This is a genomic window from Paenibacillus lautus NBRC 15380 (genome assembly GCF_004000945.1).
GTDB lineage: Bacteria > Bacillota > Bacilli > Paenibacillales > Paenibacillaceae > Paenibacillus_AQ > Paenibacillus_AQ lautus.
Map to the genome: position 1 here is coordinate 1 of NZ_BIMF01000008.1, position 57,671 is coordinate 57,671.

Sequence of the window (57,671 nt, forward strand, 5' to 3'; positions counted from 1 at the left end):
AGGGGTCACTTCAGATTACTGATGGTTTTTTATATTCTAATATAGAAACGATTCAATTTATAGACCTAATAAAATGAATCGTTGCTTTTTCACGGTAGTATCGATTATGGGGTCTCGTAGTTTTTTAACGGCATACCTACATATTCACGGAAGGATCGGATCCGCTCTGCCTCAAACTCGAAGACGATTGCAAGCTCATTGCGAAAAGGCCGCCCATTCAGCAAACCTTCCGAGCGAAATACCACAACCCCGTGGTCCTCGTTCTCAAGCACGATGAGTGGAGTCAGCTGCATCTTAAATACGGAGCGCTCGAACCGGATCAATTCCTCGAACCGCTCTTTGCCTTGCTGCTCGTGATTCCACCCCTCTAGGGGAAGCGGAACGAAGAAATGAAAATCTTCCGTAACCTTCTTAAGAAAATCTTCTGTATGCCCTGTTTCTAAAGCTTGGCTAAAAGCATCAAACGCTTCGCTAGTTCGGGATGGGACCGAGCTAAAGGATTTTTCCATGAAAGATTCCTCCTCATTATGGTTGACTGGTCGCTGTCGCTGTTTCCATCAAGTCGTTTGGATTGGTGAGGCGGCAAGATAGAGGACTCTAGCTATTGATAGGTTAGCGCGACAAAACCTTTAACTGGCTCGATATCGTCCCAAGGTGAAAAGCTTCGTGAAACAGAATGAAGTTTAACAACTCACCAGAGATGTTAAATTGGAACGGTCCCAGGGCAAACGGAGTTGAAAGCTTCTCGCCCAGCATTTCAGGTTTCAACTCTGATAAGCGGGAAAGCTGCCCGGTTAACATCTCGACCAACTCTTCCTTCGATGGAGGAGCAAACGTCCAGTCCAAAGGCTTTGTTCCAGAGTTAAACAGCGTATCATACAAGTCCGGTATGGCCGATGGTGAGCCGAAGATCAAGGGAGAGTACTTATCCATCCAATAAATCATATGACCAACATTCCAACGGATTGTATTGTTGAAACCAGCCGGTTGAATGTCGAACAGTTCCTCAGGGATCGCCTGCACCTGCTGCAGTAGCACTTGACGTGCGGTTTTTGCCGTGTTGATCATCATTTCAGACATGTTGATTTCCTCCTTTTCATGAGAAACACTTGAACTATTCTTAATATAGGTCTCATGGAACTTTCCATCAATGCAGTGGGCGTTACCGGAACGTTAAGTATAAGTTAATGATGATGCATTGACAGGATAAGGAAGATGAAGTAACAATAATCTGTAACATTCACCCAAACAGGCAATAGAAAGCAGGTGTGCGCGATGGAGTTAAAACAACTGCAATATTTCATGGCTATTTGTGAAGAGCTTCATTTCACGAGAGCAGCCGAAAAAATGGGAGTCAGTGCACCCAACATCAGCCAGCAGATAAGGAGATTAGAAGAAGAATTCGGGGTTCTGTTGTTCGATCGTGTGGGAAAAACAATTGTCCTTACAGACGCTGGAGCGATTCTTCGTGAACATGGTGCTGCCGTATTCACGCATCTGCAGCAAGCGGGCGACGCCATCGCAGATCTGAAGCAAATGCAAGGCGGATCTCTTTCCATCGGGGTCTTGCCCGGTGACGCGGATCTCATGTTCAATGCCATGCTACTAAACTTCCATCAGACCTATCCCACTATCTCGCTGTCCCTTTTGGAAACCACAAAAGTAACAGAACAAGTTCTGGACCGAAGCATCGATGTCGGCGTAACCATTGGACCTGTTATCGATGAACGTGTCACGTCAATTCCACTGTTTCATGAGGAGTTCTCATTGGCGGTAAGTATGAATGATCCTCTTGCCACGGAGAACTTCATCCCCTTGAACAGACTGCAAGCCTTAAAGATGGTCATGTTTCCAGCAGACCACCAATGCCGCAAGCTGATCGATCGCTTTTGCATGGACAACGGGTTTTCTCTACAGCCGCATATGGTGACGACAACATTATCTTCCCTCCTTCAAATGGTACAGAGCGGAGTTGGCGCTTGTGTTCTGCCGCGACTTCTGCTGGAGAATCTGGACAATCCAGACATCAAGGTGGTGCACCTGAGGAATCCTACGCCTTCTCAAGACATTTGCCTGATCTACCGTAGCGATAGGTATGTCGGATATGCCATGCGCACCTTCATCAAGACTTTGAGAGCCTACATCGAAACAGCTATCCAACAATCGAAGTCTTCATAAATAAGGTAACAAGCTACTTTTTAGTACTGCACTGCGGACTTTGCCAATATATTTTACAGACATGATCACGATGGATTCTTCTATAATCAGGGAAGGAAGAAAAGGATATGCCGATACGTCCGCCAATCTTGCAGAGGGGCGATACCGTTGGAATCGTCACCTTGGGTAGCCCGCTCGCTGCTGACATCATTAATGCACGAATCGAATATTTGAGAGCAATGGAACTTAATGTTGTATTGGGTCGATATGTATATGCGCAAAACGGGTTTCTTGCCGGCACAGACGAGCAGCGGGCAGCCGATTTAATGATGATGTTTCGAGATGAGCAGGTTAAAATGATACTGCCCACACGAGGCGGTACAGGAGTGGCCGGAATTCTTCCGTACCTTGATTATAATGAGATACGAAATAATCCAAAAATCGTTACGGGTTACAGTGATATCACGGTACTACTCAATGTACTGCATCAATATGTGGATTTAATAACATTCCATAGTCTGCTGCTTATTGACTTTAAGCCTGAAACGCCCGCTTATAATTTCGATCAGTTTTTTTCCGCAACATCCGTATATTCATCAACCCGGTCAATCTTGAATCCGCCGGGGATGCCGCTGATAAGCCGTGTTCCGGGCAACGTTACGGGGCAGCTTGTGGGCGGCAATCTGACATCGTTTGTCGATACGCTAGGCACGCCTTTTGAAATCGATACACGCGGTAAAATTCTCGTTCTCGAAGAAACACATGAACCTACCAATACCGTTTACAGGTACTTGAATGATTTGAAGCTTGCCGGAAAATTTCGTGACTGCATCGGCATTATTATGGGGGAATGCTCGGGCTGCCAGGCGGCTTATGGCAAATCCTATGAAGATGTAATCAACGAATTTGTGGTACCTCTCGGTAAGCCGCTTATAACGAACCTTGCTACAGGACATGGTATTTATAAAGCCGCTTTGCCGATTGGCGCAACCGTGAATCTCGATTCAGTCAATAATAGAATTACTACAGTTGAACCTACCGTCAGCGTTTAACGTCGGCTAAGACGATGAGCTCTGTCGTCTAACGACAAGCCGCACTGAGCCGTGCCGGCAATGAAAGTCCCTTGCGCTTGTAAAGCGTATTGCACAGACTAACATGCAGTAAAAAACAGCCTTGGCCGACGAACGGCCTAGGCTGTTTACATGTTAACTACGAGGGATTAGGCATAATTGTTTGCATAGGAGCTGACATGATCCCTGCTTGCTTCTCGTCGAGCTGTGTATGGATAAAAATGATAGTTGAGGAACACATGGATCAATTCTCGAAGATTTGCTGAATCATGAGCAGCAGCTAATCGCGGAAGAGCGCCATTCCCGATCCGTTAATATGCTGCTTTCTCATACAAACCTACAGACAATGCCTGCACGAACGGCGACCAATCGCCCGTCGTGTAAACAAGAAGCCGATGCATGGCTCTTGTACATGCTGTATACAGAAGTTTGCGATCATTTTCCCGGCTGTAAGCTTGAGATGAAGCCTCATAAATCAGAACTGCATCGAACTCAACACCCTTCGCGAGATACACGGGGATAACCATAGCTCCTTTATCAAAGGTAACCGTCTCCTTCGTAATGAGCTGCAATGCCTCGCTTCCTTGCCTCCGTAATGATTCAAAGGCTGTGCGGCTTTCAGCCGCAGTCTTCGTTATGACGGCAATAGATTCGAAGCCTTCGGCTTGTAGTGCCGCGATGTCTTTCAATATCCGTGCGTCACGCTTCTCCCCACCTTCTAACCTAGTGAGGAGAGGCTTCGGTCCGCTCCTTTCAAAGGGGACGATTTCCGACTCATCAGAGAGCAGCATTTTCGTAAATTCCACGATCTCACGAGTTGAACGATAACTGCGAACAAGGCGGATCAAGCTTGTTTCGGCTTCACCATAAAGCTGAACCAGCGGCGAATCGGACTCCTGCAGCTTTGTAGACTGTGTAAAAATCGCCTGCCCGAAATCGCCGAGTACCGTCATACGGGCACGAGGAAATAGTTTTTTGAGATACTCATATTGAAACGTCGAGTAATCCTGCCCCTCATCGACAAAGACATGCCGAATCTCCGTGTTCGTCCGAACACCTTCGATCAGTTCTTTTAAATACAAATACGGAGTCGCATCTTCATAGAATAATTCGAGCCGGTCCAGCTTTTCTTTGGTTTGCTTGCAGATTTCAGGCCATAGAACAGGGATCTCGGCCTCATTCGTCTTTTCTTGATAAGCAGGTTCATCGTCAAACAATTGGACGTATAGGCTTTGGACATCGATAAACGATAATTTCCTCACGCTTTGTCTTAGCGGTTTGAAGCTCATCTTCACGATCCTTTGGCTGAGCAATTCCTCCTCCCGCTCGGCGAAGTCAAAGTCACCTTCATCTTCCCGGCGCTTGTTGGTTATTTTCTCGTGAACTACGGCGTAACGCTCGGCAATGTCAAACACTTCCCTATCCTTATGCAGCTCGCTGAAAATTTCCGCATATTGCTCGTTGTCCAGGTAATGAAGCTCCTCTTCAACCCAAGACGCCCCCCGCTCCTTGCGTTCCAATAGTGAAAGTTCCTTCAAAAGCCACTTCTGCAGAAGATCGACACGATTGGCCAAGCTTAAGGAGGGGTCATAACTGTAAAATTGCGATCTCATTTGCTCCGCGGTGATCAGTTCACGATCCCGAAAATGAATGCCTTTGAAAAGCATGCCTTCCCGCCCCAGCCACTGCGCATAGTTCTGCAGGGCTCTCAAGAAAGCCTCGGAAGCTTTGTACTTCATCCCCTGAAGGCGAGCTCCATATTCGGGAGTGGATTGTGCAGTCAGCACATATTCGATCTGATCGAAGGGATCCTCCAGACGTAAGGATGAACCCAGCCAATATTCGAGATATTCCTGCAAAGTCGTCTGCTGCATGTTCTCCTCGCCGAGCTCGGGAAGGACGGAGGATACATAACTGTTAAAAATTTGATTTGGTGAGAAAAGAACGATCTGGTCAGCCTTAAGCGAATCGCGGTTTTTGTACAGCAAATACGCTACACGTTGCAAGGCAGCAGAGGTCTTCCCGCTCCCAGCCGCCCCCTGCACGATAAGCAGCCGGCTATGATCGTTTCGGATGATGGCGTTTTGCTCTTTCTGGATGGTTGATACGATACTCTTCATTTGCGAGTCCGCGCCTTTGGCCAGCATTTGTTGGAGCAGCTCGTCACCGATCGTTACGTTCGAATCAAACAGATGACGGATTTGTCCATTGTGAATCTGATACTGCCGTTTCAGCTCCATCGTACCCGTGATCTGCCCGACCGGCGTGACGTAAGAGGCTGCACCGGGGGAGTGGTCGTAGTAGAGACTCGCGATGGGACTGCGCCAATCATACACCAGGAAGTTTAATCCATCTTCATCAATGAAGGAAGATACTCCGATATAAATCTGCTCGCTCACGTTCAGGCCGTCCTCTAAAAAATCGATGCGCCCAAAATAGGGTGAAGGCAACAGCCGATGTAAGCTCCTCCATTGTTGCGTCAGAAGCCGATGACGGCGCTCACGTTCAGATAACACCGCAGCCTGTTGTTTAATCGTATAAAATGTTTCTTCAAAATCTTCGTCCGAGCTCGTGTTGACCGTAACCTCTTCCCAGAATCGCCTGCGAATCTCCGCAGCCTGATCGCGCAGCCCGGTAACGTCCGGTTCCAACTCGTCGATCCTCGCCTTCAGCTTTTCCCTTACCTGATCCAGCCGTTCTTGTTCTGTCCGCCATTCCTTCGCTTCCATGTTTCCTGAACACACTCCTTTTCAATCTGGTCTGAAAAAAGTGCATTGACAAATCAGAGGTCACTGATGTAAAATTAAATTAGGAAAAGTAATTATAATATCAGTTTTACATGATTTTTCATTTGCGCTACTGATTATAACATAGCGCTTTTTTGCGTTCAATTATTTTTTTGTCTCTTGGCTTATCTGCCAAGTTTTTTTTATTTTCCCGTAAAATACGAACTGGCTCGTCCCCCTCCCTCTCACATCAATTACAAGAAGTTGATCTTATTTCTGAATTCCTTTGGTCCTCTGTCAACCTATCGTTAAAGCAAAAAACCGGGTTGTGGGAAGAGGTTCCCCAACCCGGTTTTGTCAAATGTTAGTCCGCCGGCTTTCTGAGTGCTTTTTCTTTTTTTATAATGGTCTGTTCATATCTTGAAATTTTATCGTTGAGCCGTACCAGCGTGTTCGTCATTTCTTCGATTTTGTCCGCAAGCCGACTGCGCTGCTCAATCAGTAGCCCTTTTCGTGTTTGGAGGGTGTCGTCTCCTTGTTGAAAGAGCGTAACATATTCGATAAGCACCTCGACCGGAAGCCCCGCGCTTTGACGCATGCATTTAATAAAATCGACCCATTTGATGTCTTCCTCCGTATATTCCCTGATACCGTTTTTATTCCGGTTTACAGGCGGAATCAGCCCAATTCGCTCATAGTAGCGAAGGGTATCCTGGGAAAGCCCGAACCTTTCGCTGATTTCTTTAATCGTCACCGCCATGCCTGGTTCACCTTCTCTTCTTTCAATACCGTTTCCTGATATGCTTAGGCTATATCGCGCCCACAACCCGGTGAGGTACATACGGCTCTTCGAGGGAGGCGATCTCCTCCAAGGTGAGATTGACCGAGAGAGCGGCTGCCGCATCTTCGAGATGCGACATTTTGGTCGCACCGACAATGGGAGCTGTAATCGGTTGTTTTTGCAGCAGCCAGGCAAGAGCAACCTGCGAGCGGGGAACGGCTCGCTCTGCTGCAATGACTGCAAGCCGTTCCACAATTACCCGATCGGCATCGGCAGTGGCATCATACTTGGATTTTTGAGTCATGTCTGTTTCGGAACGATGCGTCGTTTCCGACCAATCGCGTGTCAATCGTCCTGATGCTAGAGGACTGTACGGGATCACGCCAATTTTTTCGTATTTGCACAGCGGCAGCATTTCGCGTTCTTCTTCGCGGTAAATGAGATTGTAATGGTTCTGCATCGAGACGAACCGAGTCCAGCCATTCTTCTCGGCGACATGCTGCGCTTTTAGAAACTGCCATGCATACATGGCCGAAGCTCCAATATAGCGGGCCTTTCCGGCTTTCACCACATCATGTAAGGCCTCCATCGTTTCTTCGATCGGCGTATCATAATCCCAACGATGGATCTGGTACAGATCGACATAATCGGTACCCAAACGCTTGAGGCTTTTGTCGATTTCACTCATGATGGATTTCCGGGACAGCCCCATGCCGTTCGGACCTTCGTGCATACGGAAATGAACCTTAGTCGCGAGGACGATTTCATCCCGATTGGCGTAATCCTTCAATGCGCGGCCTACAATTTCCTCACTTGTACCGTCTGAATACACATTTGCTGTATCGAAAAAGTTAATGCCGAGCTCCAATGCCTTTTTAATAATGGGACGACTGTTCTCCTCATTAAGCACCCATTGATGTATCCATCGCTCTGCTACGCCAAATCCCATGCATCCAAGACAAATGCGGGATACGTCGAGTCCGGTATTCCCTAGTTTCACATATTCCATGAACATCCCTCCTTATATCTAGTCTATCACCTGGAGTTAACTCAAGGTCAACATGAAATAAAATTCTCATGACTAACCAGCTATTTAAATCGGGACTCTGTGTCAGTCAAAAAACTTATGCCATCAGGACTATCTGATTCCCCTCTCCGATTAAAAAAAACCACTGATTCTTAATGATCAGTGGGTTCAAGACTTGGAAAAACAATTACATGAATTACTACTACGCTGCAACAGGCAATATCCGAATTTTATACCGAGCATTATTTACGATACAGCTGTTCTTATCCAAAACTCTTTGACAAGACATGTGCTGAAGCACAAACAAGTTTGTGATTGGTTTGTTTTAGATGAACCGTTTCTTCTAGAACTTCCGTTCTACTTGTGTTGTCACACAAATAACTCAAGACCAAGGAAAAGGAGCAAACCGCTAACACTTGCATAAGCACTGAGGAGGTGTTGTTTGGAATCCTTCTTGTAGCGTCTTTCAACAACGGATCGGAATGCATGTAGAATAGCTAATACAAGAATAACGTCCTGATGAGCCTCCATTCTCCATTCCCAAACAAATCTCATGCAGTAAAGGGCGATTAGGGAACCAGCTACGAGGATGAGCTCCCCAATTAGATGAAATCGATTGATATGCTTATACAGCAGCTTATCTGAATCGTGGGGTACCTTCAGCTTTTTTTTGATCCATAAGTACCCGGAGACGAATACGATCGCATACAAAATGATACTCATTACGAGCATTCTAAAGTCACCCCTTTCCAAAATAGCTGCCAGTATCACTCAAGACCCAACATACAGTTTTTTTCTACAATTACTCGTATCTGGAAAAATAGGTTTATCATTCCTTTAAAATACACTATTTTCTTATTTGTATCAATTACATATGGAAACCTTAGTTTGCAGATTTCGGTGCAGGATTACGAATTTATATATCATGATGGCCATCATTCAACCTCTGTAGGGTAACAAACAACTCTATGAAGTTTTCAGTGCATACAGTTGCGAAATTATCCGATCGAGTCTCTCTTGGATGAGGATCGCTTCCGCATATCGGGCAGGAATGCCTTCAAATCCGTTGTAAATGCCTGCCAATCCACCGGCGATGGCGCCGATCGTATCAGAATCCTCTCCTAGATTTGCCGCCTTCTGTACGACTCCTGCAAAATCTGACGTATGGAGCAAAATATGTAGTACCCACCGGAAGGTATGCACCACAAAACCGCTTGCCGGGCAATCCGGCTGAGCTTCAATGTTACCTTCGTATTCGCTTCCCATCACCTCGGCCATGATGGCTGCTCTTAAATTTTCGCCTTGTATAAGGCGTTGCGCCATTCGGTTGTACATGACACAGACTTCGGCGCATCTTGGATCATAATGCGTCATCCGTGACTGCATGATTGTCACTCGGTCAATGTCTGCTGGGTCCTTGTAGGCCAGTGCCGCCGGCAGGCATCGCATAAGCGATCCATTCCCGCCGCTTTGCCCCATATCCATGTGCGCAACAAAGGCGGCTTTGAACCAGTCTCCCTCGTATTTTTGAAAAACATGACGGATAATGTTCCCTATGTCTTTGGGCCGTGATTGGTACCATTCCATAAAGAAACGCCCGATCGCCTCCATAGGCTCCTCAGGATTTTCGAGTATCCCTGCCGCCACACAAAGCGTCATCATCGTATCGTCGGTCACTTCCCCCGGTTCCAGCTGCCACACCCCGCCGCCAACAATCTCCGTCAAATAGCCATACTTCTCCTTAATCTCCCGCTCGCTCATAAACTCCGTCGTTCCGCCAAGAGCGTCTCCAACAGCCACTCCGTAAAGGCCACCCTTAATGCGACTATATAATTTCTTTTCCATGCAACCACCTCACATTCATTTTGGGAAAGAAATCAAGCAGGCTCCTATTAGCTATGATTATAACAAAATGGACAGCTGCAATCTTCTTACCACGTTAAATCAAAAAAAGCCGCGATTTCCGCGACTTCGGATGTGGATATATTCTAACCATCCCTTTTTTTGCTGGTATTTTGCTGGGAGTTATCACTAGGGAATGCAGAAGAAGAACCGACTAATTATTCATAGCCTGCTCTTCTGCATTATAGTCTAATAGAAATCGCGAGATTATGTTTCTTGTGCAGTAAGTACTTTATCCGGCGCTTTTTGGTTCATGATCGGCACCATGACCATTGCGCCAAGAAGAAATAAGAATCCGGCTCCGCTATAGATCGTACTCAGCGAAAAGGCATCCTTTAATGCGCCAGCAAAAGACATGGAAATGACCATCATGCCAACAAACATCGGATTCAGAACTCCATTCACCCGACCGACAATGGAAGCATGTGACCATTTCAGGATCATGGTGCTGATCCCGATATGAATGCAAGGGAAAACAAGCCCATTCAGAAATTGAACGGTCAGTGTGACAGAAACACTCGTCGAATACCCGACAATGGCTGTACAGACCGCGCCTGCCAGCATGCCTATGGCAAGAAGAACCTGCGGCGGAACCCGCTTCGCAAAGACGGCTACGATCCCGCCGCCGATCAGCATGGCTGCGCCATTCACCATCAGCAGATATTGGAGGAATTCCTCGCTCCTGCCCAATCGCTCCGTTACGATAAACAGGTTGAGAGCTTGGGCTACGCCAACAGCGAGTCCCGCGAGAATAAACGCGAGTCCGAGCATACGCAGCACTTGGCTTTGCCAAACATAGCGAAAGCCTTCAACGAAATCTTTGCGGAATTGGCCTTTTACTGCGGCCGTTTGAGGTTTCATATTATCCTCAGGCAGGCGAACCAGGACCAGTGCGGAAAGCAGAAAAACAACGCCCATTACAGCGATCGATGTTTCAAGGCCAAACGTGCTGTAAACGAAGGTGCCAAGCATAGGGCCAAGCACCATGAAAATGGCCATCAGCGATTGGAATAGAGCCATCCCTTGCTGCAGTTGTTCCTCGGACACATGATACTTAAACAACCGCATACTTGAAGGCTGCGAGAACTGCGAAAGAATAGCCGAGATGAATGCGACAAGGTAGACGGATTGCCAAGAACCGTAATGTATGGTCAGAAGCACTACGAATACCGATACCGCGGATAATAAATCGCACCAGATCATCGTTCGCTTTGGTCTCCAGCGGTCCGCAAATGTACCTCCGATGAACGAAAACACAAAAATAGGTGCGAATTCTGCTACGCTGATTAGCGAGATGGCGTATGGATCATTGTTTGTTCTATCCGCAACGTACAGGAGGATTGCGAAATTGCGTACCCAGATGCCGATCTGCAGGAGCACGCTTGATAATAAAATCGTCTGCAGGAACCGATTGCGAAGAAGGCTTGGTGCATTTGTGCTTTTGTCGTGCCTATTCAATCTTTTCAACCTCCAATTAGTCTTTAAAAAATGCCCATCTTGAGTATTGGTATGTCTCTCCTTTCCAATCCTTATTATACGGACCTCATCTTCGTTGACCTCCTCCTTAAGACTGAAATTACATATACAATATTCGAACTGCTTATGACGTTAAGTACCATCTCATTCAACCAGCAAAGCCGACAATGGCACCTTTTACATTGTGATTAAATCTAGTTTACTTCTAATAGAAGGCTTTACACTTTCTAATATGAACTAGCGTTTCCCCTTTGCTTCAGGACATGCCTACGAGATGCTCCTCAAGACGATCCAAGGTCTGTTCGGCACCTGGGACGGCATAGGTTTTCACCTTATCGAATACAGCGGCATTTTCTTCAAAAACGGTCTTATAAGTCAATTTGGTCTCGCATTTCACCTACTTGCGTTGCAGCTTTGTTTGTTTCGTTATACTGGTTCATGTCCAGCCCTCCAAAATGAATTTGACTAGTTGACTACTCCTTTCTTCAATCATAGCAAATGAATCATGCATTGATTTCTTACAGATTGCTCTCTTGAATAATCCAATCATTCCATTCGAAAACGCCCGATTACCTTAATCATGGCTTCAATAAAACTACCCGTTATCTTCATGTTAGGCTGGCAAGATCGATTGGAATTAGAGTATGAATTAAACGGTTAGTAAAATAACTTCTTGTCCGTATCGGCTGACAAAAAAAAGCCGCGATTTCCGCGACTTCGTTTGTGTATATGTCCTTGTCCTCTGACAAATGCCCTGATACTTTTCAGCGCTTTTCGTTCACTTACCTTCCTCGTCGGCCGAGGGACCGTAGATGCCCGGCACCGGAATATCAAGCAGCCGCAAATAAACGCCGAGCTGCGCACGGTGATGGACCATGTGGCTTAATCCGAAGGTGCGAAACGCGATCGCCCGCGGTTGGCGCAGGATGATATGGTCGCCGTTCCGCAAGGTCCATTCCTCGCCGAGCGTTTTCTCGTCGCATTCGGCTAACAGCTTTTCAAGCTTGACAACGTTTGCGTCGAATTCCTCCAACACGTCATCGCGTCTTTCTAAGGCTTCCCGCCGAAGCGGTACGGTCGAAAGATCGAATTCAGGGTACAGAAAAATTGCGATTTGCCAGTTTAGGATGTTGATCAGGTGCGTGGCAAGTCCGCCCAGGGTCATGGATTTGACGTGCGGCTTCCACGTCATTTGCTCCTCGGGCAATCGCTCGAGGATACGGCGCGTAGTTGCCAGCTCATGGCTGGCGTCACCGACGATCAGCTGTTTCACCATAATTTCCCACTCCTCCTTTTTATGGTTAGCATACTATAAAACCAGTCGAGTGAAAAGGCTTGTCTCGGTCGTTCGATATCCGATGACGGGGCGACATCCAGGTAACCATTCGCTGGCTTAACAATCCCCGTGTGGATGTAGATTACGTCAAGTATTTTCCCGTGATCGACTGCTCCGCTTGGATGATCTGGGAAGGTGTGCCTTCGAATACCACTTGGCCTCCCCTGCTCCCTCCGTCCGGTCCCATATCAATGATCCAATCCGCTTGACTGATCACATCCAGGTTATGCTCGATAACGATCACGGTATTGCCGGCATCCACGAGACGGTTCATGATCCCTAGAAGGTCACCGATATCTGACATATGCAGGCCAGTCGTCGGCTCGTCCATCACATAGATGCTGCCTTTCTTATGCAGCTCGCTTGCCAGCTTGATCCGCTGACATTCCCCGCCTGAGAGCGTGCTGAGCGGCTGGCCGAGTGTAATATAGTTCAATCCTACATCACTCATCGCTTGCAGCTTGCGTACAACCTCTTTTAGTTCAAAAAATTCCAATGCCTGCTCCACTGTCATTTCCAGCACTTCTGCAATGGATTTGCCGTTCAGCTTGTACGCAAGCACCTCTTCCTTGAACCGTCTGCCTCCGCATATTTCGCATGGCAGCTTCACGTTCTCGAGGAATGCAAGGTCTGTATAAACTACACCCAGCCCTTGGCAGTTCTCGCAAGCCCCTTTGGAGTTAAAGCTGAACAAGCTTTGGCTGACCTTGTTTGCGGAAGCAAACGCTTTGCGCACATCATCCATAATGCCTGTATAGGTCGCGGGATTCGAGCGTGTTGACACGCCTACCGCCGATTGGTCGATGACGATCGCATCCGGATGATGGCTGAGGAATATTTCGTTAATCAGCGTGCTCTTGCCCGAGCCGGCAACTCCTGTAACGACAGTCAGTACGCCAGTTGGAATATCTAAGCTCACGTTCCGTAGGTTATGAAGTGAGGCATCCTGGATGGGCAGCTTGCCGGTGGGCTGCCTGTAATCGTGCTTCAGCTGCAGCGGCCGCTTCATATGGGTGCCGGTCAGCGTACCTGATTCCAGTAAACCTTGGAAGCTTCCTTCATACACGATCGTACCGCCGCGGCTGCCGGCGTGAGGCCCTACGTCAACGATATGATCCGCCACCTTGATCACATCGGGATCATGCTCGACAACAATCACGGTATTGCCCTTGTCGCGCAGCTTCTGAAGCAATTCATTTAACCGGTGTACATCACGAGGGTGTAAGCCAACGCTTGGCTCATCGAAGATGTACGTGACATCCACCAGACTGCCGCTCAGGTGTTTCACCATCTTGACGCGCTGCGACTCACCGCCGGACAATGTGTCTGTTTCACGGTCCAGCGTCAGGTAGTCGAGTCCGATATCCACCAGATGCTGCAGCCGCTCCGTCAGAGACTTGACCATCGGCGCGGCGATCGCGTTGTCAATCTCCCGCATGACACGAATGAGCTGACCGACCTCCATGGAGGACATCTCCGCAATGTTGAGTCCATTGATCCTGCAGCTAAGGGCTGCCTGACTTAATCTGGCACCTCGGCAGCTGGAGCAGGGACCCTCGGAGATGTAAGGTGCAACCGCTTTTTGCGTGCGTTCGGACTTCGTCTTCACATCCTGCTTGATGTATTTGTTCGTGAACTTCTCAATGACGCCTTCCACGGTAATATTCGTTGCCTTGCCGGCGAAATCCATCTTCACTTTCCTTGCCTTGGCGTACAACAGTTGCTCCAGTTCATCATCGGAATAGTCGTTCAGCTTCTTGTCGAGATCAAAGTCTCCCGACTGCACAATCATGTTCCACTCCCAGCCGTTCACCGAATAGTCCGGCAGCATAATCGCCCCTTCATTGAGCGACTTTGACATGTCCAGTGCCTTGCTCATGTCAACGCCTAATTTGCGACCGATCCCGTTACATTCGGGACACATGCCTTGGGGATCGTTAAACGAGAACATGTTCGCTTGTCCGACATAGGGCTGCCCAACTCGGGAGAACAGAAGACGGAGAATGGGAGAAATATCGGTAATCGTGCCCATCGTGGAATGGGAACCGCCGCCGAGCCGCTTCTGATCAACAATTACAGCCATGCTCAGGTTCTCGATCGCGTCCGCATCAGGCTGCGGATAACGAGGAAGAAAATTACGCACGAACATGCTGAAGTTCTCATTCAGCAAACGCGTGGATTCTGCGGCAATCGTATCGAAGACGATTGATGACTTGCCGGATCCGGATACCCCGGTGAATATCGTGATCTTCCGCTTGGGAATGCGCAGGGATACGTTCTTGAGATTGTTTTCCCTCGCAGCCGAGATGACGATATATTCCTGATTCGATTCGCTCATGGCCAACATCCTTCCGGTCGAGTTAATTTCTACTTGATTTTACATTGTTCAAATGGTTTGTACAGAACAAATTAGGATGCCCACACTTGACCAGATGTGTTGCCAGATGTTCTAAGGAGACAAAGTTTCCGGCACTGGATGACTATCGGCCCAAGCACTTGTTTCAAGTGAAACTTATTCAGACTCCAATCTCTTTGCAAATGGCTCCATCCAAATTGGACACCATTTAGTGACACAATGATTATAGGAAACTAATTAGTGTCGTGTCAACTCATAACTTTTATTGGAGGTACTCTTCAAGGTCACCCTAGCTCCATTATTTCCACAAGATCGTGTCCGTGGTGATGTAAGCAGCCCCCGCCGCTTCAAACGGCCGCGAAATCTCCCGTTCGTTAACGGTCCAAAGAGAGACTTCCACTCCGGCTCTCCTGATGTTTCGTATGTCCTCCGGAGTCGTCACATGATAATCGTAATCTAGGAAGGCCGGCTGTAACCTGACGATTAGCTCAAGATCTGCAGCGGTTGGTGATTTGGACGAGAGAAACCCAAGCGGCACCCGATCGTCAATCGTTCGCACCTTGAGCAGATCATTGGCATTGAAACAAATGAAACTGCTTTGCTCAAGCATGCCAGCGCGGCGAACAAGCTCAACCAGCACTTCCAGATCCCGTTCTTGATGATATTCCTCAATTTCGATAAAAGCGTGCATACCATAGGACAAACAGACACCTAGCACTTCCTCCATCGTCGGAATTTGCAGGCCGGGATAGTCGCCAATTCCGTTCCCTGCAACAATATCCAAGCTTCGGATTTCCGCAAATGAGAAGTCCTTTGTCTTCCCCGTCCCGTTTGTCATGCGGTCAACGGTACGATCATGATGGACTATCCAGCGGCCGTCCGTTGTGCAATAGGTATCGCATTCAATGCCCCAAAAGCCCGATTTGCCTGCCAGCTCAAAGGCTGCGATGGTATTCTCAGGAGCGTGCATACTTAAGCCGCGATGGGCTACATATTTCGGTTCATTATTCATCTTATTGCCACCTCATATCCGAATTTATTTACCTCAATAAGCTCGCTCATCCTTTAACCGACCCGAGCATGACGCCTTTATTAAAGTACTTTTATGTGAAAAACACCATGAAATTCAATGAATTGTGAAATTTTAACCACCGCTTGACAATCCGAATGCCATGAGGGAGGTCAGCACCATATTCAGCGCCGTTCCAACAGCACTAATGATAACCGCATTGCGGAATGCGGAGATAAACCCGGGATGTGCCAGTAAATACATGTAACCATCAAGGGTGAACTACTTGGGAATAACGAAGAAACCGCGCGTTGAATACTCGAACTCCCTCCTTTCTCATCAAATGATGAAGACACTTTTAATTATTCTAGTTCAACTAATCATTTCATGATGTTTCACCGTTTTCCCACTCAAATAATACAAGATTACTGTTAATTCTGATCATTGATTTTTTAGATTATCAACGACGCATTTAGGATAATCCTTTCAATTTATGATTATAAAAAACAACTGATCCCATATGCCGGCATGCAAAATGGCCCTCCCTTACGGGAAGGCCATCTGTCAGGAATGATGGAAAAAACGGAATTAGAGTTGACCCGTCTGTGACTGTTTATTTTTCCCAGGCGCAAACCAACCGAGAAGGGCTATCGCCACCAAGACACCATAGAAGATAATGGTCCAGACTGTGCTATGTGGGAAATCATGATTTAACACCCCGATATCTTCATGGGCCAAGGTAATCACAGCAAGCTTGACACCGACCCATGCCACGATGGCATAAGCCGTGGTCTCAAGTGCCGGTCGTTGAGCAAGCAGCTTTACAAACCATGTGGCTGCAAATTTGATCAGAACGAGCCCGGCGATTCCGCCAAGCACGACAACCAAGAATTGTCCTCCGTCCATACCACCGAAATCCGGTAGCGGTGAGTCTGGGAGACCCAGTGCCAGAGCTACTGCAGCAAGAATGGAATCAATCGCAAAGGCGAGATCCGCGATCGCAATTTTGCTTACGGTTGGCCAAAAGCCTTTACCGGCAGCATCTTTCTTTATGTCCTCGCGAATATTCTTGTTTTCCTTACCGAAACGTGCTTTGATTATGTGCTTTAAGCCGAGGTATAGAAGATAAGCAGCTCCGATCGCCTGAATTTGCCAGACGTTCGCAATAAACGATATCGCAAACAGAGCAGCGAAGCGAAAAACAAAAGCCATAATGATCCCATAATTGATCGCTTTCTTCTTCTGGTCCTCCGGTAAGTGCTTCGCGATAACTGCCAGAACAAGGGCATTATCCGCTGATAGTAAACCTTCCAATGCAATAAGAATTAGTAATGCCCATGCATACTCCAACCAAATTGACTCCAACAGTAGTTCTCCTCTCTTATGTGAGAATGTTCATAGTTCAACTTCAGGCTAAAAACGTGTAATCTCCAGTTAAAACAACAGAGGTTTTTATCCAGTTTTGATTGTTCCATGACTCCCTTTCGTTATTACGTTGTCAAGTAATGTCTCGTTTCATTCATTTCAGGCAAAATTTTAAATCTACTGCAGCCTCGGGGCCTACGCTTTTTTATTCAAATAAAAATAGAAGATGACCCCATCCGGTGCTTTCAGCGCCTTCCGGTATATGTAAGTCCGTGACCGTTCCGTAAGCCAGGACGTTGGGATACTTTTCGTGGTACTGGACCTGGCTTGGAAATCGGGGGACAACTTTTTGCTCACCATCTGTCGATTCTCCAACTGGTCTTCCTGTCGAAGATTAGCGACACTCCTACCCATCCGCTGAATAACCAGCTGCTTGTCCATATTCAGACCTTCAACAACGATGGGTTCCCCTGATTAGACAAATGCTTACCATTCATCATCATTCCATGCCAAATCCGAAACAAATCCGGAAAACAGCCACTCCTATTCAAAAGTGTCTATATTCCGGGATATAGCTTATGCTGATTGCACAAAAAAAACTCCACAACCATGTCACAGGGAAGTTCCTATATCCCTAGAAGGTTGCAGAGGGGATTTAGTTTCGGTACGGATTTCTTAACCATATTTGAGTTCGGGCGCATATTTCGGAACTAGAGTCTCATCTATATGTGCATGTTCTGACCTTTTCTTACATACCTATGAGAGAATACTCATGTTTTCAGACGAAAGAAGGGATATCATGAAGACAAGATGGGGCATTGCTTTGTTGTTGCTCTTTATGATTGTGGTTCTGATTCTGTACCGGCAGATTCAAGATCGTTCCAAAGCAGAAGATCTTTATACGGATGGGCAGCTTCGCATGGAAATAGAATCCGTTCAATCTGTTGCAGAACCCATGAAGGAGACATCCTTTCAGGTTATCATTACGGAGCTACCTGAGAAGCCAGTTATAAACGCCGATATTGAACTCAACCTTACTATGCCCGATATGTTTTGTGGTGTATTCCCCGCAGCAATTGTCGAATCAAAGCCGGGTGTATACACCGCAACGGCTGTACCTGTTATGCAAGGACTTTGGCAGGCGGAAGCGGTCCTTCGTTGGGAGGATCAGCATGTCACGGTAAGGACGTTGTTCAAAGTTCGTTAGTCCTGCTTACTTACCATAACCATGGGTGAATGCCCGGAATCCATCCGTTGGCGCTTAGTCCCTTTAATATTGACAGCATCCCCATTAAAAAGGCCAGAAAACCGCCGAATTTGCGCATTCCTCTGCGCCACTTTTTCGTAAGACTGCCGGCAGACAGCGCCGTTAGGAGCAGAATGGGAAAAGTCGAAAGTCCAAATACCAGCATGATCAAGAGGCCTTCCAGACCAGAACCGGATGCCGCTGCATTCATATGCATCGCATAGGTCAAACCGCATGGAAGAAAACCGAGCAGAAGGCCGGTTAGAAAAGTCGCAAACAGCTCATACCGCTGACCAAGCCGTTCCAATTTCAGGTGAAAAAAAGAATGTCTCGGCAGATGCGCGTTATAAATGGGCAATGTGTACCGACGAAAGGTCCACAGCAGAATGAGCAGTCCGCCAATGATGCTGGCCGCTCCTTGGAAGCCTACAAAGCTGCCAGCCACATCCAGAAAGGAGCCAACCATCCCCATAAAGCCTCCGATCACCGTGTACGTTGTCACTCTGCCAGCGTTGTAGGCTAACGTACAAGCAAGCGGGGAGACGCTGGTTCGAAGGGCCAGAGAAGAAACGATCCCCCCGCACATCACCAGGCAATGCGGCGCCCCCATCAAGCCTGTCAGTGCTACTAACAGTAATCCGCTCCCCGTCAAGGCCATATTCTTAAACCCGGTTCCGATAACTGGGGTGCAAGCGAATGACCGGCATCCAGTAAAGAGCTGGCTGCCATTCCGATTCGAATTTCTGTTTTTTGCTTCAGGTTCTGTCCGAGCCTTCCTCCAGCCATTTTCAATTTCCCGCACATACGTAATTTCGCTCTAAGAAGCATTCCATCCCCCTTCCCGGCGCTTATATGCCCTTCTTCATAGGATCACGCATCCATTCATTGTATGAAGGTGCACGAATATTAAGAATAAAGGCCAGCGGCAGGTTGAATTCTGTCGCTTTTTCATTGCAGCTTGTTGAGTTCAAACCAAAGGTAGATACACATGGCATACTCTTATATGCCACACCACTCATTTCATATCCATGTTTTCTACTGAACCAGGTCCGAATACCGGCGCTAATTTTGATGCGGACAATTGCTCGCTTAGACCAAAATATTCGCAAAAGTTCATAATCATCGGATTCCATTTCGAAGGATCGATATAGTTTGATTTGGGATCCATAAGAAGATCATCTTCGATATGAACTTTTTCAATGTGCACTTCGATGGCTACAAGCGAACTTGGTTCTTCAAAAGGATGGAGCTTTACCAACCTGGCTTCCAGATGGACGGGGCATTCTTTCACACGCGGCGCTTGAACAACATGGGACTGAACTTGAGTTAGCCCTGCGACACCAAATTTATTCGCCTCGAACTTATATCCCCTCGATGCTTTCGACTCTGGGACTGGGTTGCGACCAGTTAGCAGGGTCAGACGATCAACTGCGGGAATCAAGTCAATCGACGGGAGATTAAGCACACACTCGCCTTCACGAATCATATTTTGAACAGTCTGGGACTTGCTGCTCATACCAAGCATACATGATTGATTGAGCCACCAGACGGAGGACATCGGAGCCAAATTGGGGGTGCCGTCTTCGTTGATGGAACTGATCAACACGACCGAAGTCCCGAAGTAATGGATTTTCGGATTGATTACTTTATGCATAACGGATTCCATCTCCTCGTCATGATTTTTAAGTAATGTACCATAAGCTCCTTGTTGAAGCATAGGGATATGGAATAAGTCCGCAAGATATAAAAAATTTGATCATTACCATTCATTGTTGATTGAAAACAGCCGACCCTACCGCCTGACAGACCCAGAGAGCACTGAAAAAGTTGGCCATCCTCCCCTTTCAGAAATAATAAAAAAACACAGACATGGGGTTGCCTGCATTCTGACGATTGCTAGCTTTAAAGCTATGCATTATTTTCTTCAAATTGAATTATAAACGGTCCAGCTTGAACCAAGCCGACATTAATGGCTTCCCATAGGTATAAGGAAACAAGCGTATTGTAAGGCTTCCAATCTAAATGTTTACGAAGTAATGGAGAAGAACCGCTGCTATTCTCTGTTGCATAAAGCCATTCAGCAGCGCGGTTAAGTCCACGATCGCCAAAAGATATAACATCCTGTCTTCCCAAGTAGAAAATGAGAAACATCTCCGCTGTCCACCGGCCAATACCCTTTACCGATGTCAACAAGCGAACAACTTCCTCGTCTTCCATATCGGCAAACGCTTGAAAGTTAAGCACTCCCTCTTTTGTTTGTTCAGCAGCGTTCCGGATATAGCCTAGCTTGTTCTTGGATAATCCCGCTGACCGTAAGCTCTCCTCTGCTACAGACAGGAAGGAATCGGGCGTAATCCCCCCACATAGACGTTCTATCCTCTGGAAGATCGTCCCGGCCGCTTTAACCGAAAGCTGTTGGCCGATTAACGTTCTTGCCAGGTAGGTAAAACCATCAGGCTGCACAGGTACTCGAATATGGCCAATTCGATTGATCAATTCGTTCAAGATAGGGTCATCCTTACACAATCCCCGCACATGGCCATGGTTTGGATGAATATTGAAGAGATATTCCAATGCAATCATCCTTTCTTATTGCTGCTATTATATCCTATATCCAAATTTTGTAACACCATCCAAGGTGGCGGCCCAATAACCTATTACGGCAAGCACACAAAATGTTGGTAAACTGTCATAGCTATTCGGCATGGCCATGGTAAAAAGTAAAAAGGCCCGGCTGTTAACCAGCCCGGCCTTTTCTTCTATATAAATATAAGTTTCAGCTTCATCACTGGTTTGTTTGTTGTTTCTGCGAGCGCAGCGCCAGCAATAGTGCTACAGCGATGAGTACGAATGCTGCAAATGCCAGCATCGGAATGGTCAACCAGCCGAACCAATTCAAGTAGTCATTCAAGCAGGACACTGGCCCGCATGCGGCAATATCCGACTCTTTGGGGAGTTTTTGAATGATACTATGATATGTAGATATGCCCCCGCCGATGATGACTAGGGGTAGGATATATGGGACGATGTGCGTCTTTTGCCGATATGCTGCGATTCCCAAGACAATGACTAATGGATACATGAAGATCCTTTGATACCAACATAAGACACATGGCGTAAAATGCCATACTTCACTAAGAAACAAACTTCCGCTTGTTGCCACAGCTGATACAGTCCATGCAAAAAACAACCAAACTCCCGTTTTATTCATCTTTCAAACGACCTCCCTTCTATTTGTTGCTCTAGCCACCATACGATACCGGTATTATTACATGATTTTCTCATTTTCTCTCAATTGTCTATATATGAAAATGGCTCCTTCGGGCTATATGTTGGATAAGAAGATATCCAATATCCCTCGTTACAATACAATCACCTAGGCATGATCAGTTCCCTGATACCAAAAAAGCCGCCAAAAATGGCGACTCTTTGATAAATGCGTTCGAAGCTGCAGCTCGAAATATATACCAAGTATTCCAAAATAAAGACGTTCCGATTGCTGCCGAACCAGCTTGGTATTAGGCTCTTTTAATATTCCAGCTCTGTTTTTTACCCGTTTCTAAAAAAGGGATGCTTTTACTCATCTGCGCCGATGTTCACATCGGCCCCTTGCACTCTTGGCTGCCCGTCAATGTCCTGCGTTCCGATGATCGCGCTATCCGTCGAACCAGCATCTATCGCTGGGGACGAAGACTGAAGATGAATGTCGCCTCCGGGAGCATTTACGAATTTAGGATCCATGAACAAAGAATGCGAATCGTTGCCGGATCCCGCTTTGTACGCGGAGAAGCCAGTATAGTCTTTGCTCTTCCATGTCCAGAATGCATCTGCACTACCACCTGGAGAAAAATATAGATTGTAATCCACGACGTTTCCTGAATTTTTTGTATATTCATTGTAGATCAGCACGCCCGTGGAACTAGCCACAAAGATATTGTTCTTGATCACGTTATTACGCGTATCATACTGGACATAGAGCTGGCCGCTACCCTCGCCTATAATATCTCTCGCTCGATATCCAGACATGCATATTGTCATCCCTTTGAGATCTCATTTCTATTCATGAAGACTGTTTTCATTCTGTTCCTTCAATTAGAGGCGGTGTGCTGCTTCAAGATATATTTCGGCAATAGCCTGATTCAAATTTTTCTTGTGTACATGCTTTGATCCTGCAATCGAACCAGTACTTTGCCATAACGACCACTCTGCCGGATGATTACTTTACCGGACGGGTACGCTTGCTCTAAATAGTCTGCAATTAACTTCCGATTCTGATCATCTGCAGGAAGACCGTAACTGCGAAGCCAGTTCATCATTTCCTGTAACGCCGCTTCTCTTGAGACTTCCGTCGTTTTCGTTTCCCGTGTTATAAGGGACTCATAGGAATAGCCTTTGAGATACAGCAAATGAAGCAAATATCCGAATTCCATGTGTTTCGATTTGAAGGGCTGACCGGTGATGAGCGGCCAGATTTCATTTACCAAACTGAGCTCCGTGGAACCTGCCGGCATACTGATATAACAATAATCCCTTGCGCATTGTAGTACCTTCTCGACGCTATCCCAATCTAGAATGACGGGACACATCGAGACAAAGACAAGATCGAAGGCATTGCTCCAGTCTCTGGCCGCCACGTCAATATCTTCAAAAGGTTCAGGCACAATCTTCACCTGGTCATCGGCGAATGTTGCGATGTTTTCTTTCAGCAGTTCGATCAATGGTGGAGAGGATTCTACGGCCGTTACGCGGGCCCCCCGCTCTGCAAACGGCACCGAAAATACGCCCGAAGCGGCGCCAATGTCCAGCACAGAGGCGTTGTCGAATCGAACCCCTTGTCCTTCAAGCCAATTCATGATTCGTGTGGTCCGTTTTCTCCCCTCTTCATTAAACGATTGCTCGTTGAAAGTCTTCGCCTTATGATCAAAGGCGCGGGTCGGTTTGATTCCGGCCTTTTTCATCTTGTCCACAACGCTATCGCCATGTTCTTTCCAAGCCTTTTCCCAAATCGCTTCATTAAAAAAATCGTTCATAACCTTCATCTCGCTTTCCGCTATAGTTTCTGGTTGCGGGCGAGATAGCCCGCCGAGCCGCCATAATCGCAAGTATTGGCGATTCAAAACACTTCAATGGATCTATATTATCCATAATTAAAGCATGTTTTCTCTCCTTCCTTCTTAAGATCGCCCTTATTTATGGACATATGATATCCATATTAAATGATTCAACCTTCGTTTGCAATGATTTCCGCCTCCATTTTTTTAGTACCTCACTCCAACACGATCACAAACCATTTAACTCCGATCGATCTTGCGCATCTTCGTAATCTAGTAGGCGTCCCTGATCATGCCATTGACCGTACATTGTATTCTCTCTATTGTTTGTTATGAATTTCATCCAAAGCATAAAAATAAAAAAAGAAATATGACTACTAAATGTCATATTTCTCCGCGAACGACACGAAAACCTTGATCGGGGCCAAAGCCATTGGGATCGAACTTGCCTCGGAAGGATATCTCGTTGTTGCTGACGTCGCCGATCCAACCGCCGCCCTTTACTACTCGGAAGGAACCGCTTTGACTATCCAAGTCGCCATGCCAGTCCCAGCACCACTCCCTTACGTTGCCAGACATATCGTAAATTCCCAACTCGTTGGGTTTCTGGGTACCGATCGATTTTGTTTTATTATGATTGCTCTCTATGATAGGCCAGTTCAATTCCCCAGATAGGTAGTTGTCTCCGGCGTTTTTCCAATACCATGCAACCTCGTCGGCATTATTACTTCCGCTGTAGATATAACCCTTGCTGTTCTGACCTCCGCCTGCAGCATATTCCCACTCCGCTTCTGTAGGCAATCGGTAACCGTTAGCTCCCTCATTGATCGAAACGGTCCATTTGATCTGATCGTTATCATTTCTATTCTTCGGATCTTTTTTGCCCTTGTCTATGTTGTAATACGGTTTTAAGCCCTCTTGAATGCTTCTTTGATTACAGTACTCCACAACGTCATACCAGCTCACCATTTCCACCGGCAAATGGTCGCCTTTGAATGCAGAGGGATTCCTGCCCATGACTTCCACCCATTCTTTTTGAGTGACCTCATATTTGCCGATGTAAAAGTTTGATACGGTTGCATTTTTTTCAACGTAGTTAGACTGGTTGTTCTTAAAGGTCCCACCTTCCACAAATACAAAATCATCTTTCTTTTCAGGCTTATCTTGCGAACAAGCGCCGATCACCACCATTGTTGCTATTAAAAAGAACATGCATAGCTTTCTCATTGGTATATCTCCTTTAAGCTGATAGGGAAAATGATAGGCCATTACGGCATTTAACTCGCCTCCCCTTTACGTCGAAGGCCGTTCGTCTGGGCGAATAACGGCCCGCAACGTATCCGGACTAACGCGGAGAACAGAGGGGAACGGTCCATCCGACTGTTTCCATGTCAAGGCTTGCTGATTCCAGCACGGTGGATTCGTTTAAACCATATCAGATCGCTCGAGCCGGGCTTATCGTGAAAGACGTTCCCCACCGCGCCCGTTGGTTGAGTTTACTGATGGCGATTGGTTACCATACTGTTACGTTAGAGCTTCCGCTACTTTGATAACCCTCTGTAGCTAACACCTGGTATGACCAGCTGCTTCCCAGATTCATTCCCTTGCTAGCCCGTGCGTTCACGTGGTTGCTGAACGTAATGGAGGAGTTGACCCCGGTCGCTCTTTTCGATTGTCGAACACTCCAGTACTGGGCAAACGTTTGAGTTCCGTCAATGGAAGGCGCGTTGTATCGCATGGTCGTATAGATGTCATATGTGCCCCCATCACTTGTCACCGTCCCTTTATATGTTCCTGTAGGCCGATAAGTACCCCAGCTATCCACGACGTAATATTCAATGAGTGCGTTTCTCGTCCATCCGTAGAGAGTCAAATACCCATTGCCGGAAGGCGCCCAGACGCCTGCATTGTAGTTAATTGTTCGGTTAGGCGATCCGGTATTCCAGCCTTTGCCGACGACAAAATTTCCGGTATTTTGCCATGTCACGCTGTAATTGCCCCCGGAGCCGTTTACAGCATTAACCGTTCCGCCACCATCGGTCCAATTTTGCCAATAGTCGGTTGCTGCACTTGAAGTTGTTGCAAACAAACCAAAACTCATGGTAGCTGCAAGAATAACCGTCATCATTTTCCTACTGATTTAAACATCATCTACCTCCTCATATTGTTGAATTGTTTTTTCCTTTTACCTCCTTTCCAAGTAAATTATAGGATGATAGCGATTACATAACACTTAGCAAATTAAACATGATATCTAGACTATTTTACAATTTTAGGAACTCGCAACCGAACATGGAACAGGACGAAATGATCAGTCTCCCATGGGCGATTCGGATTTTCAGGTCCCAATGCAAATGCGTAGGCACAAAGATAAATAGCATTAGCCAACCATTCATGCTTTCCTTGATACAGCTAAGATGGAAAGATTATTACAATAAAGAAGACTGCCGGGAATTTCGCCGACAGTCTATCTCTTCAAAGTAGTATTCTCTTTATCCTTTTCACTGGACCGCCCGGGAAAGGATAGTCTTTTCAATGAATTGTCACGGTCTTTTCCATCCACGGCTCATAGCTGCCAGCGAAGCTTTCTCCCGGCTTGGTACCCTTCACTCCACTTGACCGGATTTCGACGTCTGACCTCCGAACCCCTTTGGCTTCCTTCTTATGCCCATAATGATGAAGGTGACATAGATTACGATCGCAATCGAATCAATTAACGTATCCGTAAGTGCCGATACGTCTTGTAAAGCTGTTATGCCAAGAATGACCATCAACCGGATGATTAGAAGCGACACGATGGTCCATGCGGCATACCGGATCTTCAATCGCTCGCTTTGGAATGACATGAAAATGAACACGATGCCGAGGACCAAATTTTCCGCCGTGATGATATGCCAGACATACATGAATACTATTCGGGTGTCCAACGTTATCGCACTCACATCAAGCGTTGGCAGTACAGCGGTTTGCCCGTTCCATGCGTGCGTAAAGGCAAACAGTATCGCCAGAATGCCAGCAATCAGAAAATAAAAATTCCTAACCTTGATGCCCATGACATCCCTCCTCGGATATTCCCGGTTCCTTCTTGCGAATAGACCGGTAAAGCTCACGAACGATTTCTGCCAGCCGTTGGTCGCTTTCTTGATTAAAGTCCCTTAGCGTTTCGGCTGCTACGTCGAGCAATTGACTGACCTTTTCCAAATGGGCCATTTTCCTACGCGTTTCTGCATTCTTGGCATCGAGGAACGAAGCAACCTCACGGCAATAAGCAGGGTCTACATTCTCCATCCTGTGGAATCCAAACGTTCCCTTGATTTCGTCAAGAGTGAAGTCTGCATACTGCATGATTTGAATATTCATCAAATCGATGAGATCGTTCTTCGAATACCTGCGGTACCGATTGTCTTCACGGGACGGCGATACGATTCCAATCCGGTCATAATACCGAAGCGTATCCTTTGGAATCCCAAGTAACTGCGAAACCTCTTGTATCGAATAAAGTTTTTCCATGAATTCAAAGTAACATTGGAGTGAGCTCCAATGTCAAGATGTTTTTCTATATTTTTCTTTCAACACTGTTCATTTGTCAGCCCATTTCGGTCTAAATGACTCTAATGTTATATAGAGAAAAGAGTCCGATCTATCTCGATCGGACTCTCTTCTAAGTTCAGCGGTTTAAACCATTGCTTCCCTTTATTGGCGAGCGCTTGATAGCTTCAATCATGCTCGAGGTCATAATGACGCCATTCAGATGGCCAGCACCTCGGACTTCGGCCCACCTTGCCATCTCCCGGGCTTCTTTGGGTGTTCCGATCGTCAAATTGACCAGAACTTTTCCTTCCATGAAGACTTCAATCGGTTCGAGAAGATCACACCCAGTACGGTAATCAAGCAGGCATATGATAACCAGCGGACTTGCCTCTATTGCTTCGCCTACCGTTGCTGTCTTTTTTGCGCCTGTATCTCACATTCGGATAGGATGTGCTTTTTCCCCCACTCGCTCATCGTATCGAGAAATTCAATCATGGTTCGTCCCATCGGTGTCAGCGTATATTCGACTCTAGGCCGAGGCTCCGGATACGATTTTCTATCGATGATTCCATCTCGCTCAAGCTCACGAAGCTGCTCAGTCAATATTTTCTTCGAAATGGCTGGTAAATGCCGCAGCAATTCGCTATACCGAACGGGTATTGAGCTTTTAAACAAATATCTATAGATTGGAATTTTCCATCTCCCGCTTAACATGGAAATTACGATCTCAACCGGACATTCATTTCGTTGTACAGGCATTCGTTTCCCCCCTCCATTTTTATCCATAGTGTATCATGGTTCTTTAAGCTAAAGCTTGGATACAAAAAAGTGCCTAATTGTTATCGATATTTAAAAGAGAATACAATCACACTTAGAAAGGAGATGATATCCATGCGAATTGGAATCCTCGGAGCGGGAAATGTAGGTCAATCATTAGGGAAAGGACTTGCGAAATCAGGTCATCAAATTCTCATCAGTAGTCGAACACCCCATAGCAGGAAACACAATCTTTGGAAACACGAGGTAGGGGATGCTGGGGATATTGCATCATTTGCTGAAGCAGCTCAATTTGGCGAGGTTATTATTGCGGCTCTCCCTTGGTCCAGTATGATAGAAGTGATTGAAACCATCGATCCTGTGTATCTAAAAAACAAAACGGTTATTGATGTAAGCAATGCCGTCCATTTTGACAACGGCCCGCGCTTGCTCCTTACAAATACTTCAGCAGGAGAAGTCATCCAATCCATTTTACCAGAGAGTCATGTTGTTAAGACACTGAATACAGTTAGCGATAAAATCATGAGTCATCCCCAATATAAAGAAGGTTTACCAATCATGTTCGTATCCGGAAACCATGCACCTTCCAAAGATCAGGTCAAGGTACTTCTTAGCGATCTTGGTTGGTCAACGGTCGTTGACTTAGGTGATATTCGGCAAAGCTTTCTACAAGAATCCATTATGCTTGCATGCGTGATTAGTGAAATTCAACTGCAATCGCCAGGATCATCCTTTGCCTTATTAAGACATTGAGTATTAACCTCATTTTATATGTATGCTCAAATTAATTGGCGAACGGCCTCCGAGCTTAGAGATATCTTATGGGCATCAAAGTACTAGTGATTCTCAATTTCCGCTTGTTTTTTGATTGAATCCACAGTGAGTGTGAATGCTTCAGCTGCTTTATACGCATCCAATGCATTCTGAAGACGTTTTACTTGCTGATTCAACTCGTTTCGATTGTCTTTAACCTTTATCATTGCACGAGCAACATGAATGAGTTCTTCTCTTGCTGCGTTTATAGCACGATGATGTGCTTTTTCAATCATTTGTACTGCCATATGGGTGTATATCGTTACAAACTCCTTATCATCAATCTGTTGCTCACGAGCAGCCAAATCGCTCTCGCTAATTACCCAATCTCCGGAATCGTTTTTCGATGCGGCTAAACGCCCATCATTAATCATGTTAAGAATCGTTTTGTAATGAACCCCAAGTAACAACGCTGCTTCTTTAGCATTCATTTTAAACACCTTCCTTATCTCTTATTATCCACATGTTAAGTGATAACAAGAAGAAAGTAAATCAAAATATCTGATGATTCTACAAGAAAGAAGACTGCCGGTATTTTACACCGACAGTCTTTCGCTTCCAAGTAGTATACGCTTCATTCTATTCGCTGGACAATTCCTTGAGCGATTTGATTTTACCATGGGGATGCTGTTCTTGCTTTCGTGACTTCCAGGCAGCTTCTTTCCTTCTCTTCTGGTGAGCCATAACAGAAATCCTCCTTTGGAAAATGAAATGTATACCACATTCTTATATTGTCATTCCTCGGCTCTGTTCATTCATGAAATTCATCCTCATGGATGCAGACCAAAGCGCTTCTAGTGATGATGAATGCTGGTCAGCTTGGATTAACGTCCGATCCAGTCCCCTGCTATATATTAATGTACTTTTGAGGCTGATCCACAAGCGACTTACTAGGATAGAAATATAGTACGTTTCCCGTTACTATTATAATGGAATGTGGCAACCCAAGGTTATCAGATGAGTGGGTGTATTCCCAGCTCGATTGAAAGGAGTTATCCATGAATAACAAGCTGATGCGCGTTTTGAAAAAGCTGTACCACCACTCGAATCATAACTATGACCCGGAACGCGAGGTTTCCATCTATAAGACGGATACACTTGCTCCGTCCGAGCAGGAGCTGCTCCACGCCAGCGGGTGGGTCCCAAACGATCTGCAGTACATCCGTCATGACGAAATCATCGACAAGCTGATCGAGCTCCAGACAAACTCTATCCTTTCCTGGAGCAGCGTTGGCAGCGCCTTTGTCGCCGGGGTTGGCGGGAGTTACCCGCGAGCCATATCCTCGCTGGCCAGTTACCATTCCATGATACACGCGCGGGCGCATGCGTATGAGGAATCTGAGCGAGTTCTTGCCTGCAGGGTATGCGCATTCAGCCATCGCGACGAAGGCTGGGACAACCTGTCCTACATCCGTTATGCGATGCATCTGGGCAATAATTACAGCGGATCGAGCTTTGGCGCGTATGTAGACATGACCGAGTTCGTCACTCTGCTGGAGGAAGAACCTAATCAACCAACGGAAGAAGACAAGCAGGCCTTCAGCCAGCTGCTGCATAGTCTGGACCGCGCGGAAGCGGGCGAGACACCAGGGAAATACGAGAAACGGCTCACGTCCGAGAAAATCATCAAAGGGCATAGCGGCATACGCCGTGGTATGCTCCAGGCGTTAGCTATGGTCGGTGTGCTCCCCAACCGCCTCCTGGAGCTTGCCCCGGATCGCTGGACGAACATGGAGTCGATCATCAACGCCGAGTTCGGTCTGGACAACACCAAGGGCCGTTCCGACATGGAGATGCCTTGGGCTGGCTGGCAAGGCAGTCTGGGCGTGGATTGGAGCAAGGCTCATACAATCTTCGGCGAATGGGTTTGAGTAACTGCTTTTTGCGACTACACACCTAAAATAAAGGCAGCCGATCATACTTGCCGGCTGCCTTCAACTCATTATTCAGCTATGGTTTCCATTAGCTTAGTTTGCTTAACAAGGGGGATTATATCTGTTCCTTTCCCTTCATCCATTCTTTGTATTCTGGTAAAGTATATTCGTCAGTTTTTACGACGGTCCAATGTTTGTTCTTACGTTCTAAGAAGACCTTAATTAAATATTCTCCTCCGGACTCATCAAAATCATCTCTCAAATAAATCATGCTTGCATGGATAAGAACTTCCACTTCATTATCGTTTATCGTTTTCACTTTAATTCGTTCATAACCTTCAATATTATAGTTAGCATCCAACAAATGAACATGTTGATTTAAGGATTCAACCTCATTCTTCTCAACATCGACTCCTTGTTTGTGGTCCATATTCTCTTTTAGATCTGGGTAATGATCCCACAGAATATGAATATCCTTGTTAAGCACGGCTTGTGTTCTATAATACATATACTCTCTGACTGGCGTTATGTATTTCACCCAATCCGAAGGTTCCGGCTCCACAAAACCATCTAGATCTGAATCAGTAGTTAGGTTTTCTGTTTGCGTTGTATTTTGCTGACACCCGATTAAAGATACGAATAGTACAATCAATATACTTCTTAAAAGAATCATCATATTCGCCCCCTTCATTATATGACTAGCTGTTAGTATAATCCCTTGAGTATTTGGCTTGCATAAGAATTCCAGTCTGCTTCATCTGTGTTGATCTCTAAAGTGGGAATTAGTGATTGTTTCGCACACATGCGAAGTTGATCCTGGTCCTCTAAGAACTTATGACATGCCTCCGTTACCGTGGAGTGATTTTCCATCACATATGATTTCCAAGCGTTGCTACGACTTTCAATAAACCTTGGCTCCACTGCATCTTCAGACAGAGTTAAAAGCACACAATGTGCATTCAGTCTTAATAATCGTTTTTCTGATACCTCAATGTTTGAAGAATTTGAAAATGCCGCTCGATGATTTAAATGGAATCTCTCCAAAAGATAAAATATACCGTTTGATGGTTTCGTATGGCCAAGTGAATCAATCCAACTGTATTGAAGCTCAAGATAATCAACATGATGATTTAATAGTAGAATATGTTCATCTTTATCCATTGATCTCAAGACGCCTTGGTATGAATGCAAAACTTGTGAATAGTGTTCACTTATTGCAATTATCGATTTTTCAACATTAGACTCTTGACTGTGTATTTCCTTGATTGCAGAAAACAATGATGTTTTTCCAGCAGTTGACAACCCTTCGATTATTACTCCCCGAATCAAGTATCCAGCTCCTCTTCAATTGTTCTCGACAACCATTTTACCACATATTAGGAACTTTGATCCTGGCCTGCTTAGCAAACTAAACGGCCTGCCAGCTTTGTTTCTCATCAGACCTCCATCCCATCGGCTATGAATCGCAAAAAAAATCGCCAAAATGGCGACTTTTTAGATCCCTGCTTTATGATGATCCTTACGTGTTCTCTTCACTTTGGTATTCTAAAATATCTCCAGGTTGGCATTCCAGCGCTTTGCAAATGGCTTCTAAAGTTGAAAGCCTAATGGCCTTGGCCTTTCCATTTTTCAATATAGAAAGGTTCGCCATGGTTATTCCAACCCTCTCCGAAAGTTCGGTTACGCTCATTTTTCGTTTAGCCAGCATGACATCAATATTGATTATAATCGCCATAGTTTATCACCTCAGACCGTCAAATCATTTTCAGATTTTAAATCAATTGCCTCTTTTAGAAGCTTTTGAAGAACAGCAGCAAAAACGGCAATCACCATGGACGCAAAGATCAGGGCCATTCCAATGAGTATAATACCTGGAGCATCGTCTTTCTCCGCGATCAGGTAGAAGAGCGGCATGCCTACCACAAACAAGCTGCTGATTATGACTGCACAGTTTTTTATATTCTTTAGAACGCGTACGGATAATTCCGAGAAAGCTTTGTTCTTATCAATATAGCCTAGAAGCTTATAAGCTTGATACAAAGCAAAGTAAAAAGGTATCGCCGTTGCATACAAATCGATGAAAACGAGATATTTCAAATAAGTATGATCTGGATACAATTCTGCCATAAAATTCGCTATCTCTGGTACCACAAATACGCACAAAGCAAGAACTGGAATCCCAATAAGAATAACAGCAATCCTTAAAAAGAGAGTGGATCCTCGTTTCATAAAAAAGCACCTCACTTGATATTTATGAATTTGATTTTATCAACAAATTTATCGTTTTGCAATAAATAATTGATGTTTTTTATTATATTTATATTGTTATAAAGATATCCCAATGATTTTTGACAATAATAAAAAGCATTCCTTATGACAAAGAAATGCTTTACTTTTATTTTATGACTCGGCAAGTTGAAGACCATCCCCAAGGCAGAGGAATGGCCTTCATTTGGATCTGCTTTTTTTTAACGAGCAATCGCTATTCCTTTGATATATTGATTTTGCGGGCAACAGGAGTAGTTTTATCCTCCTCCATCGTGTCGATGACACTGTCGATCACGGATCGCGAAGCAAGCAGCCATTCCTTAACCGCGTTTTTTACATGCTTCTTGGCTTGATGCCGCTCCAAGTTTTCCAATAAAAACTCCAATCGAGGCATTCTTTCCATCACTCGTTCCCTCCTAAGCACTCGCTTTTCATTGATCCTTCGCACTCATTTCCAATTCCCGTTTGCCAAAACGAATGATAAGCCGGTCCTCCGCATACCTCGCGCCTGCAACTTGGCGTCCCATCAACGTTCTTGGTAAAATGACCTTGCGTTTGTAAGCACCGGCATCTACCGTCAATTCATCGCCCGTCTGCATTAGATTTAGATCTTCCTTATCGATAAAGGGAATCATCAGCTCCAACAGCATTTCTCCCTCCTCTTCACGAATCGTCTCCGTTATGCCATGGTAAAACATTGCAGAAGGATCCCGATCGACATAGACGATATCCGCTAATTCTTTAAGAATGGGGAGTCCGATAACTTCCTTTTGCATCATAGGTGCTTTCAGAATCGGAAGCGGATGGAAGTTCAATACGATTTCTTCCTCGTATTTCTTTTGAATATCCCGCCAATGTGCGAAAAATCCTTCTCCCGCCTCATCCGGCAGCACCCGATTAACGATCACAGCATCCGTATTGAACCCGAACAAATTCAAATATGTAAAGGAGCGCTTCGCTTCGGCAAGAACCATCTTTTCGGGATTCAGCACGATTCTAACCGACGTGATCTCCGGATCCAGAACGAGCCGCTGCATATCCTCCAAACCGCGTGCCAAACGCTCGATACTGTCCAGCACGTCATCTGAAGGGAGCTCTATATCCTTTACAATTTTGGCAACCGGCCGCACGAGCTTGATCAGTTTGCGTTCGGTCGGGAATATTTTCTCGAGCCACCAATTCAATACGTTCGGGTAGCTTAGCAGACGAAGCGTCTCTCCGGTCGGGGCGCAATCCACCACCATTACGTCATATTGTCCGCTTTCCGCGTATTCCTTGATTTTCAGTAAACTGAAGAGCTCCTCCATGCCTGGAAACACAAGCATTTCTTCTGTCGTGACATCTTTCAGCTGCGCTTTGTCGAGTAATTTGGAGAGCCAGACTTGGACGGTTCCCCAATTGCGCTCCGTCTCGCGGATGGCGTTCACTTCCTGTCCCCACAAGTTGTCGCTGATTTGGACGGGATCCGGCCCGATCGGTACCGCCAGCGAATCCGCTAAACTATGTGCCGCATCTGTGCTCAGAATAAGGGTTCGTTTGCCTTGTTCTGCCATTTTCACAGCCGTCGCCGCCGCAATACTCGTCTTGCCGACGCCGCCTTTACCTGTGTAGATAATAATCCTCATGTCCACTCGCTCCTTTTAGTACGATTTCGTAGTAATTTACCGGAAAAATCCGGTTTACAACCGGTTATTCCTCAATCTGAATCTTTATGGGAAGACGCTTTACTTCTTGAGGTGTAACAGGCCCCCCATCCTGGAAAACCCTGGCTGCCTTGAACAGGAGAGTTGTGAATTGCTCCAGTTCTTCCGGCGTAAATGCCGCCTCCAATCTGCCCAGCATCGCCATCATGATTTGCTCCCATTCTTTCGCCAGCTGCAGACCTTCCTGCGTCAGCGTGACGAGCTTAACCCGTTGGTCTTGTGCAGACGTAGCTCGTGCGATCAAGCATTTACGTTCAAGCCGCTTAGCAATGCTTGTCATTGAACTTAGTGGTGCCCCCATCTCGGCGGCCAACTCAGACATGGTCAAATCCCCGCGTAGGAGCAATATGAGCAGTGTTGACATATCTGAACGAGTCACTTTTTGTTCGAGTTGAAGCGTATCGGTCATAAAAGCAAACGGACGCAGACCGGTCTTGAGGAAAAGGTCATATAGATGTTTTATACCGGTCACTCCCTATCGTACGATTTCGTAATATACTTCTGCGACCATTTTAATACGAGTTCGTATTAATTTCAATAACCTATAGGATTATTTTCTTGAACCAAGTTATAGCTTGGCATCGACACCTTTTGCATCACGTGATTGGGCATTTAGACAGGCAGGCAAAATTCCTTATTGACACGATTTCGTATCGGATGGTAAATTGAACCCAGAAAATTACTACGAAATCGTACTAAAGGGGTGCTGGAGGTGTATGAATATGGACTTGAATAGTATTCTATTGACAGCGGCCGGTGCCATCGGCGGCGTCACGGCGGTGATTCACGGTATATTGATGAAACGGCTTATTATCAGGCCGATCGAGGCGAATTTTGCAGCGAATGGGCGGATCTCTGAACCGCTGCAAAAGCTTGTGGCACTGCTATTACACTTTAGCACCTTCAACTGGTTGCTGAGCGGACTCGCCTTAATCGCCGCAGCCATCTGGCTTGAACAGGACGCAAGGCTCGTGATTAGCCTGCTTGCCGGTAGTTCTTTTTTGTATGGTGCGATCATTTCTCATTGGGCCATTCGCCGCCCTCATCCTGGCGGGATCTTGATGAGCGTTGCGTGCATTCTCATCGTTATGGGACTAACGGTAGGCTAGACTCGGATTACTTTCGAGTTCCCTCCAATCGTCCCAATCATGTAAAAGTCCCAATATACTTTCCACTACATAAAAATACACCCTAAAGTGCGTGGGTGTATTTTTTATGATTTTGCCGTTCATTATTCTATTAAATATTATTGATGCCTTTAGTTATTTAAAATAGGTATTTCTCCAAGGAGATTCTTCAGGTTGATGGAGTCCCACGGCAAATGCTCTGTTATACCTAACCCAACGACATGTGTCGCTTCAGATAATTCCTTGATCAAACTCAGTAGTTGAGGCATTTGCATGGTTCCCTTAGGAGATAAATTAAATGGTTCTTCAGGGTTGGCGAATAGTAAAGAACGGAATGCCTTTGGATCAAGCACGTCTAGATCAAGGTGAATAGCCAGGTGCTTAATACCGCTTTGTTTGATCCATTCTTTTATAGATTCAGTGCTGCTCGCTAACTCTTTCGTTCCGGCCGTTCGAATACCAAGTCTTTGAATCATTTCCGTGTCTGGTTCTGTAGGTGCAACACCTAGTCTTTGAAACGCTTCTGAGATTACTGCAACTTCTTCTTCTGTAGGAGCCGCTAATCCCGCAATAAAGACGTTTTCAGGTTTTAGCGGGGTTTTCACATGTTTTGCGAACTCCTCATCTCCTTCTCCCAAAAGATTCCCTAGAGGCAATGCGTGTCCGTTATCATACCCGACATAATTGACCAGATCAGAGTGAGCATCGATCCATATTAAACCCAACTCCCCGTCGTACCGTTCGTTTAAATAGGCAAACGGAGCTTGTTCAACCAGACAATCACCACCAAACATGACAATGCGATCCGGCTTATGAGCCTCAATAAGATGATGAGCAGCTTCTAGCTGTTCAAGCAGCTGTTTTCTTCCATTCATGCTGTTCTCGTTTTCAAGCGGAGTTCCATCATAAGCTTGAACGGGTACGTGGATAAGGGGCTGATCACTGTCGGGAGCTAGCCAAGCAAGCAGCTCGGCTCCAAAAGAGTAGTTCGGGTTGTTTCCTCCTTGCCATTGTGGCATTAGCAGTCGTATTGTTTTTGTAGTCATTTGTTTCTCTCCTTTACATCAAAGTAAGGTTAGTATAGACTGAGCACAAATAAAAAAGTAGTACGCACATTTATGATAGGTACTACCCGAAAGGATAGTGTAAAGTATGAGTATGGCTGAATATAAAGGTAAAGTTAAGAATGTTCAAGATACACCTTTTGGTTATACAATTTCGATTATTGGTGGTAAATGGAAAATGGTTATTATGTACCTCTTGGCAGAAAATCAACCGGTTCGCTTTAATGATCTGAAGAGACAAATTGGAGCGATTACTTACAAAACATTGAGCTCACAACTCAAAGAATTGGAAGCGGATGGTCTGGTGACACGAAAAGAGTATCCTCAAGTCCCCCCCAAAGTCGAGTACAGTCTTACAGATAAAGCGGAAACGCTATTACCCGTTTTGGAACAGTTATGTGAGTGGGGAGCAAAAAACCAACCTCATTAATTCCGTTTTTTGCGATTGCAAAAAAGCCGCATAACATGCGGCTTTCAAAGGTTGATGCATTGAAGCAGTGAATCAAAGTCGTAAAACGGTTATTTGCTCGTTTTCGATGATTTCGCCGTTGTCACGGAAGCCGTAGCTTTCATAAAGCTTTTTGGCGGCCGCGTTCTCAGCCTTATAAGGAATCCAGCAGAATTGTGCGGGCCCTGCCGGAAAGGTGCGGATAAATTCCAGGATTTTTTTCATGGCTTCCCGACCATAACCTCTGTTCTGATATTGCTTGTCAATCATCAGCCGCAGAATGCAATAGCTGTTGTCTGCGATTGTCGGGAGTTCGTACCCGTTGATTCTGTAAGTAATCATAACAAAACCGACCGGCTGTTCATCCGCGTAAATGGCAAATGGGAATGGATGTCCCTCATTGGTTGCAAGGACATAACACGAAGCCACGCTCGACAAATTGGACGCTACGAAGCGCCGTTGATCTTCTGAGACCTCCAGATTAAATATGGAACGTCGGTTTTCTAACGTGATTTTCCTGAGTGTAATCATGCAAGGTTTCTCCCTTCAGTATCTTGGGTTGATCGTTTTTGCGCCGCGGTCGCTTATATAACATACAATTTATCCAAAAAAAGTAATAGACTTATATTGATTTTTTTTATAGACTATTATGTATCTATGGCTTTTTTAGGTATCAGTATTATTCGTTAACCGGCACATCATTGTGCCGGTTTTATTTTTGTTAATGTAAGCCGCCCCGTCATTCTTGGAAACCCATATGGGAAACCAATGATTCTTTAGTGGGGATTTATGAGCAAGAAGCTATACGACCAACGCCGTGTGGACCGTGATTCCGCTATTTGTAAGCAAAGGTGCTAAACATAAGGTTAAGCGGACACAGGTTCCGCTATTGCCGGCAAATCACAGCAAAAACGGGGAAAAGCCGAGAATAACGGATTCTGTGTCCGCTAAGTCTTGAAATTGGTACAATTGTTGGGAAATAGCGGATCTCCTGTCCTCATCCATCAGATGCACACCACATAGAGTAGTACACACCACTTGCGCCTTCATTTTCAACGGGTTCTTCTAATGCAATATTTTGGCATGTAACGGAAAAGTCGTCATGAACGGTGACGTATTTTAGGCGATGGCCTAGATGCTGAATTGCAGGATGAGGGGTCATTTTATCAATGATGACGATCCCTATATTTTTCCCTGATTCCGTAAAATCTGGTGCTTCTGAAAAGCCTAGCCGCGCCCATGTAGGGTCGAGTTATTTTCTCATGGATTCGTGCTCCTTATAAAACAACCCCGAAGATAATATATCTTCAGGGTTGTTGTTCTTTTATAGTATGTTTTTATGCCGCAGATACGATTAATCGCTATCTGTTCTTTTCGTCTGGTCCTCTTCATAAGTAAATGGATAGCCCTGACTTCCGAGCAGCATTCTCCGCCCTTGGAACTCATCATACAGATTGATTCGAATCGCCCCTCCACTTACGATTGTGCTGAAGTTGCTATTCAAGTTAATGGAGTATGATTTATTGTTGCCAATGGTCAAATCGGTACCGAGTGTTAAAGTCTTCTCTGTGGACTGGCCTGTCGGGTCAATCAGCTCCATTATGAGCTTATGGTCATATAATCCTGTCTCGTAATCCCCATTCCTCGAGAGATTATAGTGAATAACGGTATTGAGCATATCTTTTCCTGCGCTAAGCGTACCTTCTCCTCTCGTAATGGTGAGATGGTACGGAAACAATTCTACATTTTGCAGATTCGTTGCCGGTTGGGCAACTCTAGGGCTAAGTGCTAAACCCACGGTATTGATAGATCCCGTTGATTCTTCCCCTACATCTGTCATCTTTCCGTTTGATACACCTTCTCCGACATACAATACAAGCTGCGAAGGATTCACATGCTGCGGAAGCTTGCTCCAAACGGTCACCAGACTCTTCCCATTCGGACTTGTCTTATCGGAGAATTGACTGATCTTTGCCTCAAAAAACTCGTTTTCCGGTGTTTTATAGTAAGCTACAAGCTGCGCCTGTTTGGATTGGCGTGTTTCCTGACTCGCCATCACCAATTCCGTATATATTACATTGGAACTGTTGTCTTGGTAAACGGTCGTCAAACGTTCACGGACTTCCGCTTTCTTGCCCGGCGTATGGATAAGATAAGATTCGCCGGCAGCGACCTGTTTCATGACGTTGTTGACCGAATTGGTATTCAGCGACAGAAATTTGTGAACGTCCTCTCCTGAAGTTTCTTGCAGATCAACTCTGAGTTGATTGAATAGATAGGAATACAGCACATTGGCAAGTACATACAGCTCCATGGTTTCATTCGGTGCCAGGGTTGTTTGATCATTCGGTACCACGATTGGGGCCGTACCGCTGAGATCGCGCATTCCTGCCATAACTGCAGCTTTGAACTCGGGCAGCGCTATGGTCGATGATGTGTACGAATGCTGATTTGGGCTACAATTTGATCCACATCTCCTTGTGGCACGCGCTGATATGAGCTCAGTTTGACGCCGAATGTTCCATGAGCATTCTCCAAGATGTTTTCTACACCCAGATGACTTTTACCTTCCTGAGCATAAGGAATTTTATAGTGGGCAGCCGGGAAACTGATTTCCCCCTCAACAACAGGCTCTGTCAATTGCAGCTGCAGTTTATTCTGTTTCATATGCAATGGCACATCTGTACTGAGATCGATGAGCTTCTCCTGCGGCAGGACATAAGCAGTCCGAAGCCATTTTTGAAAATATGTATTTTGATGGAGCAGCATCGCTAACCCGAGAGACAGCATGACCATAAGCGGAACACTAACCGCGCTGAAGTAAAACGTGTTGGATGCCGCCTTGCGGAAGGAGGCACTTCCAAGCAGCTCCAGGTAATTATCGAGTCCCACAAAATGGCCGTCTACCGATTGGCTCATAAAGGAATAGTACACGCCCATGACAAATGGAATAAGGTAAAAGAGTGCAAATCCGATACCGCTTGGCACGAGAAAGAACATGGCCGCCGAAGCATCCTTACGGAGCCATTTTTTCATGATTTTCTTGATCCATCCTTTCACGATTTAGTTTGTCCTTCATTTCTGATCCATGTTACTCTCCCCGATGCATTCAGTTTAGGGAAGATAACTTAAGAAAAAAGTATGGAAAATATTAAAAATATCTAAAGTGGTGAACGGAATCATAAGAATAGGGAACGTAGCGGGAGCCCCCCTACTACTTTGGTTCAGAAAAAACTCGCACGTTTTCGTTCTCAACGGTTGCAAGTATTACATCGTGGATATTCGTATTAGCGGGTGCTATTTTTGAATGAAGCCAATCCAAATCTTTACCCATTTCCTGAAGAAGCGACATATCGACTTTTCCATCTATGATGATCGGCCTTGAGATCGTAAACGGCCCCGTCTCTAATTTTAGATCTGCCGGAGTAACCGGTTGGTACGGGGTGTCCATGAAAACCGATATGGTTCCACCCGGTTCCCATACGGCAAGGGCTACCTTTTGTATATCCTCTGCTTTTTCCTTTCTTAGCTCAGAAAATAAAAAATCAATAGAGATTCTGGCTTTAGATAAGTTATGAAACTGGATGAGTCCATTTTTAACGAGTGTGATGGGAGATGGATCTAGATAGTGTTTGAAGAACGGCCACTTCAGGCTCAACCACGTCGCTATAATGTATAAAACGACGAGAACGATCGTCGTGATCATAGATCCCTTTAATCCCAATTCTTCATCTGAAAGCGGATGAGCAATAATATTACCCAGCGTTAAAGCCATAATGAAATCGAGAAACCTCAATTGAGAAATGGAACGCTGCCCCATGACTTTAGCTGCAAGAAGCAAAAAAACGAAGCTAACAATCCCTCTTAAGATCCATTCCATGGTTGTCAGCGATTCTTGACTCTGGAAAAAATCCAATCCATTCACCCCGCGGATTCACATCAATTATTGTTCGATATATTCATATATTCGCTTGAACGATTTCTTCATTCTTTAGCACGTTCGTTTATACTCGAAGTCCTTTAAAAATAGGCATACATTTCCTCCACTACTTTCATATAAGTGAGTCAATCGTGTATAGAATGCCTTCATGTTGTTAAAATCATACTTTTGAACAATCATTTCACTTGGTTGGTCTGGTATGCATGGATTCAGCTAAACAAAAAAGCCGCGATTTTCGCGACTTCATAAGAAGTTCCAACGGATCGTCCGGTAAGGCAAACCTACAAGGCGCGTCGTCGATCATGCAGAACGAATAAAATGATCATGAACATCATTACGCCGAAGACGATACCGGCCTCCGTGGTTAGCATCCGCAGCAGCTGGTACTCTGGCGAGAACTGCGAATCGGTGCGAATCGCGGAAAAGAGGTTATACGAGAACAGCATGCCCGACGAAATCCATGCCGCTGCCATCGGGTACAGAAATCGCTGCGGCCCGCGGCGGGAAGTTAGCACCAGCAATCCCCACGCCCCCGCGATGGACCACGCTCCGGTACTAAACGTCAGCAGATGCCACCACACATCACGATCGTCCAGTCTGGCCGGGTCAATGCCGAGAGTGCCTCCGGCAGCCCAGAACACCTTAATGATACCTAACAGGACACAGCCGGCTCCAACCAGCCTGGACAATGTATTCTGCAATCTCCAAGTATTACCCGGTAACCTGCTATAGTCGATCGAATCACCGAACGCCTCCGGCCACCGTGTCCTCGCATACCCTGCGAAGGCCAGAGGCAGACAAACGCCGATGCCGACCAGCGAAATCATGACGAAAAATTGTTCGTACACCCAAACCTCGGCGGCCCCCGCCTCCTGATCCCGAGTCATAGCTGCCGGTCCTAGCACCGGCGCCAAGACCAGCATGGGAACGAGCAGTCCGGTACCAACCCATACGGGAAAGGCAATCAGCCATGCAGGTAGACGTTCGCCCCACGGCCTGGTGAAAGCCATGGCCAGCAGGATTCCGATAGCCGCGAGCACGGCGGTAGCTGCGTTGATCGCACGCCAGCTAGCGTCACCCATTTGCTCGGTTGGCATGAAGTAACCGAGAGTCCATGCCATTTTAATTAATAGATACGGCGCCACCGCTATGGCAGCGCCATAACCAGAAATTCTACGCGTCTTCATCCATTGCGGTGACTGCAGATCAACTGAAACTTGCTCATGCTCCATCTTCATGTTGGTAAACGTACCTCCTTAAATAACTCTGTCTTCACCTTACACCTCATTCTATCCCCCTTATCGAAAAGCAAAGTGACCTCAAGTTTAAGTTTGGGTTAAATTCCTTTACGAGAGAGCAGTACGGCTCTCTTTCCGATATAGGTACAAAAAAGAAGCTGCGTATAAGTCATTTCGAGCGACTTGTACGCAGCTTCTTCCCTGATCTTTTGAAGTAAACCTATATTATATTTTCAATAACATGAGCTCTTCCAAATATAAAATGCACTTCCATTTTCATCGGATTTCACTTCCCATTGCATATCCATCTCCCTGGCCATCATCGAAACAATGGACAAACCGATCCCTGCGCCTTTTTCAGGTGACTTGTTGCAGAAGCCAGGACCTTTATCGTCGATGACCAGCATCCGCTGATTTTCACGATCCATCATTTGAATGCCGATGTACCGACCCGCCCCCGCATGGCGCACCACGTTCTGAAACACATTGTCCAGGATGCGGTTAAACCACAATGGATCCACATCCCAAAATAACGTCTCATCAGGAAGCTCGACAAAGACTTCAAATTCCTTAGCCTCGAATACGGGATACCACTGAGCCACTCGATTCCGGACTTCTTCTACGATATCAATTGGCTGCTTGTGCAGCGGATACTTCCCCGCCGATAACAGCGTGTATGACAGAAGGTTATCCATCAGATTACTGAGGTCATCCAGCTTATGCTCGATGACAGAAAGTGAAAACTGTCCCTGGGAGGAAGCAGGGTTTTTGCGAACGGTATGGACATGCTGCCGGATGACAGTCAACGGGGTTCGAAGATCGTGGGAAATCGTTGAAATAAATTGCTTACGCAGTTCCTCCTCCTCCCGCTCCCGTTTTTGACTTTCTTTGAGCTCCTTTACCATCCGGTTAAACGAGCCTTCGAGTTCTCCGATCTCGTCGTCCTTGATAATCTGCACTTCATTCGGAATTTCTTTCAATCCGTTTACGGTCATTGCTGATTGAAGCCGGACCAGTCTTTTGCGAAGCTTAATGAAGAACAGCCATGACAGCATAAAGAAGCTTACACAGATCATTAAAAACAGAAAGATTAGTGGCAAGTTTCCCGAAAGCGACATCTCTGCGTCAAGGATATGGGATTCCGGGAGCCGCATCACCATAAAACCTTGCTTCGGATCGTTTCCGATGAGGGAAGTTAAGACCAGCGTTTCTTGATTACGGTCTTGCGCTTGAATAGAGAGAATATCCAGATATGTCCATTGCTTAGGTATATCTCCCGAGAGGTCACTGACCGCATTCGTTCCACCTGACGGGTCCACCCAGAATATCTCCGCATCCGGATAGTCCTCGTTCAACTCCCGCAGTCTAGTATCAATCCTATCCCTACCTGCACCGTCCAGGTTAACTGCCTCCTGCTGCCACATGCGGGTTATCTCTTCAGGACGATACATGGGATGATCGCTAAACATATAGCCAGGTAAATAAAACATGGCTGGAATGATCGGCCATAGCAGCAAGGCGGTCAAAATAAGGACCAGATATTTGCTCATTAACGAGCCGCGGATCTTCATGATCGCACCCGGTATCCTACCCCGCGGATGGTCTCGATAATTTGGGGGGAGCCTGAATCCAGCTCGATCTTCTCGCGCAGATGCCGGATATGAACGGTCAGCGTTTTATCTCCGTTCAGATGCGGTTCGCCCCAAACGGCTTCATAAATCTGCTTCTGGGTCAATATGTGGTTCAGGTGGTCCAAGAAAAACATGAATATATGGAACTGCTTGCCTGTAAGCACAATCTCTTCCCCAGTTTCAGAATTCCATATACGGCTTCCTTTTCGGTCGATGATTAAATGCCGTATCAGGAGCTGTTCCGGTTCCGCAGTGACAGAACGCCTGAGGAGAACTTGAATCCGGGCAGCCAACTCATCCGGATGAAACGGCTTTGTCATATAATCATCGGCAAAAGACAAGCCCGTAAGCTTATCCTCGATAGCGGTTCTGGCCGTAAGCATCAGGATGGGTACAGCGGGATTGATTCGTTTTAGCCGCTGACCGACCGTGAATCCGTCCAGACCCGGAAGCATAATGTCCAAAATGACTAGATCGCAACGTTCCATTGCTGCTTCCGCATCATGGCCTGAACTCTTCCATATCACCTCATAGCCTTGACCGATTAAAAAGTCCTTGGACCAGGAACCGATTTCCTGATCGTCTTCAATGTACAAGATGGTAAATGTCTTCATCGTATGTGGACTCCTAAAAGTAATATATAGGTAGTCTAGCATAATATGGCTGTCAGGAGATCGGAAAATCCATCGAAAAAATTTCACGTAAATCACAAAGTATCGTCATAAGTTCACAACATCGATTTGTTAATGTTAACAGCAGCCGGAACTTGAAGCACCGGCATCGGCATGATTCTTACTTGTTGGGGGATGAATCGGCAGTGGCTTATCGACTTCATCAGGCCGTAGATCATCCACAACATCGGAAAGGAACGGATTGGATATGAAAACAATCGATATCGTGAAAGAAAACCTGCTTTTGATTCTCGGACTTGGCGCTTTAGCGCTTGTCAGACCCATCATGAAGATGACCGGGATCATGGATCTGATCGGTCAAGCATTCGGCAGCATTCTGATGACGGTCCTTATCTCTCTGGCCTGGCTCATGATCGTTCTTTTCAAAAGAGCTGCTTTTCCCGTTGTCATTCTTGTTTTTTCGGGATTGAGTTATGCCTTATTTGCAATCCTCCTAAGCGGTATTGCTTCCCCTCTTCTCGATGGAAAATTGCAAGGTCCTTTAACGAATCCACTGGCAATGGTAAGTGTCTTTGCGGTAAATGCGATTTGGGGCTTAATCGTAGGCGTAATTGCCAATGCACTGCGTCGTAAAGGCTAAGCAAACTTCTTTGTAAAATGGATCTTATGAGGGAGGAAATAACGCATTTGTCACGGCCTTCGGGAAAGGACTGGACTCAGAAATGAAAAACTACTCTCAAATCAAGTCATTCGATATTCGAAAATAAATAAAGAAAAGGCGGCACAGGAGTCCCACCCCTGTACCGCCTTTTCTTTATTTGCAGCATCTATTTAACCTAAACGAGCGCTCTCTCATGTAGGCTTACCACTGCCTACCACTACTTGGAACACCCTCAACACCTGCTATATAGGCCAAGCCAAGTATAAACGTAATCTATACCGCTGCCATATTGGAATGATGAAATTCCTCCAGCGCCTGACGAACGGCTTGGGGCGTATCGAGGCGAAGAACGCGCTTCGCCAGCTCGCGGCACTCCTGACGATCCAGGCCAGCGAGCCTTTCCTTCATCCGGCTAAGACCGCTAGCCTCCATGCTCCATTCGTCGAGCCCTAATCCGAGTAAGAGCGGTGCCGCCAGCGGATCTCCAGCCATACTGCCGCACATGCCGGTCCATTTACCGGCCGCATGGGAAGCTTCAATGACCGTGCGGATTAACTGTAGCACGGCTGGATGGAAATAATCGTACAGGTGCGCAACGTGTTCATTCATGCGGTCCGCTGCGACCGTGTACTGCACGAGGTCGTTCGTACCGATGCTGAAGAAATCGACTTCGCTCGCGAATAGTTCCGCCAATACGGCCGTTGAGGGAATCTCAACCATGATGCCAACTTCCATCTTCTCGTCGAACCGGATGCCATCCTTCCTCAATTCTGCCTGTACTTCTGTGAGGATGGCTCTCGCCTGCCTCCATTCCTGCAGGCCGGAGATCATCGGGAACATCACCTTTACCGTACCAAAGGCGCTGGCCCGCAGCACCGCCCGCAGCTGCGTGCGAAGCAGCTCCTGGCGGACAAGTCCTACCCGTATCGCACGGAAACCCAGGAACGGGTTCGCTTCCTTTGGCAGCTGCAGATACGGCAGCTCCTTATCTCCGCCGATGTCCATCGTGCGGATGATCACGGGGCGGCCCTCCATCATCCGGGCCGCTTCCTGATACGCACGGAACTGCTCCTCCTCGCCCGGCATGGCCGGGGCGTTCATGAACAGGAACTCCGTGCGGAACAACCCTACGCCGTCCGCGCCCTGCCGGACGGCGGTCTCGGCTTCCGCGGCGCTGCCGATGTTCGCCGCGAGCTCCACGCGCGCGCCGTCGGCGGTCACTGCCGGACGCGCCGCGTACTCCTCGAGCGACTGCCTGCGCTCGAGGTCCTGCTGCATGCGGAGCCGATACAGCTCGGCTTCCGCCTCGTGCGGCCGGGCAATGCAAAGCCCGGCTGTTCCGTCAAGGACGAGCGTATCGCCGTCCTCAATACCGTCAACGCCGTCACCTGCGCCGACGATAGCGGCAATTCCGAGCGACCGGGCGAGAATAGCGGTATGCGAGGTCGCACCTCCTGTCCGGGTGATAAAGCCGATCACCAAGTCGGGGTCCAGCTGCACCGTATCCGATGGCGCTAAATCGTCGGCAACTAGGATAACCTGTTCGGTAATCCCCGTAAAGCCGTGCGTTTCTCCGGGCGACAGACAGGCGAGAAGGCGGCTGCCGATATCGCGGATGTCCGCGGCGCGCTCCCTCATATAATCATTGTTCATGCTTTCCAGCATGGCAGCGACCTGGCTCACCATTTCGGCAACGGCCCTTGGCGCTGGTTCCAGCTTCTCTCGGACCCGTGCCTCCATCTTCGGATAGAAGGCAGGATCGTCCAGAAGCTTCCGCTGTCCTGCAAGAATACCGGCTTGCTCTTCGCCCACGGCTTCCTTCGCTTTCTCCGTCAGCTCCTCCAATTGTTCCGCGCAGCGGGCTTTGGCTTCACGGAGCTTGATAAGCTCGGCATCGATAGCGGCCGGGGTATTCGGAATAAGCTCTGCATCGGGGCTGCTGTCGCTGCTGGCTTCTCGCGAAGACTTGTAGATGTATGCCTTTGCGATCCGGATTCCCTCCGATACGCCGATTCCTTGAATATGCAGCCTCTTCATCAGGCTTCACCAAACTTGCTTTCGACTAGCTGTATCAGAGCTTCGACTACCTCTTGTTCTCCATCTCCGTTAGCTTCGATGGTCACGACAGCTCCTTGTTCAACGCCGAGCGTCATTAGCTCCAGCATGCTTTTGCAATCCGCGGAACGTCCTTCGCTAGTCTTTAGATGAACCTCTGCTCCAAACTGTCCTGCTTTTTCCGAGAAAAGCTGAGCCGGACGGACATGAAAGCCCTGCTCATTTTGTATGGTTACGGTTTGTGCGAACATGTCTTTCCTCCTCATCCTGTAACCGCCTGCCGAGGCAGTTCACTTGCAGAAATCGTAAGTTACGGCTCCTTTCTTCCGTATTCTGCCGTTCATCTACCCCATCCTTGCCAGGCGGCCTGTTTTATTTGTTGTTCAAGATCCAGCTCTTCTATGGCAAACCTCGTATATTTTCTTTACTCGCTCTCTACATCCTCATCATGCCAGTAAAGCGATCCGTCCTTTGTATGCCTCAACCAACGCTTTGTTGTGTTCATCGGAACCATCGATATTTCCGCTGAGAAATACAGGAGGGTTGAAGCCTTTTTCAATCATAATCTCAATAGATTCGGCGAACAGGGAGTTCAAAATGAGGGCCCCAACGACCGTCGAGCTCGGCGTGAAAGGCACCTGGAGGCCCGGATGGCTCAATACGGCATCTCCCTTGACCGAGAAGTTGTCGATGACAAGATCAACGGCATCCGCAAGGTGCTTGCCGCTTTTGTGCCGGGACGGCATACTTTTGGAATATTCCAGTGAGGTAATACCTACAGTAAAGGCCCCCTTCTCCTTGGCCATCAAAGCGACATCTACGGGGACGGGATTTCGTCCTGAAGTGGACAGTACGAATACAATCTCGCCTTCGCGAATATCCTGCTCCTTCATAAAATCGACCGCTAGGTCGTTTTGTCTTTCCAGCTCGGACGAACGGACCGCGCCTTCGTGAAGCATCAGCTTTTCTACAAGAATCGGACGAATCGGTACGAGTCCGCCTGCTCGGTAAAAAACTTCTTCGGTCAATATATGCGAATGTCCGCAGCCGAACAAGTGAATAATTCCGCCCTGCTGAATACAGGTCGCCACCTTCTCCGCCGCTTCACGGATCGACTTGGCCTGCTCGGTTCGAACTTTGTTCAACAACCCGCCAATCACATCAAAATAGGTGTTCATCATCGTCTCTTTCACCTCGTTGTTCCTGTATTTACAATGCTATCTGTTCTGTTCCGGTTGATCATCGGTTGACAATGCTCTTTTAGCCCGGAGAACCATATCGGCCATCACTTCCAGGCTGCGCTCGATAATCTTCTCCCCCTTCTCCCTCGTTGCCAGCGTTGCATCCCCAAGTACGGCAGAGGAAGTCATCTCCTCCCACGGTGTTGGCGTGCAATCCGCTTCGAGCGGGATATGCGGGGCACCGTCGATCGCCTTGCTCATGTCCACATATTCGCCCGCGAGATAGAGCATATAGGATGTCTCGATCTCATCTGCATGCATATAACTCCCGTGTGCAGCCGAAGCTTCCCGTACCAGAGCCGTTACTTCCTTCGTGCCAGGATAAAAGAAATAGAATACCTTCAGTTCGGGAACTCGTTCGTATAACACTCTCGCAGCTTCCTTCAGCGCAACCGCATTGCCGAGATGGCCGTTGACCATGACGAAAATGCGGAATCCCTGCTGGTACAAGCTTTCACCGATATCTGCAAGCAGCCGAATGAGCGCTTCGTTTGAGACGTTGATGCTCCCCGGGAAATTGCGCAGGCTCCATACTTGGCCATAGGGGAGGGTCGGCAGAACGAAGCTTTCCGTCCGCTCCGCCAATTTGTCCGCGAGTTTGGTCGCAAGCAGGTTATCCGTGCCCAGCGGAAGATGCGGACCATGCGCTTCAACGGCACCGATAGGAAGTATGGCAGCGTGGAGTTGGCGAATTTTATCCTTCACCTCAACCGAATTTTCGAGTTCGAATTTCATAGCGAGCGCACCCCTTACTTTTTAAATGAAAAGCAGTTGGCCGGATTGCTTACGAAAAATTTCTCCACCAGTTTTCGTCCGTCAAAGCCGCTTCGGTTCGCTTCATCCACAAAGCGCGGTACCCATTTGGAAATAATGTACTCCAGACCGAGACCCTGGTCGTAATGCTTGTAGTAGGTTTTCCGGGCGGTATCTCCGCTGATGAGAATTTGATCTTCGAAGCCCTTGCGGACAAGCTCAAGAATAAGCGAGATGCGGGTGCTTTCCGGTGCATACTTGATTTTGCCGATGCCGTCAAAGCTCATGTAAGCTCCCGTTGCTGCAATCTGCTCATGGTAGTAGGGATCGGGATTGCGGTCCATATGTCCCAGGCTCAAAAAAGACAACTCCACACCTTCGCTCTTCAGGAGCTCAATTTGCTCCAGTGCCATGGTGCCAACTTCGGTATGGGAATGAATGGGGGCCTTTGTCTCATGATGGGCGCGCGCTACAGCGCGCAGCGTCTTCTCCTCCAGAGGCGTGATGCGGTTATAGCCTGTCCCGAATTTAACCTGGCCCGCTTTGAAAGAAGAGCCTTCCAGCCCTTCTTCCACCTCCCGGATGACGAAATCCGCCAGCTCGTTGATGCTTTTCGCTTCAATCCACTGTGCGTAGGTTTCATAATGGCCCGTCAGCGGTTTAAGCTCCTCTTTGATTTTGGCGTCCCACAGAAAGCTCTTATTGAAGCCTGCCGTACCTACGATGTGAATGCCGGTTTCAAGTGCGATTTCCTGTACCGCCTGAACATCCCGTCCATAATCGATGGCTGTAGCGTCCACGATCGAGCGTCCGCCGTGTTGTTTAAAATCAAGAACGTCCCGTTTGGACTTCTCTTTATCGTCCAGGAGCAAATCGTCCTCTCCCCGCTCCTGCCAATAGGCCGGACGGCATACGATATGTTCGTGGGAATACGTAAAGCCCAGCTCCTCTTTGCTGATATCTCCATGTAAAGTACGAATAAAGCCCATATCGTTTCTCCTCCACTCTCTGTAAAAATATGAACCTGCCCGGATTTCTAAAAAGGCGCGTTCAAAAAGTGCGTGTTCAAAATTCAAAAAGATGACTTTTTGAATAACCTCTAAAAGAACAGCTTCGCCAGGAAGTGCAGAATCGGTCCAATAATGAACATATCGGAATCAGCTGCCCACATGGCCGTATCCGGCACCGTCGAGGCGATGAAGAAGCGAACCATCAGAAACTGTCCCCAAGCTACAACGGTTGAAGTAATGAAGCCGCCGATGACGGCCCCGCGGACACCGCCTGTCGAGTTCCCGAACACCCCTGCCGTAGCGCCGTGGAAGAATAAAACGATCATTGTTGGCACGAAAATGTATGAAACGGTGTTGCCAAGTACAAGCAGCCAGATAATCGCTCCGGCGAAAGCTCCCAGGAAGCCAAGAACCACCGCATTCGGTGCGTAAGGGTACACAACTGGCGCATCCAGTGCCGGTTTGGCGCCTGGCACGAGTTTGGTAGCGATCCCGTTGAAGGCCGGAACCAGCTCGCCGACGAACATCCGGACGCCCATCAGAACGATGGAGATTCCGCCTGCAAATGTGAACGATTGGATAATGGAGTAGATAATAAAGTTCTGGTCACCCGATTGTTTCATCAGTTCCGCAGCCGCCGGCGTGCCCTTCGTTGATAGGATTATGGCCCCGATCAGGAACAAAACCCCCATGCTGAGCGCCGTGATGACGTTGGAATCGCGGAGGAACTCAAAGCCTTTTGGTACTTTGATTTTCTCGGAATCGTTGTTTTTGTTGCCGAACAATTTACCGAACAAGGCAGCAAGCAAAGCAACCGAGGCCGAGGTGTGACCAAGCGCAATGTTATCGTTGCCCGTAATTTTACGCAGGAACGGCTGAACCAGCGCCGGCTGGAATGTCCAGTACACACCAAGGACGACAGCGATCATCAGAACCAGCTTCCAGATCGAGATGCCGCTGGCCGCATGAACGATAACGCCTGCAAATACGGTTGATGTCCAGAACATCATGTGCCCGGTCAGATAAATAAATTTAAACCGGGTAAATCGGGCCAGCAGAACGTTGATCAGAAAGCCGATAAGCATGGCAAGCGTAACGGCGCTGCCGAATTTCGAATTGAATGCCTCCTGCCCCATGAAGGTACCGAGGGATCCGCTCTCCAATCCGAAAACTTCTTTCCACATCGGCTCGAATACATTCAAGGCTTTTACGATGACATCAGAGCCTGCACCGATGATGAGGAAGCCAATGATCGCTTTGAAGGTGCCGCTTACAAGCTGACTCGTTGATTTCTTCTGAAGCAGAAGGCCGACCAGAACGATAAATCCGAGCAGAATGGCGGGCGTTCCAAAAATGTTGGTGGCAATCCAAAAAAGTACGTCCATATGCCCTCTCCCTTTCTAATGGTTTACAGCACTTCTTCCAGCTTCTGTTTGATTTCGTTATTGTCAAAATAGTTGTTGACGATAACGATTTGGGCCGCATGCCCTTGAAGGCTTTGGGCTAGTTCGTTGCTTGTAATGATATAGTCGGCTGCGGTTCCGGATGCCGTTGAGACGTCGGTATGCTCCACGTCGGCATTTATTCCCATTCCGCTAAGCACGTTCTCCACATTCATTCTCAAAATCAGACTCGTTCCTTGTCCAAGACCGCATACGCATAAAATTTTCATTGTTCGTTCCCCCTAATCAGTTGTTGGATTGTCTCTACATCAGTTGCCTGCATGAATTGTTCAATGCTGCCCGGGCAGCTCAGCAAGGTGGTCAGCTTGCGCAGCATGGCGATATGCTCCGAACTAGAGGAGCCGCCGAGCGCAAACACAAGCTGTACCGGGTCGTTAGCCGCATGACCGAAAACGACCGGTTTCTTCAATTTAATCAGCGAGACGGACGCTTCCTTTACCCCATCCTCCGCACGGGCATGCGGAAGTGCGATATGAGGTGCAAGAACAAAGTACGGGCCTCTGTCACGGTAAGATTTCACCATGGCATCGGCATAACGTTCTTCCGCCGCCCCCGCTTTCGCTAGCAGTTCTCCTGCTAAGCGGATGGCTTCTTCGGCCGTCTCGGCCTCCACATCCAAGGCTATTAGTAACGGTTCCAAAAATTTCATTCTCATCTCTCCCAAGTCCGGTATTCTAATCGATGCTAAAGACCGGTGTATAATTGCTGCAGTATCTGTTCTTTTGTCTTGGCCTCTTTCAGACGGATCAGGTTCTCCTTCTCCCTGAGCAGGATGGTCAGCTCCGACAGCGCTTTGAGGTGGGATTCGCCGTCAATCGCCGCCAGTACCAGAATGATCTGAACTTGATGCCTTGCTTCTTCTGAGAAGGCGACGGGTTGCTCCAGCCGCAGCAGACTGATTCCCAGTCGCCGGACTCCATCCTGCGGCTTGCCATGCGCAATCGCGATGCCCGGTGCAACGACGATGTAAGGGCCGAGCGCCTCCACCTTGGAGATCATCGCATCGATATAGGCTTCATCGATGCGCCCATCCTTCAGCAGGGGTTCGGAGGCATCGCGAATGGCGCTCCGCCAGTCGGCCGCTCCTCTTTTCATTTGGATCATCTGTCCAGTGAGCAGATCCGATAGTGATGGCTTGCGTGCTTCACTCAGCCATGTTTTCCCAACGGACAAGTAGTGGTTAAGCTCCTCCGTAAGTCCTGCTTCATCCCTAACCGCTGCGTATTTATGGACGATGTCCAGCAGCGCTTGAACCGAATATGCCGGGGTCTTTGATTTACGGCCGGCTACCATGTTGACCTGGTTCAGCAGATGCTCCTTATCCTTATCGCTGAGAATCGGATTCACTAAGAGAACGGGCACTTTGCTATCCGGCAGTGGTACCGTTGAGAAAATAAAATCAACATGTTCTTCATCAAACGACTCGTATTTCCGCAGCGAGAGTATCGCTGTAATATCCACTGCCGAGAAGAGGTTCTCCAGCTGCGATTTCAACATCCGCGAAGCGGAAATGCCGTTGACGCAGACGATGGCAGCCTGTCTCCGTACGGCCGGCTTCGTGTTTTCTCTGCGCAGCCAGCCGCCGAAATGCATGGCGAGATATCCGATTTCGTTATCATCAAGTTGACGTCCAACCAGTTGTTCGAACGCTGCCGCGGAACGGCGGGTCAGCTCGAATACTTCCCTGTACTTGGAAAGGATATTTTCGAGCAGCGGATTTTCAAGGCCGAGTCCGTATATGATCCGGTAATAAGCCGGCTTCAAATGGACAAGCAGATTCTCCTCCATCGCTTCCCGGTTCGGCAGAAATACGCAGGCGTAACGCTGAAAATCATCTGTCATCTGTCTGGTCACTTGCCGAAGCTGCTTCAGCACTTCTTCGGATCCGGTCATCTGTTCCATCCGATTGACCCTCGCTCCCAGCAGATGCATCGTCAAGTAGCAGACTTCTTCATCCGGGATGGAGACGCCGAACATTTGGCCAAGACCTTCAGCAACCTCTGAGGCGACTTCAAACTCTGGCATCCTCCGCAGTACGCTTCGTTCATCTTCGTCTATCGAGACAAACTGTTTGGCCTGAATCCGTCGTACATATAACAAGAAGCGTGCCGTCAAATGAAACAGCATCTCGTCCGTCAAATCTACGCCCAGCGTTATTTCGCTATCCGAGATCAGGCGATAAACCCGCTTCAGATGTCCCGACTTCATAGGGGGAAATAAGCATTGGGCGAGATCCGGCCTTTCCGATTCCGGGTTCCGGTTAAATACCTGCTCCCAGTCTGCATCGCCGAAAATCTGCCCGAAATAATAGCTCAGGGCCTTCCGCTTGTGACGTTCCTCCCCATGTACGCCATAGCCCCGCTTGCGGTCGTAGGTTACCTTGAGATTCGTGGCCTTCATGTCCGACCGGACCGTATTCAAATCCTTGAGCACAGTCCCACGGCTCACCTGCAAAAGGTCCGTCAGATGATGAACAAAGAGCGGAGCCTCCGCCGATAACAGATAGAGCGACATCCAGGCCATTCTTTCGCGTGGGGACAGATAGTACTGCTGTGCATGAGGCTTCCCGGTCGACTGCGGAAGACTGGCCCGGCTTTCATCAGGCAAATAATAGCCAACTGTCCTGACATATTTGACCGGCGGAAGATGAACCGCTTTCAAGTAGTCGTTTATTTTTTCCATATCATAATAAACGGTTCGTCTGGAGATACCGACCTTCTGCATTAGTTCTTCCAGCGACACATAATCGGCTGCCTCATGAAGCAGCGTCAAAATCCGGGTACTTCTTTCGTCCAGAATACGGCATCAACTCCTTTGCCGTTAGTGTGGTACCTTTTGCAATTCGATTATACCCACAGGCAATTCATGAAAGACAGTTCAATTCATGGAGTCCCTTTTGTGCAAAAATGAACTCAAGTGTTCAAAATTAATCCCTCCCATAGCAATCTAAAACAAAAAAAGCCGCATACAATGCGGCTTTCAAAGTCTTTCATAACTTGTATCATAGACCGGCAAAACTCTTTTCATTAAATAACTCGGCATAATAAAACAACCGCTATCCCCATCTCACTCGTTGAAAAAGAAGTATCGAGCTAATTTCTAAAGTTGCTTTTTCAATACGCGTAACAAGAAATCAACATTAGGCATTCCATGTTCTTCCTGTCCAACTAAATCAATGCCTGTGCATGCAGTAGTAAGTAGCGTGCGGCATCGCTATGAACATGTTTGCCGATCTGTGCTTGAATTTCATGGATGAAACTGTTCAGTTCACCCTGGTCGAGCTTTTGTCTCAAGCTGTTTGCGATACCGTTGTTGTCAATCCAGCCGTCCTTCTCAAATCTTGCGACCAGCGCTTTGAGCGATTCGCTAGTCGCAGTCGTTTGAAAGTCCACACTGGCCCTCCCTATATTTCCTGCTGAATCGTAACCTGTAATTTCTAATGAATGACTGCCCAGTGAAAGAGTATAAAGCGAGATCGTTGCGCCTTGCTCCATAGGCTGTCCGTCAAGCAACAACGTTGTCTTCGTCTGATCGACGCCGGACAGATCATCGCTTACATCAAATTGCGGCAATAAGTCCTGATCCATACTGTAGCTTTCTGCTGCCGGATCGTCAACCGTAATAAGAGGGGCCTCTGTATCCAGATTAAATTCAATCGTCTTTGCGGGCTCTACGTTACCCGCATCATCCTTTGATCGGTAGCTTATTGTATATTTGTCATCTTGACTGAATGTAACGGGTCCAGTGTATGCCTGCCATGTGCTTCCCCCGTCCAGGCTGTAAACCGATTCAGTTACTCCCGATAATGGATCCTTAGAGGCTAATGATAACGTTACAGGATGGACATACCAACCGTTGTGGCCGTCCGGCTGCTCCGGGGATAACGTGGCTATCGTGTCGGGCGGAACCTTATCCTGTCGTTCGAACAGAAGCACAGGCCGGTAAGCTGGATCCGTATGTTCCTTAGAGCCGTAAATAATCCAGCCGTTCGAGCCGTAGTTGGTCGTTTGAGCGAGCTGAACGGCGATCGTCCGTTCACCAACCAAGGCTGCATTCACTTGTGCGGTTACATCAATGGTTACGGGTGTTCCGGCTGCAGGGACGGTCCAGTTTCCGATCAGGCTGCCGGCAGCAGGCTTATTGTTCCAAGTAATGCCGTTTTCTGTCCATGTATGATTGCTTACTTCATAAGCGACGCCTTTTGTGTTTGCGAGTCCGGCACTTGTCGGAACCAGACGGATCTGCGCGCTTTTAACTTGTTCCGGCAGCTGCGATAAATCAAATTTCAAATAAGAGTATCGGTGGTAGCCGGAGTTGGGATCGTTTTTTACGACCAATTGATCGGAAGAGCCAAAGTTGCTGTTTGCATAAGACCCGCTGCGAACGTAGGCATCATCGGAAGGTAAGATTGCATAACCAAGCGTTACGGATAATTCATTGGATGCGGCGCTTTCAACACCAGAGCTGTTAAGGGCTTTTATCGCAAAATAATACGTTGTCCCGCTGGATAGGCCCGTGACCGTATACTGGTTGTTACCGCTGACTGTCGAAATATCAACGGTTTTCGAATAACTGCCGGGCGCTGTCCCGTAATAAATGCGGTATCCGTTAGCTCCGGCGCTTGCGTTCCATTTCAGCGTAGCTGAACCGGGTCCTGGCAAGGCTTCGATCAATTGAGGCGCCGCTGGCGGCATCGTTGACCCTGTACTCAGTTTAGCCAGGAACGTTTTTCCAATCGCTCCTGCCGTTTTCACTTCCAATATCGTAGTCGGTGAAAACTGTTTCACTGTAACGCCTGGATCAAGCAGCAGCGCGCCGGTTGTTGCACGGTGAAGTTCGACTTCAATGGTGCCACCGTTTGCTTGCGTCGGGTCTGAAACCCCGATTTGCAGCTCATTTCCGTTCTCGGCAATGGTGACGGATGCTTTCTTATTACTTGTCAAGTAATCTGCTCCGTTCACTTGGACGGTTTCAACCGAATCCGTCCAAAAGTTTGCTCCGACCGCCATTTGATCCGTGGTATCCATGACCGCCTGTACGTTTCCTGTGTTTTTCAATACAGTGAAGCTAGGGTCTGCCGCATAGTCTGCTGCCTCAGTCGTCGACGCTCCCGGGTAAACGGCATATGCATAGGAGGCTTGCACCGGATCGACGCCGTGATTCAGCGCGAGGCTTGCGTATTGTGCGGATACCATCTTATCGCTTCCATCGGTGTTTATATCCTTCCAGGATCCGGAACGCGTTTCACGTAGACCACGAACTGTCGCTCCTCCAGGGAATACGTACGCGATATCCGATCCCGGTACGCTGCCAGACAGATGCGCCCACTGCACGCCTGTCATCGTTTCCGTCCACCCGGTCGTTGAAGGCTTAGCCGTTCCATCCACCGTCAACGTATTTGACCCGCTCTCATTCAGCTTCCGATTTTCAACGATCGTCTCTACAGCGCGACCTCCAGTACTCGAAATGTCGGATCCGAGCGCTATATATTTATCGCCGAATAGAAACCATGACTTTTTGCCTGATAACGGAGTACCCGTATTTTTCGACATCGAAAATTCCATACCGACCGTTCCGTAAGGGCCATCAATCGATGAGCCTCCTACCCAATTCGACGTATTGAATTTAAAGCTGAAAGAGCCCACGGTGCTCGTAGAGCCGTCCGTAGTCGTTCCCGGCAATCTCACCGGATTGATCGTTGGCCAATAGGCTCCTGAAAACTGCGTCTGATCCCCGTTGTACAAATATGCGGCACCCGCGCCTTGCCACCATGGCTTGGTATTTTCGCCGTTACCATATTCAAAAGCAGAAATGCGCGTTGAGAACAAACCAAGCGCCAGTCCGAATTCAGGCCTTAAGTGTACGGCGCGATCCATACCAGCGAAAATATGCGTATCGATCATATCGCCAGCGGGTTCAACGGATGGATCGCCCATTAAT

59 protein-coding genes and 3 pseudogenes (1 of these 62 running past the window's edge) are annotated in these 57,671 nt (G+C 47.3%); 8 read left to right on the plus strand and 54 right to left on the minus strand.

The features are described 5' to 3' along the window. Positions 1–104 precede the first annotated feature (104 nt). Entirely contained in the window at positions 105–509 is a 405-nt protein-coding gene (locus tag PLA01S_RS15565; RefSeq protein WP_127592999.1) for a nuclear transport factor 2 family protein, read from the minus strand. 103 nt (positions 510–612) lie between these two features. Then, complete coding sequence (locus tag PLA01S_RS15570; protein WP_127593000.1) at positions 613–1,080, minus strand: DinB family protein; 468 nt, start codon at positions 1,078–1,080, stop codon at positions 613–615. 195 nt (positions 1,081–1,275) lie between these two features. Between PLA01S_RS15570 and PLA01S_RS15575 the strand changes: the two genes are divergently transcribed. Together PLA01S_RS15575 and PLA01S_RS15580 are read left to right on the plus strand one after the other, a co-directional pair. Further along, the gene (locus PLA01S_RS15575) at positions 1,276–2,178 is read left to right on the plus strand and encodes a LysR family transcriptional regulator (protein WP_127593001.1); all 903 of its coding nucleotides are present in this window, start codon (positions 1,276–1,278) and stop codon (positions 2,176–2,178) included. Positions 2,179–2,285: 107 nt separating this feature from the next. Next, positions 2,286–3,209: a S66 peptidase family protein gene (locus PLA01S_RS15580; protein ID WP_127593002.1), complete on the plus strand. Its 924-nt coding sequence runs from the start codon at positions 2,286–2,288 to the stop codon at positions 3,207–3,209. A gap of 329 nt (positions 3,210–3,538) precedes the next feature. On the opposite strand, the gene helD is transcribed toward PLA01S_RS15580, so the two are convergent. The 13 genes and pseudogenes from helD to PLA01S_RS15640 form a co-directional block, all read right to left on the minus strand. Then, positions 3,539–5,956 (minus strand): RNA polymerase recycling motor HelD, encoded by a 2,418-nt coding sequence (helD, locus tag PLA01S_RS15585; protein ID WP_127593003.1) that lies wholly within the window; start codon positions 5,954–5,956, stop codon positions 3,539–3,541. A 361-nt stretch (positions 5,957–6,317) separates the two neighbouring features. Continuing rightward, positions 6,318–6,713 (minus strand): MerR family transcriptional regulator, encoded by a 396-nt coding sequence (locus PLA01S_RS15590; protein ID WP_218033653.1) that lies wholly within the window; start codon positions 6,711–6,713, stop codon positions 6,318–6,320. A gap of 49 nt (positions 6,714–6,762) precedes the next feature. Next, positions 6,763–7,743, minus strand: coding sequence for an aldo/keto reductase (locus tag PLA01S_RS15595; protein WP_127593004.1), 981 nt, complete (start codon positions 7,741–7,743; stop codon positions 6,763–6,765). Between the two features lie 387 nt (positions 7,744–8,130). Beyond that, positions 8,131–8,493 (minus strand): DUF4181 domain-containing protein, encoded by a 363-nt coding sequence (locus PLA01S_RS15600; RefSeq protein ID WP_127593005.1) that lies wholly within the window; start codon positions 8,491–8,493, stop codon positions 8,131–8,133. A gap of 234 nt (positions 8,494–8,727) precedes the next feature. Further along, on the minus strand, positions 8,728–9,606 hold the full coding sequence (locus PLA01S_RS15605) for an ADP-ribosylglycohydrolase family protein (RefSeq protein ID WP_127593006.1): 879 nt from the start codon (positions 9,604–9,606) through the stop codon (positions 8,728–8,730). Between the two features lie 264 nt (positions 9,607–9,870). Further along, positions 9,871–11,121, minus strand: coding sequence for an MFS transporter (locus PLA01S_RS15610; RefSeq protein WP_127593007.1), 1,251 nt, complete (start codon positions 11,119–11,121; stop codon positions 9,871–9,873). Positions 11,122–11,395: 274 nt separating this feature from the next. Beyond that, positions 11,396–11,527, minus strand: a pseudogene (locus PLA01S_RS15615) (polyketide cyclase); the annotation flags it as partial. Positions 11,528–11,917: 390 nt separating this feature from the next. Next, positions 11,918–12,415: a DinB family protein gene (locus tag PLA01S_RS15620; RefSeq protein WP_127593008.1), complete on the minus strand. Its 498-nt coding sequence runs from the start codon at positions 12,413–12,415 to the stop codon at positions 11,918–11,920. Positions 12,416–12,557: 142 nt separating this feature from the next. After that, positions 12,558–14,813 carry an ATP-binding cassette domain-containing protein gene (locus PLA01S_RS15625; RefSeq protein ID WP_127593009.1) on the minus strand — a complete coding sequence of 752 codons (2,256 nt, stop codon included), beginning with the start codon at positions 14,811–14,813 and terminating at the stop codon, positions 12,558–12,560. A gap of 316 nt (positions 14,814–15,129) precedes the next feature. After that, a complete protein-coding gene (locus PLA01S_RS15630) occupies positions 15,130–15,843 on the minus strand; it encodes a glycerophosphodiester phosphodiesterase (protein WP_127593010.1) in 714 nt (237 codons plus the stop codon). A 132-nt stretch (positions 15,844–15,975) separates the two neighbouring features. Then, complete coding sequence (locus PLA01S_RS32835; protein WP_272868149.1) at positions 15,976–16,104, minus strand: hypothetical protein; 129 nt, start codon at positions 16,102–16,104, stop codon at positions 15,976–15,978. Between the two features lie 324 nt (positions 16,105–16,428). Next, positions 16,429–17,205 (minus strand): TerC family protein, encoded by a 777-nt coding sequence (locus PLA01S_RS15635; protein WP_127593011.1) that lies wholly within the window; start codon positions 17,203–17,205, stop codon positions 16,429–16,431. A 195-nt stretch (positions 17,206–17,400) separates the two neighbouring features. Beyond that, complete coding sequence (locus PLA01S_RS15640) at positions 17,401–17,646, minus strand: hypothetical protein (protein WP_127593012.1); 246 nt, start codon at positions 17,644–17,646, stop codon at positions 17,401–17,403. Positions 17,647–18,004: 358 nt separating this feature from the next. Here PLA01S_RS15640 and PLA01S_RS15645 point away from each other — a divergent pair, with 358 nt between their 5' ends. After that, positions 18,005–18,412 carry a FixH family protein gene (locus tag PLA01S_RS15645; RefSeq protein ID WP_127593013.1) on the plus strand — a complete coding sequence of 136 codons (408 nt, stop codon included), beginning with the start codon at positions 18,005–18,007 and terminating at the stop codon, positions 18,410–18,412. A 10-nt stretch (positions 18,413–18,422) separates the two neighbouring features. Here the strand turns inward: PLA01S_RS15645 and PLA01S_RS15650 are convergent, their stop codons facing one another. The 12 genes and pseudogenes from PLA01S_RS15650 to PLA01S_RS15700 form a co-directional block, all read right to left on the minus strand. Further along, positions 18,423–19,109, minus strand: coding sequence for a sulfite exporter TauE/SafE family protein (locus PLA01S_RS15650; protein WP_127593014.1), 687 nt, complete (start codon positions 19,107–19,109; stop codon positions 18,423–18,425). Positions 19,110–19,466: 357 nt separating this feature from the next. Next, entirely contained in the window at positions 19,467–20,105 is a 639-nt protein-coding gene (locus PLA01S_RS15655) for a flavin reductase family protein (RefSeq protein ID WP_127593015.1), read from the minus strand. Positions 20,106–20,359: 254 nt separating this feature from the next. Next, the gene (locus tag PLA01S_RS15660) at positions 20,360–20,956 is read right to left on the minus strand and encodes a DNA-3-methyladenine glycosylase family protein (protein ID WP_164817435.1); all 597 of its coding nucleotides are present in this window, start codon (positions 20,954–20,956) and stop codon (positions 20,360–20,362) included. A gap of 280 nt (positions 20,957–21,236) precedes the next feature. Continuing rightward, complete coding sequence (locus PLA01S_RS15665) at positions 21,237–21,662, minus strand: disulfide oxidoreductase (RefSeq protein ID WP_071220808.1); 426 nt, start codon at positions 21,660–21,662, stop codon at positions 21,237–21,239. 365 nt (positions 21,663–22,027) lie between these two features. Beyond that, positions 22,028–22,456: pseudogene (locus PLA01S_RS15670) on the minus strand (choice-of-anchor Q domain-containing protein); the annotation flags it as partial. Positions 22,457–22,590: 134 nt separating this feature from the next. Further along, positions 22,591–23,481, minus strand: coding sequence for a class I SAM-dependent methyltransferase (locus PLA01S_RS15675; RefSeq protein ID WP_127593017.1), 891 nt, complete (start codon positions 23,479–23,481; stop codon positions 22,591–22,593). A 405-nt stretch (positions 23,482–23,886) separates the two neighbouring features. Then, on the minus strand, positions 23,887–24,729 hold the full coding sequence (locus tag PLA01S_RS15680; RefSeq protein WP_127593018.1) for a formylglycine-generating enzyme family protein: 843 nt from the start codon (positions 24,727–24,729) through the stop codon (positions 23,887–23,889). Positions 24,730–25,015: 286 nt separating this feature from the next. After that, positions 25,016–25,630: an endo-1,4-beta-xylanase XynA gene (gene xynA, locus PLA01S_RS15685; RefSeq protein ID WP_127593019.1), complete on the minus strand. Its 615-nt coding sequence runs from the start codon at positions 25,628–25,630 to the stop codon at positions 25,016–25,018. Between the two features lie 478 nt (positions 25,631–26,108). Further along, on the minus strand, positions 26,109–26,555 hold the full coding sequence (locus PLA01S_RS15690) for a hypothetical protein (RefSeq protein ID WP_174819222.1): 447 nt from the start codon (positions 26,553–26,555) through the stop codon (positions 26,109–26,111). Beyond that, positions 26,539–27,012 carry a MerR family transcriptional regulator gene (locus PLA01S_RS15695; protein ID WP_100537474.1) on the minus strand — a complete coding sequence of 158 codons (474 nt, stop codon included), beginning with the start codon at positions 27,010–27,012 and terminating at the stop codon, positions 26,539–26,541. The genes PLA01S_RS15690 and PLA01S_RS15695 overlap by 17 nt, the downstream gene beginning before the upstream one ends. Before the next feature lie 157 nt (positions 27,013–27,169). Further along, positions 27,170–27,346: a hypothetical protein gene (locus PLA01S_RS31990; protein ID WP_164817436.1), complete on the minus strand. Its 177-nt coding sequence runs from the start codon at positions 27,344–27,346 to the stop codon at positions 27,170–27,172. An 89-nt stretch (positions 27,347–27,435) separates the two neighbouring features. After that, entirely contained in the window at positions 27,436–27,792 is a 357-nt protein-coding gene (locus PLA01S_RS15700) for a winged helix-turn-helix transcriptional regulator (protein WP_218033654.1), read from the minus strand. Between the two features lie 132 nt (positions 27,793–27,924). Between PLA01S_RS15700 and PLA01S_RS15705 the strand changes: the two genes are divergently transcribed. Next, the gene (locus tag PLA01S_RS15705; RefSeq protein WP_164817437.1) at positions 27,925–28,563 is read left to right on the plus strand and encodes an NADPH-dependent F420 reductase; all 639 of its coding nucleotides are present in this window, start codon (positions 27,925–27,927) and stop codon (positions 28,561–28,563) included. Between the two features lie 83 nt (positions 28,564–28,646). Here PLA01S_RS15705 and PLA01S_RS15710 read toward each other — a convergent pair whose 3' ends face one another. Both PLA01S_RS15710 and PLA01S_RS32605 read right to left on the minus strand, forming a co-directional pair. Further along, positions 28,647–29,054, minus strand: a complete 408-nt coding sequence (locus PLA01S_RS15710; protein ID WP_127593022.1) for a helix-turn-helix domain-containing protein — start codon at positions 29,052–29,054, stop codon at positions 28,647–28,649. Between the two features lie 148 nt (positions 29,055–29,202). Continuing rightward, on the minus strand, positions 29,203–29,307 hold the full coding sequence (locus PLA01S_RS32605; RefSeq protein WP_015735743.1) for a DUF6254 family protein: 105 nt from the start codon (positions 29,305–29,307) through the stop codon (positions 29,203–29,205). A gap of 314 nt (positions 29,308–29,621) precedes the next feature. Here PLA01S_RS32605 and PLA01S_RS15715 point away from each other — a divergent pair, with 314 nt between their 5' ends. Beyond that, positions 29,622–30,494 carry a hypothetical protein gene (locus tag PLA01S_RS15715; protein WP_127593023.1) on the plus strand — a complete coding sequence of 291 codons (873 nt, stop codon included), beginning with the start codon at positions 29,622–29,624 and terminating at the stop codon, positions 30,492–30,494. A gap of 118 nt (positions 30,495–30,612) precedes the next feature. Here the strand turns inward: PLA01S_RS15715 and PLA01S_RS15720 are convergent, their stop codons facing one another. The 7 genes from PLA01S_RS15720 to PLA01S_RS15750 all read right to left on the minus strand — a co-directional run bounded on the left by PLA01S_RS15720 (position 30,613) and on the right by PLA01S_RS15750 (position 34,877). Further along, a complete protein-coding gene (locus PLA01S_RS15720) occupies positions 30,613–31,170 on the minus strand; it encodes a hypothetical protein (protein WP_164817438.1) in 558 nt (185 codons plus the stop codon). 32 nt (positions 31,171–31,202) lie between these two features. Beyond that, positions 31,203–31,826 carry a hypothetical protein gene (locus tag PLA01S_RS15725; RefSeq protein WP_127593025.1) on the minus strand — a complete coding sequence of 208 codons (624 nt, stop codon included), beginning with the start codon at positions 31,824–31,826 and terminating at the stop codon, positions 31,203–31,205. Positions 31,827–32,016: 190 nt separating this feature from the next. Then, positions 32,017–32,232, minus strand: coding sequence for a helix-turn-helix domain-containing protein (locus tag PLA01S_RS15730; RefSeq protein WP_127593026.1), 216 nt, complete (start codon positions 32,230–32,232; stop codon positions 32,017–32,019). 11 nt (positions 32,233–32,243) lie between these two features. Further along, positions 32,244–32,726 carry a DUF2975 domain-containing protein gene (locus PLA01S_RS15735; protein ID WP_127593027.1) on the minus strand — a complete coding sequence of 161 codons (483 nt, stop codon included), beginning with the start codon at positions 32,724–32,726 and terminating at the stop codon, positions 32,244–32,246. Positions 32,727–32,979: 253 nt separating this feature from the next. Continuing rightward, positions 32,980–33,168 (minus strand): hypothetical protein, encoded by a 189-nt coding sequence (locus PLA01S_RS15740; RefSeq protein ID WP_127593028.1) that lies wholly within the window; start codon positions 33,166–33,168, stop codon positions 32,980–32,982. 28 nt (positions 33,169–33,196) lie between these two features. Continuing rightward, on the minus strand, positions 33,197–34,390 hold the full coding sequence (locus PLA01S_RS15745; protein ID WP_127593029.1) for an ArsA family ATPase: 1,194 nt from the start codon (positions 34,388–34,390) through the stop codon (positions 33,197–33,199). Between the two features lie 64 nt (positions 34,391–34,454). Continuing rightward, positions 34,455–34,877, minus strand: a complete 423-nt coding sequence (locus PLA01S_RS15750) for a MarR family winged helix-turn-helix transcriptional regulator (protein WP_307719758.1) — start codon at positions 34,875–34,877, stop codon at positions 34,455–34,457. A gap of 313 nt (positions 34,878–35,190) precedes the next feature. Here PLA01S_RS15750 and PLA01S_RS15755 point away from each other — a divergent pair, with 313 nt between their 5' ends. Beyond that, a complete protein-coding gene (locus tag PLA01S_RS15755; protein ID WP_127593030.1) occupies positions 35,191–35,577 on the plus strand; it encodes a hypothetical protein in 387 nt (128 codons plus the stop codon). 149 nt (positions 35,578–35,726) lie between these two features. Here PLA01S_RS15755 and PLA01S_RS15760 read toward each other — a convergent pair whose 3' ends face one another. Beyond that, positions 35,727–36,641 carry an arginase family protein gene (locus PLA01S_RS15760; protein WP_127593031.1) on the minus strand — a complete coding sequence of 305 codons (915 nt, stop codon included), beginning with the start codon at positions 36,639–36,641 and terminating at the stop codon, positions 35,727–35,729. A gap of 106 nt (positions 36,642–36,747) precedes the next feature. Between PLA01S_RS15760 and PLA01S_RS15765 the strand changes: the two genes are divergently transcribed. Next, positions 36,748–37,089 (plus strand): winged helix-turn-helix transcriptional regulator, encoded by a 342-nt coding sequence (locus PLA01S_RS15765; RefSeq protein ID WP_127593032.1) that lies wholly within the window; start codon positions 36,748–36,750, stop codon positions 37,087–37,089. 72 nt (positions 37,090–37,161) lie between these two features. Here the strand turns inward: PLA01S_RS15765 and PLA01S_RS15770 are convergent, their stop codons facing one another. The 7 genes and pseudogenes from PLA01S_RS15770 to PLA01S_RS15800 form a co-directional block, all read right to left on the minus strand. Then, on the minus strand, positions 37,162–37,638 hold the full coding sequence (locus PLA01S_RS15770; protein ID WP_127593033.1) for a GNAT family N-acetyltransferase: 477 nt from the start codon (positions 37,636–37,638) through the stop codon (positions 37,162–37,164). An 823-nt stretch (positions 37,639–38,461) separates the two neighbouring features. After that, entirely contained in the window at positions 38,462–39,502 is a 1,041-nt protein-coding gene (locus tag PLA01S_RS15775; RefSeq protein ID WP_246059580.1) for a hypothetical protein, read from the minus strand. A gap of 314 nt (positions 39,503–39,816) precedes the next feature. Further along, a pseudogene (locus PLA01S_RS15780) lies at positions 39,817–40,143 on the minus strand (carbohydrate ABC transporter permease); the annotation flags it as partial. A 178-nt stretch (positions 40,144–40,321) separates the two neighbouring features. Then, entirely contained in the window at positions 40,322–41,023 is a 702-nt protein-coding gene (locus tag PLA01S_RS15785) for a DUF421 domain-containing protein (protein WP_127593034.1), read from the minus strand. Between the two features lie 305 nt (positions 41,024–41,328). Next, positions 41,329–42,285, minus strand: coding sequence for a hypothetical protein (locus PLA01S_RS15790; protein WP_246059581.1), 957 nt, complete (start codon positions 42,283–42,285; stop codon positions 41,329–41,331). A 233-nt stretch (positions 42,286–42,518) separates the two neighbouring features. Then, positions 42,519–43,835, minus strand: a complete 1,317-nt coding sequence (locus tag PLA01S_RS15795; RefSeq protein ID WP_127593186.1) for a HAMP domain-containing sensor histidine kinase — start codon at positions 43,833–43,835, stop codon at positions 42,519–42,521. A 17-nt stretch (positions 43,836–43,852) separates the two neighbouring features. Beyond that, positions 43,853–44,530: a response regulator transcription factor gene (locus tag PLA01S_RS15800; protein ID WP_127593035.1), complete on the minus strand. Its 678-nt coding sequence runs from the start codon at positions 44,528–44,530 to the stop codon at positions 43,853–43,855. 283 nt (positions 44,531–44,813) lie between these two features. Between PLA01S_RS15800 and PLA01S_RS15805 the strand changes: the two genes are divergently transcribed. After that, a complete protein-coding gene (locus tag PLA01S_RS15805; protein ID WP_246059583.1) occupies positions 44,814–45,188 on the plus strand; it encodes a hypothetical protein in 375 nt (124 codons plus the stop codon). 294 nt (positions 45,189–45,482) lie between these two features. Here PLA01S_RS15805 and ptsP read toward each other — a convergent pair whose 3' ends face one another. The 10 genes from ptsP to PLA01S_RS15855 all read right to left on the minus strand — a co-directional run. Further along, on the minus strand, positions 45,483–47,246 hold the full coding sequence (gene ptsP / locus PLA01S_RS15810) for a phosphoenolpyruvate--protein phosphotransferase (protein WP_127593037.1): 1,764 nt from the start codon (positions 47,244–47,246) through the stop codon (positions 45,483–45,485). After that, a complete protein-coding gene (locus tag PLA01S_RS15815) occupies positions 47,246–47,515 on the minus strand; it encodes an HPr family phosphocarrier protein (RefSeq protein WP_076321605.1) in 270 nt (89 codons plus the stop codon). Before PLA01S_RS15815 ends, ptsP begins: the two co-directional genes overlap by 1 nt. Positions 47,516–47,710: 195 nt before the next feature. Next, positions 47,711–48,445 (minus strand): SIS domain-containing protein, encoded by a 735-nt coding sequence (locus PLA01S_RS15820; protein WP_127593038.1) that lies wholly within the window; start codon positions 48,443–48,445, stop codon positions 47,711–47,713. 36 nt (positions 48,446–48,481) lie between these two features. Then, entirely contained in the window at positions 48,482–49,240 is a 759-nt protein-coding gene (locus tag PLA01S_RS15825) for a creatininase family protein (RefSeq protein ID WP_127593039.1), read from the minus strand. A gap of 14 nt (positions 49,241–49,254) precedes the next feature. Then, positions 49,255–50,247: a phosphotriesterase family protein gene (locus tag PLA01S_RS15830; protein ID WP_127593040.1), complete on the minus strand. Its 993-nt coding sequence runs from the start codon at positions 50,245–50,247 to the stop codon at positions 49,255–49,257. 110 nt (positions 50,248–50,357) lie between these two features. Next, positions 50,358–51,653, minus strand: a complete 1,296-nt coding sequence (ulaA, locus tag PLA01S_RS15835) for a PTS ascorbate transporter subunit IIC (RefSeq protein ID WP_127593041.1) — start codon at positions 51,651–51,653, stop codon at positions 50,358–50,360. Positions 51,654–51,676: 23 nt separating this feature from the next. Then, the gene (locus PLA01S_RS15840) at positions 51,677–51,940 is read right to left on the minus strand and encodes a PTS sugar transporter subunit IIB (protein WP_127593042.1); all 264 of its coding nucleotides are present in this window, start codon (positions 51,938–51,940) and stop codon (positions 51,677–51,679) included. Beyond that, positions 51,937–52,380 (minus strand): PTS sugar transporter subunit IIA, encoded by a 444-nt coding sequence (locus PLA01S_RS15845; protein WP_127593043.1) that lies wholly within the window; start codon positions 52,378–52,380, stop codon positions 51,937–51,939. Before PLA01S_RS15845 ends, PLA01S_RS15840 begins: the two co-directional genes overlap by 4 nt. 35 nt (positions 52,381–52,415) lie before the next feature. Continuing rightward, entirely contained in the window at positions 52,416–54,530 is a 2,115-nt protein-coding gene (locus tag PLA01S_RS15850; RefSeq protein WP_307719759.1) for a BglG family transcription antiterminator, read from the minus strand. A gap of 368 nt (positions 54,531–54,898) precedes the next feature. After that, positions 54,899–57,671, minus strand: the 3' portion of a protein-coding gene (locus PLA01S_RS15855; RefSeq protein WP_164817439.1) for a polysaccharide lyase family 8 super-sandwich domain-containing protein. It continues 1,169 nt past the right edge of the window; only the last 2,773 of its 3,942 coding nucleotides appear in the window; its start codon lies off the right edge, out of view; its stop codon occupies positions 54,899–54,901.

Excerpts from the sequence above, each read along its gene's own strand:
- PLA01S_RS15790 (WP_246059581.1), bottom strand. The coding sequence starts at position 42,285 with ATGAAGATGGAGCATGAGCAAGTTTCAGTTGATCTGCAGTCACCGCAA.
- PLA01S_RS15640 (WP_127593012.1), bottom strand. The coding sequence starts at position 17,646 with ATGGACAAGCAGCTGGTTATTCAGCGGATGGGTAGGAGTGTCGCTAAT.
- PLA01S_RS15680 (WP_127593018.1), bottom strand. The coding sequence starts at position 24,729 with ATGAGAAAGCTATGCATGTTCTTTTTAATAGCAACAATGGTGGTGATC.
- PLA01S_RS15605 (WP_127593006.1), bottom strand. The coding sequence starts at position 9,606 with ATGGAAAAGAAATTATATAGTCGCATTAAGGGTGGCCTTTACGGAGTG.
- PLA01S_RS15770 (WP_127593033.1), bottom strand. The coding sequence starts at position 37,638 with ATGATTACACTCAGGAAAATCACGTTAGAAAACCGACGTTCCATATTT.
- PLA01S_RS15845 (WP_127593043.1), bottom strand. The coding sequence starts at position 52,380 with ATGAAATTTTTGGAACCGTTACTAATAGCCTTGGATGTGGAGGCCGAG.
- PLA01S_RS15650 (WP_127593014.1), bottom strand. The coding sequence starts at position 19,109 with ATGGCCTTGACGGGGAGCGGATTACTGTTAGTAGCACTGACAGGCTTG.
- PLA01S_RS15740 (WP_127593028.1), bottom strand. The coding sequence starts at position 33,168 with ATGGAAAGAATGCCTCGATTGGAGTTTTTATTGGAAAACTTGGAGCGG.
- helD (WP_127593003.1), bottom strand. The coding sequence starts at position 5,956 with ATGGAAGCGAAGGAATGGCGGACAGAACAAGAACGGCTGGATCAGGTA.
- PLA01S_RS15600 (WP_127593005.1), bottom strand. The coding sequence starts at position 8,493 with ATGCTCGTAATGAGTATCATTTTGTATGCGATCGTATTCGTCTCCGGG.
- PLA01S_RS15575 (WP_127593001.1), top strand. The coding sequence starts at position 1,276 with ATGGAGTTAAAACAACTGCAATATTTCATGGCTATTTGTGAAGAGCTT.
- ulaA (WP_127593041.1), bottom strand. The coding sequence starts at position 51,653 with ATGGACGTACTTTTTTGGATTGCCACCAACATTTTTGGAACGCCCGCC.
- PLA01S_RS15765 (WP_127593032.1), top strand. The coding sequence starts at position 36,748 with ATGAGTATGGCTGAATATAAAGGTAAAGTTAAGAATGTTCAAGATACA.
- PLA01S_RS15750 (WP_307719758.1), bottom strand. The coding sequence starts at position 34,877 with ATGACCGATACGCTTCAACTCGAACAAAAAGTGACTCGTTCAGATATG.
- PLA01S_RS15645 (WP_127593013.1), top strand. The coding sequence starts at position 18,005 with ATGAAGACAAGATGGGGCATTGCTTTGTTGTTGCTCTTTATGATTGTG.
- PLA01S_RS15820 (WP_127593038.1), bottom strand. The coding sequence starts at position 48,445 with ATGATGAACACCTATTTTGATGTGATTGGCGGGTTGTTGAACAAAGTT.
- PLA01S_RS15815 (WP_076321605.1), bottom strand. The coding sequence starts at position 47,515 with ATGTTCGCACAAACCGTAACCATACAAAATGAGCAGGGCTTTCATGTC.
- PLA01S_RS15715 (WP_127593023.1), top strand. The coding sequence starts at position 29,622 with ATGAATAACAAGCTGATGCGCGTTTTGAAAAAGCTGTACCACCACTCG.
- PLA01S_RS15590 (WP_218033653.1), bottom strand. The coding sequence starts at position 6,713 with ATGGCGGTGACGATTAAAGAAATCAGCGAAAGGTTCGGGCTTTCCCAG.
- PLA01S_RS15775 (WP_246059580.1), bottom strand. The coding sequence starts at position 39,502 with ATGGCAGGAATGCGCGATCTCAGCGGTACGGCCCCAATCGTGGTACCG.
- xynA (WP_127593019.1), bottom strand. The coding sequence starts at position 25,630 with ATGATGACGGTTATTCTTGCAGCTACCATGAGTTTTGGTTTGTTTGCA.
- PLA01S_RS15825 (WP_127593039.1), bottom strand. The coding sequence starts at position 49,240 with ATGAAATTCGAACTCGAAAATTCGGTTGAGGTGAAGGATAAAATTCGC.
- PLA01S_RS15695 (WP_100537474.1), bottom strand. The coding sequence starts at position 27,012 with ATGGAAAAACTTTATTCGATACAAGAGGTTTCGCAGTTACTTGGGATT.
- PLA01S_RS15620 (WP_127593008.1), bottom strand. The coding sequence starts at position 12,415 with ATGGTGAAACAGCTGATCGTCGGTGACGCCAGCCATGAGCTGGCAACT.
- PLA01S_RS15755 (WP_127593030.1), top strand. The coding sequence starts at position 35,191 with ATGGACTTGAATAGTATTCTATTGACAGCGGCCGGTGCCATCGGCGGC.
- PLA01S_RS15700 (WP_218033654.1), bottom strand. The coding sequence starts at position 27,792 with ATGCCTGTACAACGAAATGAATGTCCGGTTGAGATCGTAATTTCCATG.
- PLA01S_RS15580 (WP_127593002.1), top strand. The coding sequence starts at position 2,286 with ATGCCGATACGTCCGCCAATCTTGCAGAGGGGCGATACCGTTGGAATC.
- PLA01S_RS15675 (WP_127593017.1), bottom strand. The coding sequence starts at position 23,481 with ATGAACGATTTTTTTAATGAAGCGATTTGGGAAAAGGCTTGGAAAGAA.
- PLA01S_RS15730 (WP_127593026.1), bottom strand. The coding sequence starts at position 32,232 with ATGGCGATTATAATCAATATTGATGTCATGCTGGCTAAACGAAAAATG.
- PLA01S_RS15570 (WP_127593000.1), bottom strand. The coding sequence starts at position 1,080 with ATGTCTGAAATGATGATCAACACGGCAAAAACCGCACGTCAAGTGCTA.
- PLA01S_RS15565 (WP_127592999.1), bottom strand. The coding sequence starts at position 509 with ATGGAAAAATCCTTTAGCTCGGTCCCATCCCGAACTAGCGAAGCGTTT.
- ptsP (WP_127593037.1), bottom strand. The coding sequence starts at position 47,246 with ATGAAGAGGCTGCATATTCAAGGAATCGGCGTATCGGAGGGAATCCGG.
- PLA01S_RS15595 (WP_127593004.1), bottom strand. The coding sequence starts at position 7,743 with ATGGAATATGTGAAACTAGGGAATACCGGACTCGACGTATCCCGCATT.
- PLA01S_RS15705 (WP_164817437.1), top strand. The coding sequence starts at position 27,925 with ATGCGAATTGGAATCCTCGGAGCGGGAAATGTAGGTCAATCATTAGGG.
- PLA01S_RS15665 (WP_071220808.1), bottom strand. The coding sequence starts at position 21,662 with ATGAATAAAACGGGAGTTTGGTTGTTTTTTGCATGGACTGTATCAGCT.
- PLA01S_RS15800 (WP_127593035.1), bottom strand. The coding sequence starts at position 44,530 with ATGAAGACATTTACCATCTTGTACATTGAAGACGATCAGGAAATCGGT.
- PLA01S_RS15830 (WP_127593040.1), bottom strand. The coding sequence starts at position 50,247 with ATGGGCTTTATTCGTACTTTACATGGAGATATCAGCAAAGAGGAGCTG.
- PLA01S_RS31990 (WP_164817436.1), bottom strand. The coding sequence starts at position 27,346 with ATGGAAGGAAAAGTTCTGGTCAATTTGACGATCGGAACACCCAAAGAA.
- PLA01S_RS15735 (WP_127593027.1), bottom strand. The coding sequence starts at position 32,726 with ATGAAACGAGGATCCACTCTCTTTTTAAGGATTGCTGTTATTCTTATT.
- PLA01S_RS15745 (WP_127593029.1), bottom strand. The coding sequence starts at position 34,390 with ATGAGGATTATTATCTACACAGGTAAAGGCGGCGTCGGCAAGACGAGT.
- PLA01S_RS15840 (WP_127593042.1), bottom strand. The coding sequence starts at position 51,940 with ATGAAAATTTTATGCGTATGCGGTCTTGGACAAGGAACGAGTCTGATT.
- PLA01S_RS15655 (WP_127593015.1), bottom strand. The coding sequence starts at position 20,105 with ATGCATAAAGTAATCAATCCGAAAATCCATTACTTCGGGACTTCGGTC.
- PLA01S_RS32835 (WP_272868149.1), bottom strand. The coding sequence starts at position 16,104 with ATGTATTTACTGGCACATCCCGGGTTTATCTCCGCATTCCGCAATGCG.
- PLA01S_RS15625 (WP_127593009.1), bottom strand. The coding sequence starts at position 14,813 with ATGAGCGAATCGAATCAGGAATATATCGTCATCTCGGCTGCGAGGGAA.
- PLA01S_RS15690 (WP_174819222.1), bottom strand. The coding sequence starts at position 26,555 with ATGGGCATCAAGGTTAGGAATTTTTATTTTCTGATTGCTGGCATTCTG.
- PLA01S_RS15710 (WP_127593022.1), bottom strand. The coding sequence starts at position 29,054 with ATGAATGCTAAAGAAGCAGCGTTGTTACTTGGGGTTCATTACAAAACG.
- PLA01S_RS15760 (WP_127593031.1), bottom strand. The coding sequence starts at position 36,641 with ATGACTACAAAAACAATACGACTGCTAATGCCACAATGGCAAGGAGGA.
- PLA01S_RS15720 (WP_164817438.1), bottom strand. The coding sequence starts at position 31,170 with ATGATTCTTTTAAGAAGTATATTGATTGTACTATTCGTATCTTTAATC.
- PLA01S_RS32605 (WP_015735743.1), bottom strand. The coding sequence starts at position 29,307 with ATGGCTCACCAGAAGAGAAGGAAAGAAGCTGCCTGGAAGTCACGAAAG.
- PLA01S_RS15795 (WP_127593186.1), bottom strand. The coding sequence starts at position 43,835 with ATGAGCAAATATCTGGTCCTTATTTTGACCGCCTTGCTGCTATGGCCG.
- PLA01S_RS15630 (WP_127593010.1), bottom strand. The coding sequence starts at position 15,843 with ATGAATAATGAACCGAAATATGTAGCCCATCGCGGCTTAAGTATGCAC.